Source organism: Sphingobacterium corticibacterium (assembly GCF_004208525.1).
GTDB lineage: Bacteria > Bacteroidota > Bacteroidia > Sphingobacteriales > Sphingobacteriaceae > Sphingobacterium > Sphingobacterium corticibacterium.
Map to the genome: position 1 here is coordinate 749,729 of NZ_SGIT01000002.1, position 57,671 is coordinate 807,399.

Genomic DNA, 57,671 nt, shown 5'->3' on the forward strand with positions numbered 1-57,671 from the left:
TCGGCAGAATACCACCTATCCCGGTAGAAACCAAGCGCGTTGTCGGTGGCACCTTGGCCTGTACGCCCTAAAGCCCGCCCCAATAGCGAGTAGAGATGTCCGCCGTTCTGCCCTTGGAACATGAAGCTCAAGTCAAAATTCTTGTACCGGAAGTCGTTCGTGATTCCCCAAACATAATCCGGGTTAGGATGTCCTACGAGTACACGGTCGTCTGCATCGATCACCTTATCACCATTAGCGTCCACATAACGCGGGTCACCGGCAACCTGCGTGCCATACAAGGCCGCCCCATTATCGATGTCTTGCTGCGTAAGAATACCGTCTTGTTGCACCACATAAATACTATACATCGGTTGCCCGACGCGCAAAATACTGTGTTCAATGTCAAAAGAAGAAGGGATCAGGATTTCCTGTTGATCGCCTATTAACTGCGTCACTTTATTGGTATTATGGCTCAGATTAAATGAGGTCGACCAGGTAAAATTATCCCGTTGTATATTACGCGAAGTGATCTCCAAATCCCATCCACGACTCCTTACTTCGCCCGCATTATCCAATAATGACCCAAAACCCGTCGACCACATCGTCGGTACATTCAGCAACAAGTTACTACTCGTCCGTTGGTATACGTCGAATGCCCCGGACAGGCGGGATTGGAATAAGGAAAAGTCTATCCCCACATCAAAGGTTCTGGATTTCTCCCACGTGAGATCGGGATTGATGATATTGCCCGGAGCCCAGCCCGGTGCCGACGTACCATTCCAAGAATAATTGGCTTCACCTAGAACGGCTATACTGCTATAATCGCCGATGTTATTGTTTCCAGATTCACCGTAACTACCTCTGATTTTCAAATCTTGGATAAACGTTGCCGATTGCATAAAACTTTCATCCGACAGACGCCAGCCCGCGGATACCGATGGGAACCAACCCCATTTGGTATTCATGCCAAAGCGCGATGATCCATCGCGACGCATGCTTGCCGAAAACAAATACTTACCGTCGAACGCATATTGCACCCGCCCAAAATAAGATAATAACAAGTTTTTCGTCGCATCCGTCGACGCCGTGGTTCCCACTGCTGCGTTTAAGGTCATGATATTACTGTTCCTATAACCTCCCTGCGACGTAATGGTTGACCCATCGAACCTGTCGTAGTTATACGCATGTCCTAACAAGGCCGTTAAGTTATGCTTATCCCGTTCCAAATTATAGGTTAAGGTATTCTCGTTGACAAAAGTCTGTTTCCGGTATTTATTACTTGATCCGTAGGTAGCCTGATTTGGATTGTTTATCCGTTGCTGCAAGGTTCCCCCGATCGTATACGGTCTGAAACTAAACGCCGTACGGTCGGTATGGTCCACGTTTACCGTTGTCTTAAAAATCAAATTATCTAAAATATTATATTGACCATACAGCGTTGCCAGTATCCGAGCGGTCTTATTTTCACCCACATAGTTGGTCAGCTTCGCTATAGGATCATTAGTAGATGTGCTCCAAGGATATGTTTCATTTTCAAAAACATTGACGGTACCCACAGCGTTGTCCTGAACGGGCGACATCGAATAAATCTGATGTATGATATTATCTTTGCCTTCTACGCCAGGATCGTTTGCCTCCGAATACGTCGGCGCCAGATTCATCCCAAAGGTCAGCTTTTTCGTTGGTTTCACATCGATATTGGCACGAAGCGCATAATTTTTATAATCTAATCCCTGCACAATCCCTTTCTGATCCATATAGTTACCCGACACATAATAATTCACGAACTCTGTACCACCCGATGCGCCCAATTGATAGTTTTGTACCATCCCTGTACGATAGGCCTCATCTTGCCAATCTATTAAATGTAGACCGGGGTAGCCATCTTGCTGCCAACGTTCATCATACATAAAAGTGGTATTATAAGTCCCGGGAGTCAATCCTAAAATCGCCCGTCGTTCGTCCATACTCTGGTTTGCTAACCGCCCAGCTCCCGAAGCTTCCCACTGGCTATTGATCATTTCTATAGAACGATCTATCCATTCCTCTCCATTTAACATATCCAGCTTCCTATAGGGTGATGACGCCCCTAAATAAGTGTTAAATGAAATAGTCGGCTTTCCAGATTTCCCCCGTTTTGTCGTAATGAGTACGACCCCGTTGGCTGCCCGTGAACCATAGATGGCAGCAGCCGAAGCATCTTTCAAGACCTCGATCGATTCGATATCGTTCGGATTAATATTATCTAAAGGATTACCGGATGCGTAGTTTCCCGATCCGTTAGGTGCCGCTGTCGCTAAAGGAAAACCATCGATAACATACAGTGGTTCACTCCCTGCCGTAATTGACCCGGATCCACGAACCTGCACACTAAGACCTTTACCTGGCACTCCGGTTGTCTGTTTCACGCGGACACCGGACATTTGCCCTACTAATGCCTGATCTACGCGCACTAATGGACGTTCCTCCAAACCTTCTGCATTAAATTTAGAAACAGGTGCGATAACGTCCGAGCGACGTTGTGTACCATAACCGATAACCACCACTTCATCCAAAACCTCGTCCTTCGCTTTCATAACAACCGTCAATGGCTGCAATGTCTTCACGACAAGATCTTGGTTCTCATACTCCACGGAGGTAAAACGTAAAGTCTCACCGATCTTGACAGGCACACTGAATGCGCCATCTGCACCAGAAGACGACGAACGGTTCTCATCTCCCAAAACCTGCACAGAAACCCCTTGTATGGGCTGCTGTGATGCGTTTACTATCTTTCCCGTTAGGGCTTCCTGTGCTACCAAAACATGACTGGTACCAAGAAAAAGCGCAAACAAACAATAAAAAAACACGGACTCTCTCATAGATTTATCAACTTGTTATACCATAGATTTATACTAGCTCAAAAGCAAGGTAGAAAGTTTATGTAACAAAACTGTTATGCACTTTCATGGTCGGCATAAAAAAGGCCATTTCCTTTTCGAAAACGGCCCCTTCTGTTTAAAACAGATCGGAAAGTATCAATAACGGAATAAACGCACAGGTCCTTTTAGACCGCTATCCATTAGTTTCCATTGACTTGCATCAAAATCTTTATAATCAATATTCACAAAATTGATCTCATGGTAATTACGCCACGACACCTTTCTTTTATCGAGGTCACGAATACGGTTTGCCATCAAATTCGCTACTTCAATGCGAATATCGTTCTTACCATTTTGTAACAGTTCTCCAATCTCCAGCGTAAACGGATGCGCCCATACGATACCGGCATCTTTCCCATTCACCCACACTTGTGCACTTTCACCCACTGCTCCTAAATGCAATTGATAGCCTTTGTCCGACTTCTTGTCGATGGCAAAAGAGGTTTCATAAGCCGCTGTGCCGGAAAACTTGTCGGCGACTGCATCTCCCCAAGTTGTCCAATAGCTTAGGGTGTTCAACGTTCGTGTTTTTGGTAATTGTGGCCCGCCGTGCAAGAAGCTTACCTTCCACGGATGAATGAACACCTTTTCCTCCTGCGGCTGATCGATATAGCGGTAGTCCGTATCTACTTTATCCGTGTCGGACACATATACCACCCAAGCATAACCGGCGGGAATCTGCAAGCGAATAGCCCTGTTTTCTATCGGAAGATTAAAGATATCGTCCGTCTGCGGATCCAATAACGTATAATGCGTTCCTTCGCTGTTCAATCGAACAAACTGGTCTATTGTTTTATCGGTATGATTCACCAAGTAATAATACGTCCCGTTCTCCGTCACCCGTCTGTTAAATTTAAGTCCCGTACGGGCTAACCGTTCAGCATATAGTTGCTCTGTTTCCAGGGCCGAGTATACATCATTCGTCAGGTAGACTTTTCCCTCACCATAGGCTGTATATTGGTTTTCTTCCGTTCCATTAAAGTGGAGTGTCGCCAGTAAGTCGTTCAGTTTTTTGCGACGCGCTTCCTGATTCGCTAAACCGCCAACATCTTTCGGTAGCGTTTCAAAAATGAGTGTGGCCCCATTCTTCGCTAATGACAATAGATTGTCGAGGGTTTCCTCCGAAAAATATTGTGTAGCGGGAATATAAATAACTTTGTATGGTCGCGCATTCTCCGCCGTTACGACCTGCTTGTTTTGAACGGTCGATTTAGCGAGAATAGCATCGGTTACAAAATCAAAACTATATCCCAAGCGCTGCAAAGACATGCTTTGTTTGTAGAATTCAGTGGGGTGTAACCAGTCATCAACATGATGTACACTCAACGTCTTAAACGGAGCCTTTGTATCATGCCAGACATCATATATTGGCCAATAAATCAAGAGTTCATTATCGGCCTGTGTCGTCTGTAAGATAGACTGTACGCGGGTAATGTAGTTATTTAATCCCGGAAGGTGCGACCAGAACGAATTGTTGGTCGTAAAATTAACCGATGCGTAAAATAACCAGCCCGGATAAGGTACATCTTCGGGAGAATAGGTTGTTCCGTGATAAAATACATGGTTTACACCGGCTAAGAACAATTGCTCTACTTCTGGCTTTGCCTGCGAGAGGGAGGTTTTAAAATGCTCGGTAAGCCACGTAAACGTTTCGGATGACGTATATTTCTTGCCCGTGGTGTGTGTTGCCGAAGAAGCAAACTTAAACATCATCGGATCAGGATCAACATTCCGAACATCGGTGCTGTCCCGTCTCAAATCCGGAATAGCAAAAAAACTCGATCCAAAGGTTTCACATTCGGCAATATCGGTACTGGCATACAGATCGATCAAATTTCCCGGCGATCCATGTGCCTGGTTTTTCGATAGCGCGCGGTGTTGATTGGAAAACGAGGTAAAAGGAATCAAAAAGTTATCCTGAAGAATAGCACTCACGACTTCCCGATAATCTGATTTCACACGCTTTTCCCGCTCTTCATCATTCCCTTTTCCAGCAAAGTCTACTAAATACGCCTGTAATTTATATCCTTTTCTCTTTTCAAATTCTTCCAAAAAGCTATCTGTCCAGTTGGCGCCGTATACTTCATAACTGTCGTTAAAAAAAGCACGAAGCTGTATGTCCTTTCCATGAAAGGCTTTCTGGAAGTGATTAAAGTAGCGTTGTACAGGCTCTTTACCCAAGTGGTCTAGCGTGAATCCTTCGCCTCCGGGTGCCGCACGCTTTACTTTTTGGCGGGTACGCCCGGAGAAAAGGGCGATCACGCGGACGTTTTCCGGTGCTGTCCAGCTTCCCGACTGATCATGCATATGGTTGTCCAGATTAATCTCCTCTCCATTGGATTTATATGCGCGAAGAGCTTGTAGCTTACTGAAGCTTTGCTTGGTATCACTTACCCCTAGTGGAAACGATATCGCCTGGCCTTTCTTCAGATCGATCTCATCTAAAAACAATTTAGTGGCCGCATGTTGTTCGTCTATTTGGGGGCCACCGAATGGCCAGCCTGTTCCTAAATTAATATCCACCCCCATCTGATGGCTTTTTGCCTGCTCCACCGTAAATGTCAGCATATCCATCCATTTATCCGATAGGAAGGGGATATACCGATCTTCATATCCTTTTGCTCCATATATTGGTGTCACCTCTACCCCTCCGAAACCGGCTTCATCAAGTAGTTTTATCTCTCTGGACAGATTGGGTTTATCCACAGCGGAACCGAGCCACCACCAGCGTGTCCACGGCTTCATTTCCTTCGTTACGCCGGGCCACAAATCTTGTGCCCATCCGGCAGAAGTCGCCATTCCACAACATAGCAATATCGCTAAAAATCTTTTCTTCATCGTCGTTTTAATCTAAATGGAAAACTTTCGTTAATGGTATAGAGACAGGTGAAAAGTCGGCGTTAGTTTCCATAATATCTGCCATATATTTCCACCAGCGCTGTACAAGTTCCGTGTTTCCCAGTTCTTGGGACGAGTTACCGGTCAAACGTTGCACTGCAAAAAGGGTATCGGTTTCCTCATCCAAAAAAATAGTATAATCTGCTATGCCATTTTCTTTCAATAGTTCGACCAATTCCGGCCAAATAGCGGCATGTCTCTTTTCATATTCTTCCTTCATCCCCGGTTTCAATTGCATTTTAAACGCTACCTTCTGCATAGTCTATTGTTTTTTATGGATATCTATTTCAATAATACTCAATCGTCCTTTTGCGCCGATATCATCCCGCGCCACGCCATCATCCAACTTCTTACCTCCGATTTCGGCATGTTGATTTTCCGCAGCAACAACCGAACTCCCTTTCAGCTGAATTTTCACCCGACGTCCTTCTGTACGTGGGATTTCTAATGTGTAATACCCTAATGTTGTTTCTGTATTTCCATCAAATACCAGCTTGTCATCGACGAAAACCTGTAACGGATAACTTCTGGATCTAAAGTTATTCAATTTTAGATCAATCTCGTCAATAACCGATTTCTTGGCCAGGGTATATTCTATCCAGGCGTTTTGCAATGATCCATCGTTTACCCAGTCCGTCAGCTCATTATCATCATAGGAGGCTACTGCCATTTCTTGATTTGCGCCTGCCTGAACTTTCTGTATCGGCAAGGTTATACGCCGCTGCTTTAATGTTCGTTCTTGTAAACCCTCCCCTCTATCCAGATTTAAGGGCAATCCTATTCCGGCATTTTTGACAAAAAGCCCATTTTTATCCGAAATAGGAGATACTTCCCATACAAGGCTATCCGCCGTAAGGCCATTCGCCTGTGCGTGGATTTTCACTTCTCCTGCTTCACCAAACCGGGTACGCAGCATGATCCTGTTTACGCCCGCTTCTACTGGTAACGATTCAGAAAGGATGTAATTGTTAGGCCCTTGCGCAATACCTCCCCGCCAGTCCATAGGGCCTTCCCAACGGAAATCAATCATATTGGTTGCTGTGGGGCAACGTCTTCCCTCTTTATCCAGTACTTCGACATCGACCAAAACCATGTCATTGCCATCGGCATATAAGCCGTTATCACCGTGCTTATAATTTAGTTTTACACGATAAGGCTCGCCTGCCGTTTGTATGATCTGCTCATTCAAGACATTATTATTTTCGTCATAAGAACGAGCTTTTAGTTCGCCCGCCGCAAAAGCAATTTGTGGAAAAGTAAACAGAAATTGGTAAGAGCGTTCGCCAAACCCCTGGCTCTGACCGTTCACCAAGAGCTCTACTTTCTCGCCCGCGCTCACCACATGTATATCCTTTTTTGTATCTGTTGGATAATTCCAGTGACCGATGATATGGAGACCTTTCGGATCGGGATCTACCCAGCCGTTCCACATCACCTGATGTGCATAATACCCATCTTTAGGAATCCGCATAGCGTCTACTTCACCACTTCGACGATAGTTCTCTTTACCTCTATAATGTGTATTGGAGTCGGAGAAAATAATATTCACACCGCCCGAACTGACACGTTTTCCCGTTCCCGGACGAACTTTCCAATATTCCCACCAGCGGCGAACCGTCTCCATGGCATGTTGATCCTGATTTCTGTTGTAGTCGCTGGCGTCGTTGCCTTTATACAAGGGCCCTTCTCCCTCCTTATGGAACGGATAGGTAAATTCATCCCAGTATTTACGCAAACCTTCATCGCGCATGTACTCGGTAGCAATCATCGGATGCTTAGCACTTTTATTGATATAGAGCATCTCTCCACCGTACTCGGCCAGCTTGCTATCCAGCATTTCACGTGAGCCTATAGCCCGCCCACCATGCGGATCATATTGGTCACGAATGGCCATCATCGCGGTCATGTGGTCTTCAGAGATGGATTCATTTCCACTTTCCCAAAACAAGACACTCGGACTGTTACGGTAGTAAATGATCGCATCTCGCATCAATTCTGTCCGTTGCTCCCATCGACGACCTTCCACGTCCCTTTCCGCATCTCCAGCAGGCAGCATTTGCATCAGTCCGACCCGGTCGCAAGATTCCACGTCTTGACGCCAAGGTGCTACGTGCATCCAACGAACCAGATTCGCATTACTTTCCACCATCAACTTATTGCTGTAGTCACTCACCCATGGGGCAACAGACAGCCCTACCGCGGGCCATTCATTGCTCGTTCGTTGGGCATATCCTTTCATCATCAATACCTGGTCGTTGAGATAGACCATACCATCCCGAAATGCGGTTTTCCGGAAGCCTGTACGTGTATCAACCGCATCGATCGTTTCTCCACCAACTACCAATTTAGACGTTACCGTATATAGATAACCATACCCCCAGTTCCAGAAATGCACATTGTCCATTTTTGACTGTACCTGGATGAGCCCTGTCGCTCCGGATTCCAATGAGAACGGATTTTCAAAGGTTTTTACCAACACACCTTCAGCGTCTCGTACTTCCACCACAAACTGACCATTATACGTATCAGCTGTTTCGTTTTTTACTTCAGACGCTACATGGAGATCCAGCCTTTTTTTTGAAATATCTATGTTTTTTGCATAAACATATACGCCCTTAGTTTCCAAATTAGAATATAAAGGCAATGTTTGGTATACCCCACCCGTAAAATGAATCCATACATTTTTGGGAATACCGCCGTAATTCGCATTAAAATTCTTATCGTTCCATTGGAAAATGCTGTTGGTTGCATTTTCCCTATACCGCCAATCGTTATCGGTTCGAATAGCCAGGACATTTTCACCTTTTTTTAACACCTCTTTCGAGATGTCTAATCCCGCTGCCATGACACCGTTTTCGTGGCGGCCTATCCAGATACCGTTAAGATAAAATTCAGCTCCGAAACGTACGCCTTCAAATTCTAAAAATACCTTTTCTTGCGGAACATCATCCGGCAACGTAAATGTTTTACGGTACCAAACCACCGCTGTGCTGTGTTCGTGTATAGGCTTTGCAAACGCGTCGTCCTCATTCCAGGCGTGGGGCAGCGTAACTTCTTTCCATTCCTTATCGTCAAATGCAGTTTGCTTAGCGTCCGGTATATCGCCAATATGTAGTTTCCATGCGGCGTTAAAACTATAGGTTTGTCGGGGTTGTGCGGATATCACTAAACCACACAACAAGATACCTACCGTTATACAAAGTTTTATCATATCATCAGGTCTTAATTATTTTCTTATATCGCTGCTATTTTTGGTTGTCCAACAGTCGGTACACTTCTGTCCCGGCCAACAAAAAACAGCCGAGTCCGTAATCTTCAAAATCGGGTACGCTCGCATAGCTCACCGGCTGACCGTCTTTAGGTTCTTTGCCTGTTCCTTGCAGGTAGCCTAGGAAACCAGACGGGTGTACAGCTTCGTTTACCATGGCTTTCCATGCTTTCTCCATAGCAGGTCGGTAGGTTTCCTCGTCCAATAAACCCTGATTTATCCCCCAAGCCATACCATATACAAAAAGAGCCGTACCGCTGGTCTCGCGGCCACCAAAATTAGTGGGATCATGCATACTGACATTCCAGAAGCCATCTTCCCGTTGCGTAGCCAACACACCTTCCATAAGATCCTTGAAATCCTGTAAATATTCTGCGCGATGCTGTTGATTTTCCGGAAGGAGATCAAGCACCCGAACGAATGCAGCTACCACCCAACCGTTTCCACGCGACCAATAACAATCTTCGCCATTAGGTTCCTTATAAGGGGGAACAAAATCCTTGTCCCGCCACCATAGTTTATCTTCTCTATTATATAAACCGCCCCCTTCAACATCACGGGAATGTACGTACATTTTGTACATATAATCAAAGTACTGCTCATCATCATACATAACACCCAATTTCGCATATATCGGCATTGCCATCTGAATAGCATCTATCCAGGTCCAGTCATCCACTTGTCCCGATGCGATGATAAAATCGATATTCTTCTTAATGTCTGCTATGCGTTCTGGCTGTGGATCTATTTCGTAAAGATCCAGATAGGTCTGACCGCAGTTTTGATCATCGCCATTACGGGTTTCGGTACCGTTACGCAATCCCCACGCATGATTATTGCCCCAGTCGACCGCATAATCATAATAGCGTTTATCAGGATCAACTTTATACAATGCCATCAACCCCTCGTAATATACACCTCTCGTCCAAATATTACTCGGACGCCAACGGGTGGTATAAATCGGTTTCTTCGTATCCGGCCATTTATTCATAAAATAGTTATTGGTTCGCCGCAAGACTTCCAATACCTCGTGCTTGTCTTCCTTTTTGGAAACCAGTTGCTTCTTGGATGCACAGGCACTCCAGAGAATAGTCATGACGACCAGCATACTATACATTATTCTTTTTCCGTTAGTCATATTATTTGCGTGTTATGCTACGTTATTTTTTCAAATATTTATTCAATCCTATTTCGGGATTTTTTTCCAAATAATCTGCTATCAACGACGCGTTCACTTCTGCCCCTGCTTTCAAGGTATGCGTATGATCTTTTGGTCCAAAAAATAAACGGCCTACCTCTTCCTTTCCGCGTTTCTCATATTCAGCGACAATCAAATCTTCCAAGGGGATGAAAAAAGCACCTATCTGTTGTGCGGCTTCTTTCGCCCATATGGCATAATCTGATCGGATTACTTTATCTCCATCCCAACGATTGCGGGGAATAGGTGAGCATATAATCGCCGTAGCGCCTTTATCCCGAATATTTTTCACAAATACGCGTAGATAGTATCCATAACTATAAACCATTTCTTTCTGTTGCAATAACGGATTTTTCACTTCTTGATAATCGTCACCGTTTCCTTTGATCGTACCGCGCGCGCGCAACGTATCTACAATAGGACTCGCATCGTTATGCCCAAACTGCATAACAACATAATCGCCTGGCTGAATACTATCCAAAACCTGTTGCCACAGTTTTGGGTTGTTGTAAAATGTCCGGCTACTCGTGCCTCCTAATGCTTTATTCTGTAAGTCAATTTGTTGTAGGTTAAAATAATCTGCGATAAAACTACCCCATCCCCATTGTCCATTGCCACCATCTCCTCGTCCGGTTTTTACGGTAGAATCTCCTATCAGAAAAAGAGTGGGTTTGTCTTTCTTTTCGACAAAAGAGCATAAGCTCCATACGAATAAGACAAAGGATACCCCTATCATTATTTTGCTTTTCGTCATTTTATATATTTTACTAATGGATGTTGTATATTTCTTAAACCTTCTATGACCGAAGCTGCATTCTCCATAGCTCCGTCATAATTCGTATGGGTATGGTCTCCCGGAAAATACTTCGTTTTTACCTGTTCTGGCCCAATATTATCGTATTTTTTGGCCGTAATTTCATTCAGATCGATAAAGGGCACCTGTTCCTCTTCTGCAATCTGCCTTGCCCAGAGCCCGAAATCCTGATTCGCGCGTTTCACGTTTCCTTGTTCATCCCATTGATTTCGCGGAATCATCGAAAGTAATATCGGATGGACACCTATCTGTTTAGCCTCGCGTACAAAACGACGTAAATTTTCGCCGTAAGTACGTACTATTTCCATTTCTCCACTCCCCCAATCCAATACAACAGAGTCTTGTCCGATTCCTCTTAACACGCCTCGATAGCCTTGCCGCGTCGTGTCCGGTTTACTGCCTTCGTTATGTCCAAACTGAATCAACAAGTAATCACCAGGTTTCATATTTTCTTTCACCCTATCCCAACGACCTTCTTTCCGAAAAGTACGTGTACTCCGGCCAGCCATGGCATGATTGGCCACAGTCACCTGTGTCGTATCCAAAAACGTCCCTAATAGCGAACCCCATCCCCAATACGCCTGATTGCTATTCCTCACCGTGGAATCTCCAATCAAATAAATCGTCGGTCGATCCTGTATCCCGAAGGAAAAGAGACAGATACCCAATAATATGATCGTCAATTGCTTCACCATCTGCTTGTAGCGCTATTTCTTTATTTTTAAATCTCGTTCCGGTTTTACGATACGTATGTCTGGCGCCTTAACCGGCAGGGCCATCCCCGTCCCAAGGTAAAAACCGGTATGGGGTGGTTGGTTATACGCTACATTTTGCCAAGCAATACTTAAACGGTATACGGGATCATGCATCAACGTATACAGCCTATATTCCGTTGGAATAGTTGTCGTGTATATCCGTAGCGATTGGTTATCATCGGAGCGAAGGATGAGTTCTTCCCGCCAATCGCCTAAGATATCGGCACTCAAGTTAGGTGTACTTTTTGTCCCGTTAATCGATGAAGCACCCTCTGCCCTAAAAATAATCCCCTCTTTATATTTTTCGATATAATTACTGTTCAACAGCTCCCTGCTTAAATCGCCATCCCACCAGATCAGAAAGTTTGCCGAGCGAGGCGGCTGTCCTACCGGATTTCCTTTCATATTATACATCACCTTTGAACCTAGCCACCACATATAGGCTCCTCGGTGGTTGGGGTCGATATTCGCAGCGACTCCTCGTCCCACATCCTGATCGATAGCACCTTTAAAAAGCACTTCCCCTGTTCTGGCATCGCGAAGTGCCGCACCTACTCCTTTACGCCCGCCTTTCAGTTCATGTATACCAAATGCCTCCAGACCCGGGCGATCTGGATCCAAATCGGTTACATGCAACGCATCGCCATGTCCCAAACCTGTTGTATATAATCCGGTACCATCGTCATCAATGCACATGGCACCAAATATGATTTCGTCTTTTCCATCTTCGTCCACATCGGCAACGGCGAGACTATGATAGCCTTGTCCGGCATAGGGATGTTTACCCGTTTTGGTATCAAAAACCCAACGGCTTACGAGTTCTCCGTCTTTAAAATCCCAAGCGGCTAGTGTCGTTCGTTCATAGTAACCTCGGGTCATGACAAGGCTAGGGTTTGTTCCGTCCAAATAGGCAATAGCGGCCAGATATCGTTCTGATCGATTCGCTCGGGTATCTCCCCAACTGCGAAGATCACCTCTTTCAGGCAGATAATCTACCGTACTGACCGCTGCACCTGTACGTCCGTCGAAAACCGTCAGATATTCCGGTCCTTCTAAAATACGACCGTAGGTGGACGAACTGCTATCGGTGTCCCGCCAATCCGCATGGGCATCGCCTATCACCCTTCCCACGCCATCTTTTGTACCGTCTGCCGTTTTGCATATCAATTCTGCACATCCGTCACCATCTAAATCATACACCATAAATTGGGTATAGTGCGCTCCCTCTCGAATATTTTTCCCTAGGTTGATTTCCCACAGAAAGGTGCCATCCAATTTATATGCCTGAAAAATAGGATCCGTCGTTATACCGTTATGGGCATTGTCATGTCCTTTTCCCGTTTGGTGTATGATAATTTCATAGGTACCATCGCCATCTAGATCGCCTACCGACGCATCGCCAGGGGTATAACCTGCCGGGGTCCGTAGTGGAATCTCCAGATACTGTCTTACGGGTGTATTCTTTGCCAGTTTCAGCGCAGCCTCGAAGTTTTCCTGTTGGTTTTGCAGGCTAACTAATGTGTAGGTTACATCGGCCGTTAAATCGACTTGCTTATCTTCAAAGTTGGTTCCTTTCGTCAACGGCTGATCGGTAAGGCGCACCTTTTTTCCTTCTCCATATTGTCGATAAAGGTGAAAAGGAAGGTTGTACATATCCGTTGCGAGTAAACGCCAACTGATGAAAGCACTGTTATCCGACGTCTTAACAGCGACCAACCCCCGATCTAAATGTTCCATCAAACGTTGGGCGGGCAAGGGTATCGTGATGCTCATGATAACGAGTATCACCAAGAGTTTCCTCCATGCATATCTCCCTTTTGTTTTATTTCTTGTCTTCTTCATAACAGGTTGTTTTATGCCTATTGCTGCGCAACTTCTTTACCATTCACCACCACGTTCTTTAGTGTAAAGTTCTCAATGTAGCGCTGATTGATATGTGGTCTTTTCGCTTTAATATTCATGTTCTCAAATGTAAAATTGGACAACTGATACTGGTCGGAGTTACTGACGTCAAATAATACATTACATTCCAAATCGATATTACGCAGGACAATATTCCGCGCATAGGAAAGTTTAATACCTTCTTCTCCTTTCAGGTCAAAAAACTGCGTCCAAGGACGGATAAACAGCATGATATCGGCGGTTCCCTTGACATTTTCAACAAGGATATGTTCGTATTCCTGTGGTGTATCCGGACGCATCTTCAATTGGAGCATTCTTTTCGCACCATCTAGGGTATTATTCCGATAAATAATATTGTAGCTATGGATTGATTCACTACCACAGGTCAGGGTACTATGACAAAACCCAAACGTACAGTCTTCAATAATAATATTATAATTCGGTCCATTGTTGGGATCTTTGTCCGCTTGCGGTCCTTTGCCTCCTTTTAGGGCAATAGCATCATCATTCACCGACATGTAACAATTTTTTATCAATACATTATGGCAGTCATCTAAATCGATCGCATCGGAACTCGGTGCTTTAACGGGTTTCTCCGGCGCTGTGATACGCAAATCAACAAGTTTTACGTTTTCACAACGGTAATAATGTGATGTCCAGAACGGAGAGTTCTTTAAATGTATCCCCGAGACCTGTACATCTTTGCTATTAGACACATACAATACCCGTGGACGCATTTCGTCTTTATTCGTACAATTTGGATTGAATCCGCGTCGAAGCCAAAAAGCTTTCCAGTAGCGAAGTCCATTTCCATCTAATGTTCCTTTACCAGACACGGTAAAACCATCCACTCTGTCTGCATTAACCAACGCTGCAAAATACTTAACCGTTTCGCCTTCTATACGTGTCATCAATAATTCAAAGTGGCTGATATCATCGCTTCCTTTCAGCACCGCCCCTTCTTCTAAGTGCAAATGGGTTTTCGGCTTAAAAAATAAAGACCCACTGAGAAATGTACCTTTAGGTATAATGACTACCCCTCCTCCAGCTTCGTGCGCTTTGTCAATTACCGCTTGAATTTTTTCCGTTTGAAGCAGGGTGCTATCTTGCTCAACACCAAAATCCGTAATACGGTATGATTTCCCGAGTGTCTCTATACGGGTCGGCTCCACCTTTTTGAACCAATTAGAGACGGGTGTTCCATCCGGAAAACGATCCTGCCCCTTTACCACGTTGAGCGAAGTAAATGCTACAAATAACACGGCGATTATGAAGATTCTACTGTTCATCTGTTTGTTTTTTGTTGTTATCATAAAGCGAACATAGGTTGGTATCCCAGCCAGCTCCATAGTTTTATATTGTTAAGTTTCTTATTTATATAATCCCTAAACTATTAACAATTGGCAGCACAGGCAACCTGTAGTGTCCTGTGTGCACAGCTGGAAGGGGCAATTAAAGTCATTTCTCGAAGGGAAAAGCCGATATATAGGTTTGAAGGGGGACGTGTAAAAACTTTGTTATGGCGCTGCAATACCGTTGTTCATTATCGGTGTCTTTCGCTTAAATCGGAAAAAGTCGATATTGTCCACGATAATGCCGATAAATTAAATTTTAATTATCCTCCTGTTTCTTTTCTTTGCTTTTACTAAACGAAGGTTATAAACAGAAAGTTTCAGCATAATCGCTCGTCAAAAAATAAACAACATTGTACCTGATTCAATCGTAGATGAAAAATCAACAAACCAGTCGTCAAATGACGATCGCATTTATTTTGGTCACCTCTTTATTTTTTTTATGGGGGTTTGCCCATAATCTGGATCCCATATTGATTCCTCATCTTAAACGTTCATTTTTACTTACTACCGCACAATCTACATTAGTAGATTCTTCGGTATATATTGCTTATTTCCTTATGGCATTGCCTGCAGGATTGCTAATGAAAAAATTTGGGCACAAAAAAGGAATAGTTGTTGGACTACTCACTTTTGCTGTAGGTGCCTTCCTTTTCATTCCCGCTGCGGACTTCCAGTCATATACTTTTTTTCTAGTTGCGTTATTTATTATTGCTTGCGGGCTTACTATACTTGAAACCATAGCTAATCCTTATATAAGTGAATTGGGTCCAGAAAAAAGTAGCATCCAGCGTCTGAATCTTGCACAATCATTTAATGGACTGGCAGCAGCTTTAGCACCTGTTATTGGATCACGTATTATATTGATTAAGGGGATTTCTGATGAAGAGTTGACTGCCCTGTCGGATCCCGAAAGAAAAATTGCTTTGGCAGCAGAAGCTAGTACAGTAAAAGAACCTTACTTTATTTTAGGCCTACTATTGGTTATTATGGCCATTATTTTTTATACGATCAAATTGCCAGCGTCTCAACGTGCGGGAAAACCAATACGCCATAAAAGAGAATCAATATTCTCAGCATTGAAAAACCATAATTTACGATGGGCGGTAGTTTCCCAATTTTTTTATGTCGGGGCACAGGTTTCTGTCTTTAGCCTTTTTATCTTATATGCTACCCACGTTGTAGCTATTACAGAAATCACCGCTGCAGATTTACTTGCTGCATGTGGTATCGCATTCTTGCTTGGAAGATTTCTTGGGACCTTCTTTATGAAATACATAGCTCCTCACCGACTATTGGGATTGTACGCGATCACCAATATTTTTCTTTCAGCATTTGCGATGTATGCGACCGGAATGATTGCCATATATACAATTATACTAATCTGTTTTTTTATGTCGATAATGTTTCCAACGATATTTGCGATGGGAATAAACGAATTAAAAGCGGATCGAGAATACGGAAGTAGCTTACTGGTTATGTCCATAGTCGGAGGGGCGATTTTACCCGGTTTTTTTGGTTTGATCAGTGATTTTTCAGGAAATATCCAAATTGGTTATATTGTCCCACTTATTAGTTTTCTTGTAATAGCGTATTTTGCTCTATACAAGTATAAAACAGTCTAATATTATTTTATCATGAAAATTACGGAACCCCGGATTGAGCAGATTCAATCACAAGTCCCTCCGGTCATATTTGGCACCAGTGGACTTGGTAACCTATATGAAGAGGTGTCTTATGACACGAAATTAGCAATTGTCCGAGAATGTGTTAAGCATACTGAGCCCTTAACATTTTTTGATTCTGCAGGAAAATATGGAGCAGGTCTTTCATTGGAATCACTCGGAAAATGCTTAGCACAGCTGGGTACGGACCCCTCAAAGGTCATCATTAGCAATAAACTGGGGTGGTATCGGGTACCATTGGAAACAGCCGAGCCAACTTTTGAACCCGGCGTGTGGAAGGGACTTAACTACGATGCTGTGCAGCGGATAAGCTATGACGGAATAAAAGCTTGTTTCGAACAGGGAAATCAGTTACTAGGCCCTTATAAAGCTCAGTGGGTTTCGGTGCATGATCCAGACGAATATCTTGCCAAAGCAAAAACACCAAAAGAAGAGCAAATGCTATATCAAGATATTATCGGTGCATATCAGGCTCTACAGGAGCTGAAAGAAGCCGGTGAAGTTACGGCAATAGGAGTTGGTAGCAAAAACTGGAATATTATTAAAAAAATAGCCAGTGATGTCCAATTGGATTGGGTCATGATAGCCAATAGTCTGACTATCCATGATCATCCTACACCGTTATTGAACTTCATTGCAACGTTAAAAGAAAAAGGAGTGACAGTCATAAACTCTGCGGTTTTCAACGGAGGTTTTCTAGTAGGAAGTGATTACTACAATTATCAACTTGTCGATCGTAATACAGAATATGGACGTACGCTTTATCAATGGCGGGAAAGGTTTTGGATGATCTGTAAAAAATTTGGAGTAACACCTGCCGAAGCCTGTTTTAATTTTGGACTTAATATTGAAGGGGTGGTCAGCATTGCTTTAAACACTACTAAGCCGAATAAAGTTCAAGTCAATATGGAGATGGTTAAAAAAGAAATCCAAGACAATTTTTGGAATGAAATTATTGCCGAAGGGCTTATCAAAACAAGAATCAACTACGAAAATAGAAAATAGCATAGAACCTATATCTACGCAAAATCAGGGGATCTAAATAATAATAAGTTGGCGGGTACTACATCTCCAATCGCTTTCTATAATTTGTTGGGTTCTCACCGGTGAGCTTTTTGAAAAGCCTATTGAAATAGGAAACGTTTTCAAATCCTAATTGAAAAGCCAATTCTTGTACGCTATAATTCTGAAGTAGCATCATTAATTGTGCTTTTTCGATCTTTTTTTGATTTATATATTTTCCCGGAGTACAGTTTAGTTGTTTTTTGAATAAGCGTATGAAATGATCCTTTGTAAGGAAAGACATCTCTGCCAACTGATCAATGCCGATCGGGGTATGGATATTACTATGTATGTATTCGAGAACCCTTGCCATCCGCTCGTCAACATTTGGCATTTTTTGAGTTGCGAAAGCAAAGAAGCGAGAGATTAACTGTTGGATAATACCGTGACTTTCCAATTCAAGTGCAAGTGGTGTATGTCCCTGCATGGCAATGTTTTTTATAAGCTCCGTTGAGTTATCATAGGCATCCGGATCATAAAATGACAACTCCCTACCTGGGTTAATAGCATAAAGACGTTCTATCAAATCCAGGAGTAGCGAGTCTCCTTCGATTTCAATTGGAAAATTCAACTGGTCAAACACGCTCGATTTCTTTTCCAACGTCTCATAAATATGGATATAGTATAGACAAAACTCATCGCCACATTCATAACTATGAGGTGTGTATGAAGGTGTCAGATAAAGATGTCCTTCTTTTAATTGGTATTTGTTCCCATCCCGTTTTAGCCAAGCAGTTCCTTTCTTTACTACGTGAATACGGGTAAATGGACTGTTTATGTTTTTCCAATTCCAATCGGCATGATGTTCTGCATATCCAATATTCAGTAAAATGAAATCCAACTGATACTTCTCTTTTCGCAAGACTCCTCCTTTTTTATCCTTGGTATATTCTGCTATAATCCGACACCTACCTCCCCCTTATTTGTAACGGATTACAATATAAATATAGCTCTTTTTTTTTCTTCTTGTCCACACGTCACCTATAAAAAAGTCGATATCGTTGAACTTTAAATCGATTCTTGCAAAGAAAATTCCTCCATGAGGGTTTAGTTTTGGTTTGTTGTAAACCTGATATCAATTTAATCAGTGAGGTATATAATATAGTGGATTATATCATAGATAAACTAAACAAATCCTAATAAATATCTACTTAAGCTCTAAATAAAAAAGAATTTAACACAATATGGAAGTCATAAAAACTAAAGTAGGCTACACTCAAAAAAAACACAATCAATCCGTAAAGAGATATTGTCAAACCCTAGATTTAATAGACGATTCACAAATGGTACAAGCGTATGTTGACGCCCATACGGAAACGAATCACTGGAAAGAAATTCGAACCGGGCTCAGAGATGTCGGAATATTAGAAATGGAGATATATATGCTGGGAAACAAGCTGTTTATGGTTATCGAAACGGGTTTAGACTTCGATTGGGACGCAGCCTTTTCAAAACTAGACACACTACCCAGACAAGCCGAATGGGAGAATAAGATGTCTTTTTTTCAACGTTCAAATGGAAAAACATCAAGTGAAAAGTGGCAGTTAATGGAAAGAATATTCTGTCTTTATGATTCCGACGGTGAGTAATGCCCAATGATTCCCATCGAAATAGCGATAAATCGATAAAGTGTAATGTTTTGTCGATAACGTGATTGGAACAGTGATGGCAATTAATTTAACTTTGTTTATTAAATGATAAGCAACCTTTTGTAAGCCGGGTGATCACATTTATTTTTAGCTGATGGTCGTTCGACAACGCAATGTTTAAACGTATAGTTATTATGAATAGAAGAACCGTAATTAAGATGTTAGGCGCCACCATACCTGCGCTGTATTTAAGTAAGAATAGTCTTGGAATGAGTACTTGGGGAAAGGTGCCGTTTAAACCCGATTGGTCATCTTTGGAAAACTATCGTGTACCAGACTGGTTTCGAGATGCAAAGTTCGGCATCTGGGCGCACTGGGGGCCTCAGTGTCAACCCGAAAGAGGAGATTGGTATGCTCGCGGCATGTATGAGGAGGGCTCTGATCAATACAAATACCATGTTGAAAAATATGGACATCCATCGACTTTTGGATTTAAAGATGTCATCAATGAGTGGAAAGCCGAAAAATGGGACCCAGAAGCGCTCATGGATTTATACAAAAGAACAGGGGCTCAGTACTTTATGACTTTAGCCAATCACCATGATAACCTTGACCTGTACGAAAGTAGTCATCATAAGTGGAATAGTATCAACGTTGGACCAAAAAAAGATATCGTGCTCGGATGGGAGAAGGCCGCGAAAAAACGAAGACTCCGATTTGGTGTCAGTGTCCATGCCGCACACGCCTGGACGTGGTATGAAACGGCTCAACGCTCTGATAAACAAGGATCACTAAGAGGTGTCCCCTACGACGGAAAGCTGACCAAAGCTGACGGCAAAGGAAAGTGGTGGGAAGGATACGATCCACAAGAGTTATATGTTCAAAATCACCCATTGAGCAAAGGAAGTGAAGAGGGGCATACTATACACAGGCAATGGCATTGGGATATCGACACAGGTGTCAGTATTCCATCAGCGTCGTACTGTGAAAATTTCAAAGATCGAACGTTAGAACTTATCGATAAATACAATCCTGATGTTGTTTATTTTGACGATACAGCTCTGCCGCTATGGCCTATTAGCAATGTCGGATTGGAAATTGCCGCACACTACTACAATAAAAGTATGAAGCATAATAAAGGGAAAGTAGATGTAGTAATCAATGGCAAGATATTAAATGAACAGCAACGTAAATGTATGGTGTGGGATATCGAAAGAGGACAAAGCAATAAAATTGAACCTGAACCTTGGCAAACATGTACCTGTATTGGGGCATGGCATTATGATCGACGTATTTATGACAATAACCACTATAAGTCTGCAAAGACTGTAGTGCATATGCTGGTAGATGTAGTGAGCAAAAATGGAAATCTGCTATTAAGCGTTCCGTTAAGAGGAGATGGATCCTTAGACGATAAGGCTAGAAACGTGGTTGAGGGAATAGCTTCTTGGATGAGTATAAATTCGGAATCTATCATAGGGACCAGACCATGGCATACTTTTGGAGAAGGACCTGCGCAACAGGATGCGCCGGAGCTACACGCGCAAGGATTCAACGAGGGGCGAGGCAAGCCGTTCACCAGTGAAGACATAAGGTTTACAAAAAAAGGAGATGTTTTGTATGCCGTCATTATGGGAAAACTTGATAAAGAAAGTGTGAAGATAGTTTCTTTGGCTAAAGGAACAACTAACAAGAAAACCGTAAAAAAAGTAAATATATTAGGTTACAAAGGAGATCTTTCTTTTGTGCAAGATCATAATGGTTTGATCGTTAGAATACCAGAAGCAGTTCCTCGAGACGATATCGGTGTTGTTTTGAAAATTTCTTAATATAAACCTAGAGACTGACATGATGAGCAGTATGCTAATTGTCAGCTCTACATTCTTTCCATCATTGATACTTTTTCTAGTGCTGGATTTATCACTAGGAATAGGTAATACCACGTACTTCTTTTAATACCAAAAAAGACTAAAAAATGATTACCAATTTTAAACGATATAGCCATATCAAATGGCACCGTATTGTCGCTATTCTACTCCTAACATTCGTGCAAAATCTGTATGGACAGCAATACAAATCAATCTCTGGTTTCGTAAAAAACGAAAAGGGAGAACCCATGGTTGCTGCAACAGTATTGATAAAGGATACAAATAAGTCGACATCAACTGACCAAAGAGGAGTTTTCACACTTCAATATGAACTTTCAGGTTCGCCGGGTATCCTTTCTGTTACTTTCGCTGGCTACAAACCAGTTGAGTTGAGGATTGGAGATCAAAGCTTTTTTAATATAGAAATGTTACCCGTAACGGAAGGTTTGGAAGAAGTGGTTGTTATCGGCTATGGGACGGAAAAGAAGGTGAATCTTACGGGAGCGGTTTCATCCGTTTCTGAAAGAGACATCGAAAATAGACCCATTACACAGGCATCTCAAGCATTAGCAGGTCTCGCAACGGGTGTTACGGTCTCACAGGGAGCCGGAAGACCGGGGAATGACGGCGCATCTATAAGAGTCCGGGGAATCGGAACATTTTCCGGAGCCGGAAATGATCCGTTAGTACTCATAGATGGTTTGGCTGCCTCAATAAATGATATTGATCCCAATAATATAAAGAGCATATCTGTGTTAAAAGACGCCGCCTCGGCATCAATTTATGGAACTCGAGCTGCGAATGGTGTTATTTTAGTTGAAACAAAAAAGGGTAGTAGCGGGAGATTGAAGGTGAACTATAATAATACATTAGGGGTACAGAAAGTGACAGAGCTACCTGATTTCATGCGCTCTGTGAATTATGCGGAGCTGTTTAATGAGGCAAATGTCAACATGGGACGTGCATTGAGCTATACGGATGAGGAAATTGAGAAATTTCGTTCGGGCATCGATAGCGATAATTATCCAGATGTGCCGCACCTTAAAAACCTGTTAACCTCGGGTTCTGGCTTTCAAACAAATCATAATCTGGGATTTTCCGGAGGCTCCGATAAATCTACCTATCTTTTCTCTCTTGGATACTTAAATCAAGATGGGATTGTTGCCAAAAACAATTATCAGCGCTATAACTTTATGTTAAATTTTACCGGCGATATACTTGACAACCTAAAGCTGAATGTCAACATAAACGGAAATACGGCGACAACTAAAGAACCGAAACATTTTGATGGCGATATGATGCACATGATTGGCTTTGCAGTTCGGCAAGGACCAATTTATGCGGGCAGGAAAAGTGATGGAACATACGGGTATCAGGATAATTATAGTCCCGAAGCATGGATGGCTAGCGAATCTTTTATTAATCGAGCAAACAAATTTTTCCTAGGGGGAGCGGAATTAGCTTGGGAAATAGTCCCTGGGCTAACCTGGAGCGGCAAAGCAGGATATAACTATTCAAATTACACAGATAACAGCTTCACCTCAGATTTCGTTTTCGATGAAAACAAAAAGGTTGGACCAAATAATCTAAATGTTTCATCAGGAGATAACTCACTAATTACCCTACAGTCTTTATTGACGTTGGACAAACGGTTTGGAACCCATACGTTAAATCTTTTAGGTGGGTATTCGGAAGAAAGGAATCGTTCAGATTGGATGTCCGCTTTTAGGGATAATTTCCCTAGTAATCTTTTGCATGAACTGAATGCGGGCGCTGCATCGAATATGCAATCCTCAGGATCGGGTGCAGAATGGGCTTTACGATCTTTCTTTGGACGGGCAAAATATAACATTGATGATCGTTATCTCTTTGAAGCCAATGCCAGGTATGATGGTACTTCCAGATTTCCGGCAGCTGGTAGATGGGGCTTTTTCCCATCTATTTCCGGAGCTTGGCGTATTTCCGAAGAACAATTCTTCAAAGAAAATATTCGCGGCATTGACAATCTGAAGATACGGGCATCATGGGGAAAGTTAGGAAACCAGAATATAGGTAACTATCCTTATCAGAATGTTCTAAGCTTAGGATACGGTTATCCTATTGGGGATGTTCTCGCGCCGGGTGCACGCCTCGTCAATCTGGCCAACGACGGAATCACTTGGGAAACGACCACCGTCACGGATGTGGGACTGGATATGTCGATATTAAATGGCAAGCTTGATTTCGTAATAGATTATTTTGATAAATATACGGATGATATCCTTTATAATTTGACGGTTTCCAGTGTGCTGGGCTTAACTCCATCAGAGGTCAATGCGGCAGCCGTCCGGAATCGAGGCTTTGAGTTTATGGCTCAGTACAATACACAGATAGGCAAGGTTGGCATGTCGATTAGTCCCAATTTTTCTTACACGCATAACCGTATAGAAAAACTGACCGGTGGTTTACAACAGGACATCGGGAAAGGATTGTTTGTTGGGAGTTCTATAGGTGCTATATACGGATATCGGGCAGACGGACTATTTATAAATGACGACGATATAGCGAAATATCCAGGGCAGCCGTATTCAACCGAACCCGGATTCGTACGCTATGCCGACATCAGTGGTCCTGACGGTGTTCCTGACGGAATTGTAGACCCTACCTATGACCGAGAAATAATAGGGAATACTGCTCCTAGGTATAGTTACGGAGCAACGGTTAATCTCGATTACAAAGGTTTCGATTTTTCTATTTTGCTACACGGCCTAGCTGGATTTTATCGTCAAATGGGAGCATATCAAGCGTTTGCATTCTACAACGGTGGACAAATTCAAAAATGGCAAGCTGACAATAGGTGGTCGCCGGAAAATCCTGATCCCAACGCGGAATACATAAAACTGACCAGTCTGAATATGGGTTCGGGAACAATCATGACTTCAACGTTCTGGAATAGAAATGCATCGTTCATTAGACTGAAGAATCTTCAATTTGGTTACTCGTTTCCAGAGGAGTTGACCAGAAAAATGAATGTATCAAAACTTAGAGTATTCTTCAGCGGACAAAATCTGTTTTCAGTCAACAGCTTTTATAAAGGATGGGACCCGGAAATGAATCAAGGGACGGGTGACAATACGCCTTTCTATCCGATCACTGCAGTGTATACTTTGGGACTGAACATCAATTTTTAAGGACATTTATCTAACAATCATGAAATTGAAAAACATTTACATCATTACCCGTTCATCGATATTGTTGCTGGCAGCGATTGTTACCAGCTGCAGCAAGGATTTCTTTGAAAAATATCCGCTGGATGCTGTTTCTGATAATACATTTTGGAATACAGAAAATGACGCGCTACTCGCATTAATGGGATGTTATAATACAGGAGCCTTCTGGAAAGGCGAAGATTTCTGGACGCCACGAAGTTTACTATATCTCGATTTAATGGCTGGAAACGGCTCGGAAAAAGAATTAATTCCCGACCGAGTGACTGACGGCACCGTGAATTCTGCATACGGGTTGATTGCATCATACTGGGCCAATTCATATCAAAAAATTACAGCATGTAACAATTTTCTGGATCATATCGATCAGGTTTCTATGGATGAAACTGAAAAAGAAATTATGGTTTCTGAAGTCCGTACGCTGAGAGCCTACGAATATTTTAACCTTGCTTTGTACTACGGAGGAGTACCTTTGATAACAAAAGTACTAACAATAGAAGAAGCAAACAACGTCGAGAGAGCCACAAAGGAAGAAGTTTGGTACTTTGCAGAAAAAGAACTTTCCGAAAGTTATCCTAGCTTGCCTATTACAAGACCTGCTGGTCAAGAGGGACGGATTACTGCAGGAGCTTCTTTGGCGATATTGGGACGACTTCTTATGGCTGAGGAAAAATGGGATGCTGCGGCTGACGCCTATAAAACAATTATCGACGCAAACGTCTATACGATAAACCCTGAATTTCTATCTCTTTTCCAATTAGGTAACGGTGGTGGAAAAGAAGTCATTTTGAGCTCTCAATACAAAGAAGATGTCTATGGACATGTTATGCCGCAATATCTTTATCCGGAGACATGGGGAGGTTGGCATCAGTTTTCTCCATATAATGAACTAGTCAAAACTTTTGAATGTATAGATGGCCAAACGATTGAACAATCGCCGTTATACGAGATACATAACCCATATGAAAACAGGGATCCTAGATTGGATTATACTGTATTGATTTCTGATAGATCAGTGTTTAAAGGACAGACATATATTTCCCGTCCAGGAACATCCTCTCCTGATCGTTTTAACCGGTATAACTGGAGCGGGTATGCTATCCGAAAATTTATGGATGATTCGTTTGACGGAAACCTTATGAACTATGGTGCAAACTGGCCGCTTATTAGATATGCAGAAGTTCTACTTGGCTATCTTGAATCCAAGATTGAAGCAGGCGACGTAATTGACAGATCCCTGTTGGACCAAACCATAAATAAGGTGCGGAGTAGATCAGATGTTAATATGCCTCCTGTCACTACAACCGAACAAGCCGAGCTTCGGGCTGCTATCAGAAGAGAGCGGAGAGTAGAGTTTGCATTCGAAGGTCTCCGGTATTTTGATATCCTACGCTGGGGTATAGCCGGCAAGGAACTGAACCGGCAATTTACGGGGATGAAATTGACCAACGAGCCTGCCAGTTATACAGATTTCGACGTTGACGAAGACGGATATCTTATTTATCAAAAACGGGCTTTTAAAAGCGGCGTAAATGAACTGTGGCCTATTCCTTTATCGGAATTACAGATCAATAGCCGTCTGAGGCAGAACCCCGGATATTAATCCGGGTGCTTCTCTAATATATTAGTTTAGTCGTCAGAGCTTTTAACCCCCAATTAACAGCTCCAATGGCCGATAAAGCTATCAAATTAACTAATTAATATAAACCATATGATACGTAAAAAGCACCTTAACAACATAAAGTTCGTAAGGATGATCTCATTCATGTTGTTGATATTTGGCTTAAGCAATGCTGCCAAGTCGCAACGTATTACTATCTCCGGAACCGTAAAAGATAGTACTCAGGTTTTAGGAGGTGTAACCGTTAGCGTACAGGGAACGGGGACATCAACCCATACGGATACCTCAGGTGAGTACGCGATCGTTGCATCAGAAGGAAACATACTGACCTTTACCTCTGTTGGATATCAAACCAAAGCAATACCCATTTCTGATTACAGCCGATCTCCGACAGGAGAATACAAAATTGATGTTATATTGGCTCGGGTATCCTCAGATTTAGAAGAGGTGACTGTCGTGGCATTCGGAACTCAAAAGAAATCAAGCATGGTCAGCGCTATTGAGACCGTAAATCCAGCGGAACTAAAGGTTCCTTCCAGTAATCTTACCACAGCTTTAGCCGGACGTATAGCGGGAGTAATTGCTTACCAACGAAGTGGCGAACCGGGACAGGACAATGCATCGTTTTTTATCAGGGGAGTAACCACGTTCGGTTATAAAGTCGACCCTTTAATTTTGATCGACAATATTGAGGTGAGCTCCACGGAATTGGCTCGGATGCAACCGGATGATATCGAAAGTTTCTCTATCATGAAGGATGCTACTGCGACAGCATTGTACGGTGCAAGGGGCGCGAATGGTGTTATTTTAATTACAACGAAAGCTGGTAAAGAGGGTCCTGCAAGGATATCATTGCGATTAGAAAATTCCATTTCAGCCCCTACTACACAGATTAAGCTGGCAGATCCGATAACTTATATGCAACTAGCCAATGAATCCGTGCTTACCCGTAACCCACTTGGATCTCTGCCCTACTCCCAAAATAAAATCGATCACACGATGAATAATACAAACCCTTATGTTTATCCGGCTGTAGACTGGGAGGATGTTCTGCTAAGGGATTATACGATGAACCAGCGTTACAATTTTAGTGCAAGCGGAGGGGGACAAATTGCTCGTTACTATATAGCAGGAACAATGAACCAAGATAACGGGATTTTGAAAGTTGATAAACGTAACAACTTTAATAGCAACATTAACCTCAAGTCCTATCAGTTGCGTTCGAATGTGAACTTAAATATGACACCGTCTACAGAAGTTATCGTTCGATTATCGGGTAGTTTTGATGATTACCGAGGTCCCATTGATGGCGGGGCGGGTATGTATACCAAGATTATGAGGTCTAGTCCCGTAGATTTTCCTGCATATTTTCCTGCAGAACTGATGCCAAAAACGAATCATATTCTGTTCGGGAACGTTGAAGGAGCATCCCTGATCAACCCCTATGCTGATATGGTGAAGGGGTATAAAGATTACTCTAAGTCTCTAATGAATGCGCAGTTTGAATTAAAGCAGGATTTACGAAGTTGGACAAAAGGACTGAGTTTACGAGGGTTATTCAATACCTCGCGTTACTCATTTTTCGATCTTAACCGTAGCTACAACCCTTTTTTCTATCGGGCGTCAGGATACAATAATCTCACTGAAACTTACTCTTTGGCTCTCTTAAATGAAACGGCAGCTACAGAATACTTAGATTATAATGAAGGTGCAAAAGATATAAATACCACCGTATATATGGAAGGTGCAATCAATTATATTAATAATTTTGCAGACAAACATGATATTAGCGGACTATTGGTGTATATCCGCAGACAGCAACTATTTGCCAACCAAGGATCCTTACAACAATCACTTCCGTATAGAAACCAAGGGATATCGGGAAGATTCACATACGGATATGACAACCGCTATATGCTCGAAGCTAATTTCGGTTTCAACGGTTCAGAACGCTTTTATAAAACGGAGAGATACGGATTCTTTCCTGCGGCTGGTGCAGGGTGGTATATCTCCAATGAAGCTTTTTGGAAACCACTTGAAAATACGGTCAATAAATTAAAGCTTCGCGCAACTTATGGTATAGTTGGAAATGACGCTATTGGGGGACCAGATGACCGCTTTTTTTATCTTTCCGAAGTAAATATGAATGACGATGCGAGAGGAGCAACATTTGGTGAGCGATTTAACTATTATCGTCCCGGGATCACGGTAAACCGATATGACAATCGTTTGATTACATGGGAGCGCTCAAAAAAGCTGAATACGGGTGTCGAATTAGGGCTTTTCAATGCTGTGGAAATACAGGCAGATTATTTTCATGAAATCAGGGATAATATTTTGATGGACAGGGCAGCGATCCCGACGACAATGGGACTTTCAGCAGGCGTTCGAGCAAATGTTGGAAAAGCTAAGGCCTATGGGATGGACATTTCCGCAGATTTTAATAAGTCATTTGGTGATTTATGGATACAGATGCGGGGAAATTTCACCTATGCCCGAAGCGAGTTTCTGGAATATGAAGAGCCTGAATACATTGAGCAATATAAACTTAGGCCAGGGAATTCCATCAATCAAGTGTTTGGATTAGTGGCAGAGCGCCTTTTTGTTGACGAATTTGAAGTTGAGAATGCTCCCAGACAGAATTATGGCGAGTATATGGCCGGAGATATCAAATATAGAGATATTAATAGAGACGGTCGAATCACTGACCTGGACCAGGTCCCCATAGGTTACCCAACGGTGCCCGAAATTATTTATGGCTTTGGCTTTTCAACAGGAATGAAAGGTTTTGACTTTTCTGTCTTCCTACAAGGATCCGCTAGGTCATCTTTTTGGATTGATCCGTATGCTACGGCTCCATTTGTACCCTATAATTATCCCGGCGAAACGCTGGGCGGAACACAGAATGCGCTGTTAGATGTTTATGCCCAAAATTATTGGTCGGAGAGCAATAGAAACTTATACGCCATTTGGCCAAGATTAAGTAATACGGTTAATAATAACAATACACAAACAAGTACTTGGTTTATGCGTAATGGAGCATTTCTGCGCTTAAAAACAGTGGAATTCGGCTATAGCCTGCCAGAGAACTTAACATCACGCTTCCAGTTGGGGATGGTTAGAGCGTATTTTAGCGGAATAAATTTAGCCAATATTAGCGGTTTCAAGCTGTGGGATATTGAAATGGGAGGAAACGGGTTAGGATATCCCGTGCAGCGTGTATTGAATTTAGGTTTACAAATTGGATTTTAGACATGAAAAAGTCAAGATTGATATGGACAATTTTAGTGTTTACACTAGTTGCTTGTAAGGATTACCTCGATATTGTTCCGGATAATGTAGCGACAATCGATAATGCATTCACAAATAGAAACGAAGCGGAAAAGTTTCTTTTCACTTGTTATTCCTATCTTCCGCAAGAAAGCCACGTATATGAAAATCCGGCCTTGCTTGGAGGAGATGAGTTATGGACGTATTGGCCTATTACTGGGTTAAGTCGTCTGCCGTCCATACCGCAAGAAATTGCCCGTGGAAACCAAGGGATTGTAGACCCTTTACTGAACTATTGGGACGGAAACCAGGCGGGAAAACCGTTATTTAGAGCTTTACGCGACTGCAATATTTTTTTGGAGAAAATTGATCAGGCCGTCGATCTAGATCCCTTTATGAAAACAAGATGGATTGGGGAAGTCGAATTTCTTAAGGCCTATTATCATTTTTATCTAATGCGAATGTACGGCGCCATTCCCATTATCGATAAAAATATTCCCATCTCAGCAAGCAAAGAGGAGGTTCGCATCTACCGTAGACCTATAGATGAGGTCACGGACTACATCGTGTCCCTTATTGACAGTGCGGCCTTAAAGTTACCGGATCAAATCCAAAATAGAGCAACAGAATTAGGACATATCACTCGACCTATCGCGCTTGCTATCAAAGCTCGTGTCCTTGTTATGGTGGCAAGTCCACTGTTTAACGGCAATCCCGATTATAACAATATAGTAAACAATGATGGCATCGAATTATTTTCTCATGTTTCTGATCCTTCAAAATGGGAGAAAGCGCTTGCTGCTTGTGAAGAAGCAATTGTCGCTTGTGAGGACGTGGGTATAAAGTTATATAAGTTTTCAAATCTCCTAGTGGATATAAGCGACCGCCAACGTTTGGAGATGGATCTACGAAACGCATTGTGTGACCCTTGGAACGAGGAACTGATCTGGGGGTTTACGAATGGGACAGGATCAGGTATACAACTTCAGGCTATGCCTCGATTAAACCCCGCCTATCCAAGTAATGAGACGCCATTAGGGCAAATTTCTCCAACATTGTCCATCGCTGAGAGTTTTTATACCAGAAATGGTTTGCCTATTAACGAAGACCGAACATGGGATTACTCAGGACGATTTGCCCTCAAGACAGCAGGAAACAGTGAATTGGATTATATACAACAGGGATATACTACCGCTAGTCTACATTTTCAGCGCGAACCAAGATTCTATTCCAGTGTGGCGTTCGATGGCGCATTGTGGTATATGGAAAATGGTATCTGGCCCGTTCAAGCAAAATCAGGCCAACCTCAATCACGTAAATCTGCATTTGGGTATTCTATCACTGGTTACTTCCCGAAAAAATTAGTGAATTGGAAATTCGTTGTACAATCTGGACAGGCTGTTTCACAGGAACAGTATCCGTGGCCAATTATGCGGCTAGCAGACTTATATCTCTTGCACGCAGAGGCGGCTAATGAAGTATATGGACCAAGCGAAACCACTTTTAAGTATCTTAATATGGTCAGGGTACGCGCGGGAATACCGACGGTACAGGAATCTTGGACAAACTTTGCTAGATCTCCCTCAAAAATACAAGATCAAGATGGGTTGAGAGAAGTTATCTATCAGGAACGTGGAGCGGAACTGGCTTTTGAAGGGCATCGTTTCTGGGATCTTCGCCGGTGGAAAAAAGCAGCAGAAGAGCTCAATAAACCAATATATGGCTGGGATATTGAACAGGAGTATGCTGAAAACTATTATCGCAGAAAACTAATTTATAGTCAACGTTTTACTGCGCCTCGTGATTATCTATGGCCCATTAAAGAATATAGTCTAGTGGTTAATCCCAATCTGGTACAAAACCTAGGATGGTAAGAATTGAATAATGTATAAAATGAAAAATATATCTATCGCTGCAGCTATGTTCATTTGGTTAATAATGGGCTGCAAAGAAAATAAAATAGAACCGATTTATCCTGCTGGTGATGCCCCCGGTTTAGTTAAAGTAAGTAAAGTAGAAGCATTACCCGGAGCGGTAAAGGTAACGTACGAATTACCCAAAGAGCGTGATCTTCTTTATGTACTGGCAGAGTATACGGACAAATACGGCCGAAAGATTCAGAATAAGTCGTCAACCTATACCAATTCGATTACTATTGACGGGTTTGCTGATACAAGTACGTATAATTTATTGCTGTATGCTGTTACCCGTACGGAGATTCGTTCGGAACCAACAGATCTATCTGTAAAATGCCTCCTTCCGCCAGTTTATGTCGCAAGAAAAACGATGTCACTACAAGCTGATTTTGGTGGGATAAACGTGACTTTTGAAAATGTAGCTGAGACGCCATTGTCGCTTATCGTAGCCTACAAAGATGACCATGGTAATTATGTCGATAAAGAGACGTTCTATACGTCTGGGAAAATGGTATCATTAACAGCTCGAGGATTTGATTCAGAAGAAACCAATTTCGCAGTCTACCTACGGGATAGATGGAATAATAGAACGGACACGGTATTTGAGACATTAACACCAATTTTTGAAAAAGAATTGGATAAGAGTCGCTTCAGATCTGTAACGTTACCAACGGATGTTGCTGTAGGCTGGGGATTGCCAATATCAAACCTTTGGGACAATGTAATCGCTGCAGAAGGCTATATGTGGCACTCTACCGATGCTACGATGCCTATGCATTTCACATTTGATCTGGGTGTAGAAGCACAATTAAGCCGCTTTGTACTTTGGCAAAGACAGGGACAATGGATTTTTAATCACGGCAACCCGAAACGCTACGAATTGTGGGGTACGACTAATCCTCCTGTCAATGGAAGTTGGGATAACTGGCAGTTTTTAGCCTCGTGTATCTCGGAAAAACCATCTAAGCAGCCTTTGGGCTTAAATACCGCCGAGGATGTAGCAGCTGCTGCCCGTGGTGAAGAAACTAATATTGCGCTCGATGCTCCAAAAGTGCGCTATATCCGGGTAAAAATTTTAGAGCCATGGGTCGGACCGGGAGGACTAGCTTCTCACATTTCTGAAATGACATTTTATGGTAATGAAAATAATTGATATGAAAGCGATATTGTATGTATTAAATAAAGTGCTCCTACTCTGGGGTGTGTTTATGTTGTATTCGTGCACAAAGATGGATGATTACAAAAAATATTTTGATAAGGAAGAGATTATATATATCGGTAAACCTGATTCCCTGCAGATTTTTGCAGGACGGGAACGGGTTAAGCTACAGTGGTTAATAGTTTCTGATCCGAAAGTAAGCTCAGCAATGATATATTGGGCTAATAAAACGAAAGAGCGAAAAATAAACATCAAAAGAGGAACTAGTGTCGATACCGTTCAAACGATTATAGAAGACCTAAGCCAAGGGTTTCATAGCTTTGAAGTATGCACGATGGATGATGAGGGGAATCGTTCAATACCGGTTTATGCCTCAGGAATGGTATATGGAGAAAATTATGAGCAAAGTTTGCCCAACCGATCCGTTGAGGGAGCCAAATTTCAAATAGGAGGAAATACGTTTGTAAATTGGCTATTAGCCGACAGCACTTCTGTCGGCGTACGTTTGTCCTACAAAAATTTAGCAGGTGAAAATAAGACGTTAATTGTGAAAAACGATGAAACAATTACGGAACTCTATGGACAGGATCTGGGAACCGAGATCAAATATCAGACTATGTACAAACCGGACAGCTTATCAATAGATACATTTTATGCCTCGATAGTAACCATACGAGCAAATGAGATTATACTTCAAAATGGTGGAGGTCCGTTTCTTGGTACGGACATCTCCGGTCGATGGGGAAATTTAAAGGACTGGGATACAAACCAAGCAGCAAAAAATCATAACGGTGTCGGAGGATTCGATAATTTGGACAACAATGGCTATCTATCATTTGAATATTGGGGAACCCCTTCTATTATAAACGGGAAAATTTCACAAACACTTCAACTTCCTAAAGGTAAATATCGTTATGTTGCAACAGTTTCAAATATAGATTTCGAGTGCGAAGCAACATTTCTCGTCATTTCACTAGGTCAACAGCTTCCCGATGTTTCCGATATCGAACAAGCCTTAGGATATTTTCAACTGACAAACAATAGTTTAAATGGAAAGGATATAACGGTAAACTTTCAACTAGATACGGACCAAACCATAACACTCGGGTTCTTATCGACCATGTTAGACAATAACCCAACAGCTGTTAGAATTACTAAAGTAAGGATGTACATGGATGAATAGAATTGGTTGGCAGGAGGTTTATAGCTTTATCAAACGCAAAATAAGGACATTAAAACAAAAAGATATTTGTTTTTAATGTCCTTAGCATACTGTTGTTCTCAAAAGTAAGAGCGCAGCTTCTGCATCCATTCAGCAATCTACTGATGCCGGATATGATTACTGATGCAAGTATTCAAGAAATAGATGGTGTGCTCTACTACTATACACCGGCTATTAGCACACTTGACTAAAGCCCATACCGAATAAGGATGCAAGTTTTTTGATCTTCGAAGCAATATGCCCTGTTCCTACCGCACAATGATGTGCCGGACCATGACTATTCCAACTGTTTACAAATTGTCTCGCGCCGACAGAAAATTTGTATCTGCTGTTGCTATTGCCTATTTCTAAAATGGGGCCTGCTACCGAATATCCTTCCGCTATAAGAAATTCGAGAGATTTATTTTTTCCTTCAATTACAGAGAGAAGAGTGACTGGTCCGTTTTTAACAGACATCTCCACGGATAATCCCTTCCCTACTTTTCCATGGTATACCGTTAGTGGTTTGACCTTGGTCTTCCCTTCCGCTATCGCAATATGGCCTGGTCCATCATGCCCCATCAGCACAGCATCATCTTGATAGTCAATCGCATAGTATTCCGTAAACGAGCCACCAGCATGGAAGCTATCCATGATTTTCATCGCCTGCACGTTTTTGATTTCATATTCTCCAGCTACAGGAATACCATTGGCAGTCAACAAGCTATTGCCTAATATAATAGAACTTATGGTATCTTCATTAGCAGGGTTTCCTGAGCCTTTATAATAATAGGCTATTGATCCGAGTTTGTATTTAGACACGAGTTTATCTAGGGCAACAGAAGTGCGCGCTGCATCCATCAATGCTTCTGCAGAGCAGTCAGGTTGTATATCAAAATTTTTGACAAACTCCTCCATACGGTTGGTGATTGCCTTCTGCTCGATATCCGCTCGAAAAGCGGAGAGTTCATCAACCTCGATGAGTTCTATATGTCCACCGAATGTAGCATAGAGCTGTGTAAGGTCTGTATATATATCAAGCATTCCACTGTAGTAATGCCCCATACAGCCTAATCTATTGTTGGCCATAGTATGGCGTACTACAGCGGCTTGCACCCATTCATTGATCTCATTCCAACAATAATCATCATTGTATAGCATCCCCGTTACCTCATGGAATTGAATGCCAGTACGTTTAAATACATTGGCAATCTCTGGAACAGGACATGCTGAGCAATATTCCAACCATTTGCCTGTCATTTTGCGTCTGTCTCCTAATTGGTTGAACGCTACATAATCGATAGCAGGTGCAGGAGACAGGTTCAGAATGATGACGGGCACTTTGGCCTGTTGTACAACTGGCAGTACTGTAGATGATAGGGCATAAGTTGTTACGTGCAGAAAAATAAGATCGACACACTCTTCCCGAAAGTATCGTCCGGCAGCAAATGCTTTGTCGACGTTGTCGACTAAACCGATATTGAGAATATTGGGATGTACTTTGGTTAGACGTTCCTCCACAGATGAGAGATAGCCTTCAAGCTGTTCCTTTAGTCCATCAAACTGTGACCAGTACGTGTCTAGTCCGATTCCGAAAAGGCCAATTTTAACTGAGTTTTTAATTTGATTTTCTTTCATCAATCACTATGTTTATACAATAAATTTTTTACTGTTTGGATATCAAAACTATGGAGAAGTGGATAGAGCCGCTTGTAAAAAATGATATTTAATTTGTGTTTTTTGAACTATTATGGAAAGCTATACGAAATATCTACCTCTTAGTGGAGAAGATAGAATGTGGGGAGCTTCTGTCTTACATGTCGGATGCGGAACAATTAAACCTAGCGCTGTCTATCCGGCTCCCGATAGACATCCTGCACCCTACATTTTTAATTGGCACCAGGGACGGCTTCTCGACGAATATCAGCTCATCTATATTACACATGGTAAGGGGAGCTTTCAATCGGATAGCGTTAGTCTGACCACAGTGACCGCCGGTACGGTACTATTACTGTTTCCTGGTGAATGGCACAGCTATATCCCGGATCGTGAGGTAGGCTGGTGTGAATATTGGGTTGGTTTTGATGGTACAATGGTAGATGAACTTATGAAAAAAGGTGTTTTTGATAGGAATCAACCAGTTCTTCAGATTGGCATGCAAAGCCAAATGATTTATGCATTTGAAAATATTATGGAACATACAAAGTACGAATACACCGGATATCAGGCATTGGTAAGTGGAGCCGTAATTTATTTATTGGGGATGCTACAAATGGCCATTCGTCAACAGAGACTTAAATATGAAGGTCTTCATGATGAAATCATAACGAAGACAAAGGTTTTGTTAAGAGAAAGTATCTTTGAGCAGATTTCTATGGAAAGTATAACGGACCATTTGGATATTAGCTATGCTACTCTTCGCAAATTGTTTAAAAAATATACGGGTCTCTCTATGAAACAGTATAGTATACAGCTAAAGATTGATTATGCGAAAAATATGCTGACATATAGTGATAAGAATATCAAGGAGATTGCATACGAACTTCATTTTGATTCCATACAACATTTTTCAAAACAGTTTAAAGAAAAAGTTGGCATTCCTCCTCGTGAATATGAGAAGATACTCCATAATAAAAAAGTATCTTAAAACGCTACATAAATTATCCCTAATCGGTCAGGATATTTTCTTCAAGCATCACAAATTGGGTATTCTCTTTTTTCCCTCACGGTATGCCGAAATAGAAATAGAGCGTGCGGGATACCGGTTGACCCAAGACTGTCATTTCTCCCGCCGGACCATTTACGCCGGGTCAAAAAATAGCCCTTCCTCTTGCTTGGAGATAAAGCTGTTTGGCAAAAACATAAACCTTTCCTTTCAAAAGATGAAGTTGTCACGGCTAATAATGTTCCTGCTTTTCCAAAAGATGTTCCTATGTTGTCCATATATGAAGTTATTCTCCAGTAGGATATTCCCATTTCAGTGGAACGTAAAGCTGTTTTTACGGCAGATGAAGCTGACCTGCTCCGGGATGTACCTATTCCGGTTAAAAGTGTTCCCAATTGTCCGGCGGATGAAGCTGTTTCTGTATAAAGTGAAGTTAATCTATCTGGAGATGAAGTTGTTTCTCCTGACAGTGTAGCTGTTTTGGAAAAAGATAAGATTAATCTGTTCACAGATGAAGCTATTCTCGTAGAAGATAAAGCTGCTTTTGTAAAAGATGAAGTTGTTTTTGTAAAACATGAAGCTGATTTTTAGCTGCTGTTTTTACGTGCCAACACAAAAAAACAGCCCTATCGGCATCAAAAACCGTGATTTCAACCATTAAAATAGCTCAAATAGCATCTATAAAGGTTCAAAAACGCGCCAGAAAGTTTTTGGGAACGCCCCGAAAATTGGCGTGTTTTTGAACCTTTTGTGAAGATCTTTCTTTTGTGCAAGGTCATAGTGGTTTGATCGTTAGAATACCAGTAGCAGTTCCGCGAGATATCGGTGTTGTTTTGGAAATTGTTTGTTGTAATAAACAATTTTACCGAGAATTGTTTATTACAACAAACAGTTATGGAGACATTAATCGAATTATTCCAACGAAATATATTAGACCTTGCGTGTGGACGTCAAAAGCCGACTAAAAAAGTTGGCCAACATACTTGTTGACCAACCGAGCTAAACTTAACTAAACTAAAAACTAAAAGAGTATCTTAAAACGCTGCATAAATTATCCCTAATCGGTCAGGATATTTTCTTCAGGCATCACAAATTGGGTATTTTCTTTTTCCCCACGCGGTATGCCGAAGTAGAAATAAAGCGTGCGGGATACCGGTTGATCCAAGACGGTCATTTCACCCGCCGGACCATTTACGCCGGGTCTGTTGTTAATACCCATCGCCAATTTGGTTCCAACAGCGGGAATCGCATCTAAAAACGAGATATCACCTGCAGGAAGCTCGGGATAATGCTTCGGTCCGGAAATACCATAAAAATCAAATAAACGCAGGTACATATCCTCCTGGTCAGTCGCCACGAGAAACTTACCTTGCGTGGTGTTAAACTGCACCCAACTCACGTCCGAAAAATAGCCTTTAAATTCCGGAAACTCCCAAGGCCCGATCCCTGCCCTGGAGTCGTTATACATATTCTCCCACGTATTTAGGGTAACGCCTTGTAGCCGGTTTTTCCAAACACGATACGGTCCGTTACCCAACCATTTTGCCGTGATGATATAATTTTCCGGAAAATTAAAGCTCACCCCGGCATACGGACGTTTTCCATGCATGTCATAACGATAGTCCAATTTTAACCATCCATTAGGCAGCATCGTCCAACGTATATAATCCAATTGACCGTCAAAATCAAATTCTACCACCTTATTTTCGCCTGCCGAAGTTGTCTTTACCCCTTTCAAGGTATATTCCCCGTCAATCAAGAGCGGACCATCTCGGAAAGCCAGCTTCATGCTATACTCATTGGCTAAATCTGCCAACAAACCTGTTTCCTTGGCGATAAAGGCAGTAATACCATTGGCTTTCAACACATAGTGTACACTATCCTCTGTCAGTTCCACCGTAGTCGCCGTCTTGACAGGTAAGATATCTTTCGTAATAGCCGCATTATCCCGAATCCGCCAAGACCAAGTATATATTTCTTCGCCATGAGGATCAGTAGCTGTTAACCATAATGCGTCGTAAGCTTTCCAGTCTTCCGGCAGGTTAAGCTTTAAAGTTCCTTTTTCGGTTGGCTTTATAGCCGGCGCATTTAGGTCATATTCTTTTTCCGTCCGTATCCCATTAGCATCTGCATAGGGTGGCTGATAGCGAACCAACTTGTAGGCAAACGTACAGGCAGAAAGGTCGGTATGATGGTAACGATTTTCTACCTCGATGTTTCCATCGAAATCAGCCGGCAGTTTTTTCAACTTGATATGAACGGGCGAAAAAATCTCTTTTATCGCAAAGAAGCTCCCTTCCTTTTGGCGGTAAGGCCCTAAAATACCGTCCGGTGCATTTACCCGATTAACATCGATAGTCCCATTGAAATCCGTCCGTACAATCCCCTCATCGGCGAAGTTCCAGATAAAACCTCCTCCGCCAAGCTTCGCTTCCCAATGTAGCTCCCAGATGTCCGCTAATCCAGCTGCTGCCCCACCATCGTCCTGCGCATGCAAGAATTCTGTCGTCATATAGATATTTGGGCCTTCCAGTATTTTCTTTGTGGAATAATAATCTTCATAATGATTACCGTCTATACCGTTAATGGCATTTCCCGGCCGATGGTGGGCATGAATCACCGTTCGTGCAGACAAATCATACTTTGCGTATTCATCAACAAGCTCCTTGTTATGACCTCCCTCGTTGCCATTGCTCCACAATACAATAGACGGATGGTTTGCATCACGCATAACCATTTCTTTTACCAATTTCTTGCCAACAGGTGTTCCGTAAGCTTTTTGCCAACCAGCAAGTTCATCCAACACATATAGTCCTAGGGAGTCGCAGTAATCCAGAAACGATTTGTCGGGTGGATAGTGTGAACAGCGCACCGCATTCATATTCATTTCTTTGATGAGCTTCACATCGTTCAAATCCAATCTTGGATTGACGGAACGACCTGTTTCAGGCCACCATACATGGCGGTTTACACCTTTCATTTTCACCTTCACACCGTTTACATATATCCCGTCTCCCTGACGTACCTCAATCGTACGAAACCCGAAACGCTCTGTTGTTTGATAGTTTTCTCCGCGATCATTCTCTAGTGTAAAGACAGCATGGTATAAATGCGGTGTTTCTGCCGTCCATAAATCTGGTTGGCCCACACTTAGCGTTACTAATTTTACGGAATCGGAAGGTTGTAGCTTTACACTTTGTGTTCCTACAACATGCCCTTCTTTATCTTTTAGCATTACACGTAGGGTTGAATTTTCTTGAATATTCTCTACATAAACATTGCTCTTAAACGTCCCATCAGCTCTTGCGTCAATAGCTGTCCAAGCAATGTGTGCTTTGGGCGTTGCCTCCAAATATACAGGGCGGTATATCCCCCCAAAAATCCAATAGTCCGCTAAGCGTTCCGCATTATTTACAGAATTATCTGCTGACATCTTGGATACGATTGCTTCTAACGTATTCTCTTTGTCGAAGTGAACCTTGTCTGTAATATCATACTTAAACCGATAGAAAGAACCTTGATGGATATCACCGGCTGATTTCCCATTGATCTTTACCTCGGTATCCGTCATCGATCCTTCGAAAACGATGGATATCTTTTTGTTTTTCCAGTTTGCCGGCACCTCGAATGTATGCCGATAAATGCCTTTTTCTTCATGAAAACGAAAATTCTTACCGTAGGTCACGTAGTCGCGACCATAATTATAGGATCCGAAGCCCTGCTGTTCCCAATGGCTAGGTACTGCAATTTTTGACCACTTCCCGGCTTGTCTTCCGCCCGTGATCCAAAAATCCCACTCCACGGTATGTTCGTTATCGCTACCCGATAAATATTGTACTTCTTTTGCAACCTGTGCATAAACAGGAACGACAATGTACAGAAGAAGTGTGCAAATGATATATATATTAATTTTATGTGAAAACATAGGTTTAGTTCATTGTTTTTAAAAGCAGGGCTAAACTACAAAACAAAATAGGATTTTGCATCCTGCGGCGTCCTGTCACGTCGTGATATGGCCGCGTACATTAGCTTATACAGAAGCACGTAAAACAGTATAAAAAGGCACTTCTAAACGACTTTTTAGTCCATCCAGAATACTGGTAGCTGCGTATTCACCCATCAGACGAAAATCCGTAGAAATAGTTGTAATACCGTTTAATATAAACTTTTTAAGTGGCGTTTCGTTGTATGAAATAATACCTATATCTCTTCCGATTTCTAGCCCTTTTACACTTACTTTATCCAACAGACGAAATAAGTCATCCTCCGCCAGATTAATATAACAGGTTTCTTTTTCTATGGGTTCCTCATCCAGATCGCCGACCAACAGATGATCAAAAGCGTATTCCTGACAGAATTTATAGAAACCTTTGATAATGGTTTTCGGATAATCGCTATTATCCGGGAAAACCAATTTGAGCATACTGTATTTGGAAAGCGGTTCCCGGATAGATTCCAATGCTTCGTATATATCTTTCTCATGATTTTCGCATACAATCGGAAAATCTCCATGGACGCCATTAACATCCCTTCCTAACAACAACAACTTATCCGTTGGGATTACAGATAATACTTCTGCCGCTTTTTCTCTCCCCTCCTTAAAGTAGGGAAAGACTACATAATAATCATACGGCTGCGATAGGTTTTGCAATAATGTACGCAGTTGGGCAATATCACTATTATATACAAATAGATCTATGGAAGCCTCGCTTCCCAACTTAGCTGCTAATGCATCGTAAACAATCTTCTTATGCGCGCTTAATTTATTTAAGAATACCGCTGTCCGCAAGCGAAAAGATTGTTCTTTCGCAACGAAATACCCCTTTCCCGGAGAAGATTTGATAATCTCTTCCTGGCGCAATTTACGATACCCTTTCTCTACCGTATCCCGTGCAATTTGCAGTTGATAACTTAAATCATTAATAGATGGAAGTGCATCACCGATTTCGACCACCTTTTGCTTAATGGCCTCCACAATCGCATCGGCTACCTGCACATATTTAGGGGTGGCCGAAAAATCGTTGATTTTAATCATCTTAATGAGTGCTGCATTTATAGTGCCGCGTGCACGTGAAGAAATATATAACGTTTCCATGTTACTATAATTTAAGGTTGGTTAACAAATCTTATTATTTTATCTCCATGATATTGAATTCGTTGTTTATATAGCGTGATCAGCGTTTTACAAAGCTATTCCGATTAACCAACTGCAGCCCGTAAAAAACGCTCAAATTCCCTGTAAAAATGTCTCATCCTCGAAGATTACCATATACTCTTCACAAAGAGATGATGACGATTTTATGCATCAGGATGGAACGGGATAGGATTATGAAGCTTTTTTTGTACTTTAGATGATTATGCTAGGAGCAAGGCTAACCGAAAAAAAAACAATGATCAACATCATGCTTCTTGTGCTCTTGATGAGTATAGGATTACCTGCCTGTGGGCAATTCCTCCAGCTTAAATTTGATCATATTACATCCGAAAATGCTTTGCCCCAAAGTACTATACACGGTATTGCAAAAGACAAATATGGCTTTATGTGGTTTGGAACCTGGTCTGGACTTTGCCGATATGATGGTTATAACATACGTGTTTATCGGTATGATGCCCATAATCCAAGGAGCTTAGTCAACAACCGTATACACAATATTTTGACCGATAAAGAGGGTGACCTGTGGATCTCTACGTTCGATGAACAATACTTATGCCGCTATCATTATGAAACAGATGATTTTGAACGTCTTCCCGTAGGAGATTGTCCACCGGAACTCCAGGATAAAATAAACCGACGTAATCACCGCCTTCAGGTAAATGTCAGTTATCAACAAACGCGGTGGCATCTGGATAACCTGTCCACCACGTTGGTGGAAACGCATCTTCCATCCGGAAAGCAAAAAACGTATACCGTTGATGCGGCAGATCCTTGGTCGATAAACGATGCATACGTCAGCGACCTCTTTATGGACGATCAACATGTTATCTGGCTCGGAACATACAGTAACGGTATTAATCGGGCCTATCTCGATGCCAGCCCCTTTCATTATCTTTATCATTATCCGGATCGTCTTAATTCCCTCGCCGAGAACATTGTGCGTTCTATTTCCGAAGACAAGGAAGGAAATCTATGGGTCGGCACGCGGAGTAAGGGGGTCACATTGGTCAAAAAAAATGGAGGATATCAACATTTCCAACATGATCCGCAAACGGAGCATTCTATCCAAAGTAACTATATTAAAAAGATTTTTTGTGATGCGGAAGGTTATACGTGGATTGGAAGCCAGAACGGTTTAGATCGTTACAATCCACGTCTCGGACGTATCGAACGCATCAGAGACTCTACCATATTAAATACCGGTGTGTATGGGATGGCGGAAGATACCAGTGGCGATATTTGGCTAGCGACCTGGAATGGTATCTGCAAATTTGATCGCAATCGCCAAAGCATAGAAACCTTTGATCTAAGCCATATTCTTACACAACAACATGTATGGAGTATCTTCATCGACCATAAGGGACAAATATGGGCAGGCACCGAAGGTGAAGGGGTGTTTGTCTTTAACGAAACCCATAATGGTCAGCTGGTTCTTCTCCGGAAATTACATCATGGCAATCCGACTGCTACTGCTATCAGTGACAACCGGATATACAGTATCTTTGAAGATCGTGAAAACCGGGTATGGATCGGAACGGGGAATGGTCTGGATTGCTATGACCCGCAGACGAACCGGGTAAAACAACTTTCTCAACTGGGCGACCTCTGGCCTAAAGGTACCATTGCCGGTATTACAGAAGATGAGAATGGCTTTCTTTGGGCCAGTCATAAACAGGGCATTTCACGCATAAACAAACAAACGCTGGACATCCGCACCTTCTCGAAACAAGATGGCCTGCAAAGCAATGAATTTGCAGACGGAGCCGTTTATCGGAGCGTTCGGGGGAATCGTCTTTATTTTGGCGGAAATAAAGGAATAAATCATTTCTGCCCGGATAGCATCCGTACCAATAATACGCCTCCAAAAGTCGTTCTGACCGAGCTTCGCATCCTCAATCAACCCGTAGAGGTAAATCAGGAGATTAATAACCGGATCGTGTTGCAGCGGCCGTTGTATCTAAGTTCTTCGATAGCGCTTACGCATGAAGATAAAAGCATCAGTATAGAGTTTGCCGCCCTGCACTTTGTCAATCCGGCAGGTAATCAATATGCGTATATGTTGGAAGGTTTTGACAAAGACTGGATATACGGCGATGCCAGCAAACGAGTAGCTAGCTACTCTAATCTTGCACCCGGCAACTATACGTTCAAAGTAAAAGCCTCTAACAGCGACGGGATATGGGCGACTGTGCCCACCGAACTGTCTATCTCTGTGGCTCCCGCTTTTTGGGCAAGTAAGGGAGCCTATAGCCTGTATACGCTTATTTTTCTGTTATTATTATACGCATTCTATTATTACATCACACGCTATACGAAACTCAAATCAAAGCTTAATTACGAAGCTATTCTACATGAAAAAGAACGCGAGTTACACGAAAGTAAGGTACAATTTTTTACCAATATTTCGCATGAGATAAAAACACCACTTACCTTGATCCTCTCGCCTATACAACAGTTAAAAACGTGGGGAGGACAAGATTTACGGGTACAGGAACAGCTTAAAACGATGGAAACCAATGGGCAACATCTTTTAAAAACCGTCAATCAATTATTAGATATACGACGTTTTGAAACGGGGAATGAAGAGCTTCATATCGAGCAAACGGAACTCATCTCCCTGATACAACAGGTTGTTGATTCTTTTACGCAACAAGCTCGGCAAAAGAAGGTTCACCTCAAACTCGCATCATCGAAACCTGCCATTTATGTACCTTTAGATGCGGATAAAATGGAGAAAGTACTTTACAACTTGTTATCGAATGCGATTAAATTTACAGATAGCGGTGGTATGATTAAAGTTCGTATCCAGCAAAATGAAGCACATTTACACATCGACGTCATAGACAATGGGAAAGGTATTTCGCCGGAAGATCTCGACCGTATTTTCAAACCATTTCTGCAAGGTAAATCCACTGTACCGGGTGGCACTGGCCTTGGGCTAAGTTATAGCAAGACGCTTATCGAAATGCACGGCGGAAAACTGACGGTGGAAAGTCGTGCAAATACGAAACGGAATAAGCTGACCATATTTCATATTGTATTACCGCAGGCACCAAATCAACAAATCACCGTACCTACCGAAGAACCGGAAACGTTGCAAGACACGCCTGTACCGTCGACAAATGTCTCGTCGGAGGAGATCGGCGAGCAACTCCCTTCACTTCCACGTCAATGTACATTGCTTTTAGTTGAGGATAACGATCAAATGCGGAGCTATCTAGCTCAATTCTTCCGCAGTAGTTACCATATATTGGAAGCACCAAATGGTGAACAGGGGCTAATACTAGCACGAAAACATGTGCCTGATTTGATTATTAGCGATGTCATGATGCCCAAAATCGACGGTATATCTTTTACGCGTCAAGTAAAAGCCGACATCCTGCTTTGCCATATTCCCGTTATTCTACTGACTGCGCGAACTTGGGTCGAGTATGAAGTAGAGGGTTTAGAAACCGGCGCGGACGATTATATGGTGAAACCTTTCTATTTGCCTGTTCTCGCGCTGAAAGTACGAAACCAACTCCTAACCCGTTTTCATATACAAGAAAGGTTTAAACAACAGGTTATTGCTATTGAACCCACGAAAATAACCCCACAATCTCCTGACGAAGCCTTACTACAGAAAGTATTGGCGTATATCGAGGCACATATACAAGACTCGGACTTAAAAATCGAGGATGTGTGTCGTGCAATCGGACTTAGCCGAGCCCAGCTTTACCGAAAAATGAAAGCGCTGACCGGCTATACGATGAATGATTTAGTCAAAGAGATTCGCTTAAAACGTGCGCAACAGCTCCTCCAAGACAATAAATTTCAGATCAATGAGGTCGCGTATATGGTCGGGTTCAATGATCCAGAGTATTTTCGAAAAACCTTTAAAACAAAAATCGGATGTTCGCCTAGTGCGTATGCTAAAAAACACCAAATGTCTTCGTCTGATATGCCGCAGGACAGCACATAACGCCTTTACACAAATAATCCTATAAATTGCAGGTTCAACTTATTGTATATCGTTATGATGAAACCTGTGCACCTTATTTTTCTATCCGTCGTGGTTATCTGCTTTTCTCTTTCACAAGCTTGCAGTCAAGAAAAATTTCCCAAGGACGACTGGCGTACCAAAGTCGGTGCGCAATCGCAACCAACCAAGACCAAAGAATTTATCGTTAACCGCTATGGGGCTAAAAACGACGGCATAACATTAAACACAAAGGCTATTCAATCGGCCATCGATGCCTGTGCCGAAGAAGGGGGCGGAATCGTGCGCTTTCAGCCAGGCGCTTATCTTACCGGTTCTATATTCGTAAAAAGTAATGTTCATCTGTGTATAGACAGCGGTGTTACCTTATTAGGAAGCCAAAATATAGATGATTATAAAGTCATTGATACACGTGTAGCCGGTATCGAGATGGCATGGCCGGCAGCATTAATTAATATACTAGACCAAGAGAATGCCGCTATCAGTGGTAAGGGACTAATCCATGCACAGGGAAAACCCTTTTGGGAGCAATATTGGCGGATGAGAACAGAAGAATACGAACCGAAAGGTTTACGTTGGATTGTAGATTACGACGCTCGTCGTCCTCGTACTATTCTTGTATCCAATGCAAAAAACATCACATTAAAGGATTTAGAAATACAACAAGCGGGGTTTTGGACCGTACAGATCTTATATTCTACCTATGTTACCGTCGATGGGTTAACCATCAACAATAATGTAGATGGTCACGGACCGAGCACGGACGGTATCGATATTGATTCCTCCTCCTGGATTTTGGTTCAGAACACGGATATTGATTGCAACGACGATAATTTTTGTATCAAAGCGGGTCGTGATGCTGACGGCCTACGCGTCAACAGACCGGCAGAATATATTGTTATTCGAGATTGCTTTGCCCGCCGGGGAGGTGGATTACTCACCTTGGGGAGCGAAACTTCGGGCAGTATTCGCCATGTTTATGCATCCAATATCCAAGGTTCGGGCACGAAAAACTGTCTGAATATCAAATCAGCGATAACCCGCGGCGGTACGGTAGAACATATCGTATTAGAAAATGTCAAGATGGACAGTGTGGGCGTTGCCTTACAGGTAAATATGAACTGGAACCCCACCTACAGTTATTCTACGCTACCAGAAGAATATGATTATGAAAAAATCCCGCTGCATTGGAAAAAATTGTTACAACCCGTGGAACCCGCGGAGCGGGGTATCCCGACTTTTCGGGACATCACGATGCGCAATGTACATATTAAGGGAGCCGACAGGGCCATCAACGTAGAGGGGCTCCCCTCTTCTTGGGTAGAAGGCATCAGTCTGCAACAGGTATCTATCGAAGCCAAAGAAGCAGGAAAAATCCGTTACAGTAAAAACTGGGATATACAAGACTTCAAACTGGTAAGCAAAGATGGCTCGACGATAGCAAAAGAGCATACAACAGGGATATCCTTATAGAACGAAAAAAGCGCGTAGACTTTACATCTACACGCTTTTAAAATAAACACTGTATAATAAAAGTCTTGATCTACGCGCGATAATAGCGTAGTTCGATGATGTCACTCGGAACAGATTGTCTATTCCATTGATCATGAATCACTAATGCGGCGCCGATAGCCGTAGCTTGTGCCATCGATGCTGCATATATTTCGATATTGCCAAATGTTTTGGCGAGTAAGTTCATAAAGATATTATTCTTACTAAAACCACCATCCACAAAAATCCGCTGGATTCTCTTTGCGGCTAATATGAGACGGGTAGACGCCACCTGTGCTTCGACCAGGTATAACATAAACGCATGGTAAGCCTCCACATAATCCGCGAAGTTATTCAAATCAACCTGTCCAAAAGCATCCAGATGGGACGGGATTTCCTTCCCTTTACTGAGCTTATCTATTAATGACCAATCGATCTCAATTTGCTTAAAGCGGCCTGTTGTTACTTGAAAGTGCTCCGCAATACGCTTGGTCTGTACGTCATGCTCATAACCCGCAAACAAACGGGAGGCTTTTACCGGCGTACCAGCATAGGTCATGTAAAACAGACAGTCCTTTTCCAACTGCTCTTTCGTCAACCCCTCATCATTAAATGGATTTAGTGATATACACCAAGTACCCGTAGAAATTAAAATAAAAGGCTCATGGAAGTTTAGCAGGTATGGAATTAATGCCGAAGAGCTATCGTGTAATCCTACCCCCACCTTATAGGTGCTTCCAGGAAAAGCGGCAGAAAATACTTCCTCTCCTTTGACAACGGGCGCTAGTTTCCGGTCGATCCCCGTATCTCTTACCCATTGGTGGTAATCATTTTTCTCAAAATCCCATAGCGCGGTATGACAGCCGATACTGGTCATATCCGAATATATCTGTCCGGACACTAAAAAACTAAGGTATTGTGGTAAATGTACCGCATATTTCATTTTTTCGTATACTTCCGGCTTTTCCTGTTGCAAACGATATACCTGAAGCCCGGAGTTCAAACTTCCCAGCGCTGGTGATGCTGTCTTTAAGGAGAAATCTTCTACGCCGCCATAGTTGTTGTACAACTGATCCTCTAAAGCCTTCGGATAGGTTTTGAGGTAATTATACAAAGGAGTCAATGGTCGTCCGCTTTCGTCTAAATAGACAAAACTGGCACCATACGAAGTGAAATTGATCGCTTTGATATCAAACTCGTCCAAGCGAAAAACTTCATGAAGTGAGTCGAATACGGAGAGACGTAAACTTTCGAGATTTTCACATGGGTCTCCATCTTCGTCTACAGTCTCCAAAAACCGAGCTGAGCGCTCAAAAACAATATTATAACGCTCATCAAACAAAAACAATTTTTTGTTTGTCTTCCCTACATCGAAAATAGCGACAACTGGTGTACGCATTTTGAAAATTTAAAATTAGCTAAAGATGATCCGCCAATAGGCGGATCAATTGAAAAAATCGTGCTTATTCTTTATGACTATAATCCCGTCGCTACGGTATTGCTACCGCGTTCTTGGATTAGGCTATTTCTGATACCTAATTCGTTAAACAACGCAACCGGGTTTAGAGCTCCTCCTTGACGCAAGCGCGCTTCGGCAACCAGTGGGCGTACGTCCGTACGGAATACGTCTTGCAAAATCTCTTGTGCACGTACGATGTCATTTTGCTGTTGGGCTTCTCTTAACGCTTTTCGATCCACTAACAAGGCCTGTGCATAAGCAATCTTAATCGCTTCTACCGATTGCAACAGATCAACCAACGGATCTTTTAAGTTATGCGATGCGTCTATCATCCATCCCAAGCCAGTTGCGTGGTCAATTCCACGTGCATCCATACCCTCTACCAGTTCATTGAAAATCAAAAATAACTGATACGGTTTGATACTACCGGCCGTTAGGTCGTCATCGGCATATTTACTATCGTTAAAATGGAAACCACCTAGTTTGCCTTCCATCAACAACAAGGAAACAATTTGCTCAATGTTTGCATTGGGCAAATGATGCCCTAAATCCACTAACGTATAAGCTTTGTCGCCCAATTTACTGGCTAGTAATAGCGATTGTCCCCAGTCGGCAATCGTCGTCGAATAAAAATGCGGTTCGAAAGCCTTGTATTCGACAAACATTTTCCAGTCGTCCGGCAGATGCTTATAGATCTCTTTCAAACTTTCCAACGTGTTTTGGAAAGCCTCCCGAAAATTAAGCTGTCCCGGAAAGGAGGAACCATCTGCTAACCAGACCGTCAATGCTTTTGACCCTAGAGCTATACCGTGTTTGATCACCTCGATATTGTGATCGACAGCTTGCTTACGTACCTTTGGATCCACATGATGCAACGAGCCAAATTTATAACTGTGTTCTTGGCCCGGCTGATCTTGAAACGTGTTGGAGTTTACAGCATCAAAACCCAACCCATAAGAAGCCGCAAGCGTCTTTATCTGCTCAGCATCTTGTGGAATATCCCAAGGAATGTGGAGGGAAATAGCACCGCTGGAGCGGTTCAACGCATGTAACAAACCTACGTCCTCAATCTTCTGTTCTAGTGTACCGGGTTCGCCTTTACCCGAAAAACGGCCAAAGCGCGTCCCACCTGTTCCTAATGCCCAACTGGGTATAGCAATCTGGAATTGTTGCAATTTATCCAATATCTCTTCGACGTTGGCTATGTTTTCAGCGGTATAGGAGAACGCACGTTGGTGCTTTTCCACTAATGACTGATTATGTTGTTCTATCGTTTGATTATCCAGTTTCATTATGATAAAATTAAATAAAAAACTAACGTACGAATGCCATTGCTACGCCACCATCAACGTTAAGCACATTACCCGTCGACTTATTCAAATTACCACCGACAAAGGCAAAGCAAGCATTGGCGATATCATCCGGTAAGATAATTTCGTTTAATAAGGTACGTTTCGCATAGTAGGCAGGTAGCTCCTCTACCGTAATTCCGTATGCTTTCGCACGACCTTCAGCCCATCCGCCAGCCCAGATATTACTATCGGAAATTACCGCATCCGGATTTACCACATTAACACGAATCCGAGCTGCTCCCAATTCGGCTGCATTTAAGCGGCTAAGATGAAGCTGGGCTGCTTTCGCACTACCGTAGCCCGCGTTGTTAGGGCCACTTACCAAGGCATTCTTACTCACTATATTCACGATATCACCACCGATATGTTGTGCTTTCAATACGTGTGTAGCTCCTTGGGTCACCAAGAACTGACCTTTCACCAACACGTCATATAGTAGATTCCAATCTTTTTGTGTATGATCTTCAATAGATTTAGAGATCGACAACCCCGCGTTGTTTACGATAATATCTATTCCCCCAAAAGCTAATGCAGCTTTCTTCAGTGCTTCTTCTATTTGCGTTTGATTGGTTACATCTAATGTAGCCGTTGCGACTGCATCTCGACCAAATAGTTCAATAAATTCTTGTTCCGCACCGGCGAGACGCTCGGCATTCAAGTCGTTCAACAAGACAACAGCACCTTCCTGTGCAAATTTCTTCGCTATCGCTTTACCGATTCCACCGGCACTTCCGGTCACTAACGCAATTTTACCAGATAATGCTTTTGGTTTTGGCATACGCTGAAGTTTCGCTTCTTCTAACAACCAATATTCGATATTAAAAGCTTCTTGTCTCGGTAATGACGTATATTCACTGACAGCCTCCGAGCCCTTCATCACATTGATCGCGTTGATGTAAAACTCCGCCGCCACACGTGCGGTTTGCTTATCTTTCGCAAAGGCAAACATACCTATGCCTGGATACAAGATGATAACGGGATTCCGATCGCGGATAGCAGGGCTATTGGAATGTTTACAGGTCTCGTAATATTCGGTATACATCGCGCGGTAGTCTTCGAAAAGTGGCTCTAATTGTGCTTTCACGGCCTCTACATCGCTCAGGTCTGCACCTCTATCCAAGTTTAAGATAAGCGGTTGGATTTTTGTCCGCAAGAAGTGGTCCGGACAGCTTGTTCCCAACGGAGCTAGACGCTCCAGATCGTTTGAATTGATATACTCAAGCACTTTTTCATCATCGGTAAAATGGCCGATCATGTGGCGTTCGCTCGAACAGAAGCCTCTCAAAATCGGTGCTAGCGCAGCTGCTTGTTCCTTCCGTGCATCAGCCGGTAGGCTCTCTACTTTTTGACCTCCAAACACCGGTCTTGTTTTACCGTAATTTTGCGCTAAATATTCCGCACAGGTTTCGATAACGTCTAATGAATTCACATAGCTTTCATAGGCCGTATCACCCCATGTGAATAACCCATGCGACCCCAACATGATTCCACGAATACCTGGATTTTCTTCCAGACAAGCGCGCAACTGTAAGCCAAGATCAAATCCTGGCTTCTGCCATTCCACCCATCCGATCGTACCGTTAAAAAGCTCCTGCGTAATTTTCTTTCCGTCTTTCGCTGCTGCAATCGCAATAGCTGCGTCTGGATGCAAGTGGTCAATATGTTTGAAAGGAAGGAAACCATGTAATGGTGTATCAATTGACGGTGCTTTTGATGCCAGATCAAAGATACAATGGTTGAACAATTCCACCATTTCATCTTCGTGCTCAATACCACGGTATACATTTTCCAAGTTGCGTAGGCGCTCTACATACAACGCCGCCAATCCGGATTTCTTCAACGTACCGATATCACCACCAGACCCCTTGATCCACATCACTTCCACCTCTTCACCCGTCAATGGATCTTTATCAATTGTTTTACACGATGTATTTCCACCGCCATAATTTGTAATGCGCAAATCTGACCCCAACAGATTGGAGCGATATAACAATAAAGCCACTTCATCACCTTCTAGTGATTTCGCTTTTTGTTCGTCCCATAGATAGTTTACATGTTTGTATTCTTTCACGGCTATTTTAATTTGATATTTTATTATTCTAATGTTTTTGCTAATCCAACTATACAAATAGACAAGATAATCGTCGCTATACCTGCTATAATAGAAGTATAGGTTGATTTATTCACTCCTTTCCATTCTTTTAAGATAACGCCCCAAGCATTGGCGATCAAAATGATAAACGCCATATGGAGAATCCAGGAGCTTGCCCCGTTTCCAAGACGGCTTTCGCCCATACCATAGAAGAAAAATTGCAGATACCAGGTCGTTCCCCCTAATGCACATAGCAAAAGGTTCTTCCGCAGTGGAGCTGTTTTATTCGTATAATCAGAAAATGTTTTGTTTTTTGTTAATAAATAAATGCACCAGATGACGTTGGTGGTGAATCCACCCCACAGGATGACGACATAACTCACGTTATTTTGATACAAAAATTCACCCTGATTAGGATTTGCAGCCTTCCAAAGTTGATTCGCTACATCTGCTAGCGGCTTTCCAGCTTCGATACCAAAGTTGAAACAGGCACTCAAGACACCAGACACGATCGCCACGACAATACCTACTCCGAAATTGTAACCCGATTTTGCTTCTGCTGACAGGGAAGCTAAGCTTCTTTCTTTTAAGATACCTGCTCGTCCACAAAGATATATTCCCACTATACACACCAAAAGCCCTATCATAACACAGATTCCTGCATTAGTGGTAAAGAAATAATCAATCCCCTGTTTACCGGGTGATTGATTGAAAAAATAATAAATAGCGGGCATCAACGATCCGAACACCATACTCAAGCCCAACATGACACTACTGCCTAACGACACCCCAAGATAACGTACGCCCAAACCATAGGTCAGGCCACCGATACCCCATAAGAGCCCAAATAAATACGTGTAACCTAAGGTTGACGTATCCGCTGCCCGGATGATATCTCCAAAATTAGGGATTGTGAGCCATGCCGCGATGGGTGGCACAATAATCCAGGAAAAGAGTCCCCCGAGAATCCACATCGCTTCCCATGACCATCCTCTTACTTTCTTGTAAGGAACATAGAAGCTACCAGACGCAAAACCGCCGATAAAGTGGAATAAAACTCCTGCTAATGCATTCATAAATTATGTATTAAATAATATCGATTCTTCATAAGAACGTTCCAAGGTAAAAGGAATAATAGAGAAAACTGTTATGTTCTGTCATGTACCCCGTCGTTCAATTTGTTTTATACGCGTAGCACCCACTATCAATTATCTTCCTAACATATTGATAACATCCGCTGTGCGCACCTCCGGAGATACCCTTAGATCGATTAACTTTCCGTTACGTAACTTGCCTTCTACCGTTGTTTGTTGGGGGGCATGAAGCTTGAAATCTACGTCCCATTCTATTGGCCAAGCTGGGAAAAGATAAAGTTTATCGTCCACTGCCTGCAATAACATTTCTTGTAGGCCGATCATGCCGGATCCACCCCAGTTGTGATCTGGAACCCAATCAAAACCAGGCCCCCAAAAGGTTGGAAAACGCCGATCCGCATTTTTTAATTTAAGCGTGGTAAATTTTTTGGCTTCTTCCGTCAGTCCTAGGCGTGCCGCAAAAATATTATCCTGTTTCCAGCCGACATGGCTCCTGAATTTTAATACATCGGGATCGTCATGAAAAGTATTCAACGCGATGTCCATATCTGGTCTTCCCACGCCATAAATTCCCCAAGGATATACCCCATATAGCTGTGGTGCTTCTGTATTATTGATCCGCGCCCATATTTCAGCCGGCGCCAACATTTTCTTACCGTTTAACACTCTCGTAGGCAAAGGTGGTATCTTTTGCTGAAACTCCTCGAGATAGGTCCGCAACGAGTCATTTACCACTGCCGAGGAAAGAGACAACATCCTTCGCGTAACTTCTTTCAGCGCCGCTACCGTCGTGGATGCATTGTAGGCCATTTTATACGTTTCTGCGGAAGAACCGGGATAAAAAACCAAATGCCCATGTTGATCTAAAACCTTACTTCCAAGTTTTTTTGCCTGATATTGATAGTGCTCGTCGAAGAACCGCAAACAGCTTTCTATAAAAGGAATATAGGGACGGATATCCGCATCGTTATAATTCGCTGTCTCCAACATCATCATACAGAATTCCAACACCGTATCCCACTGATGCTCCAGCCAAGCATTATATTCAACGCCCTTATCATAATCTTCGGGGCGTTTCCAATTATATTCTGCCGGATTCGGCAACCCAAAATTCTCTATCTGCTCGGTAAAGCTCGCTCCACCGTGCCCCCAATACACCTTCGATCGCCATTCCGCGTTGCGTTGTATCCGTTGGTAAAACTGAAACTGTGCAGGCATCATATCAAAGTCTCCGCTTTTTAGCATCGGCCAATAGACCAAACGTTGGTTCTGCGCCGTGTGCGTTCCTCCTCCCCAATTGCGGAAATCGGGTGTAAAATTCATCGTGCTATCAATAGATGAGGGGTCGTAGGTGAATAATCCGCCATTAAATTTCGTAGGATATTTGCCATGAGCATTTGCGGCCAACATAAAGCGGAAAAGTTGATAATTACGCCCTACCTGCCAGCTTTTATTCCCTTCATGGGGTTGATCAGGTTGGATACGGATATAGCTTCTATCCCAAAAATTACGCCACCACGTGAGATTCCGATTCTTCACACGGGATTTTAATTCCTTCGAATAGGCTAAATCCTCCAGCTGTTGCTGCCAATCAGCTAACGAAACAGGACCCGCCACATGTAATGACACCTGCAAGGCGTGTTTGGCAGCAGGCTTCTTGCTTTTCAGCACCCAAGCTTGGTAGTCGGTATCCATATATTTACCCGAACGCTGTTCGACGAAGGTAAAACCCTGACTTTGCAACATTCCGCCCGAGATCAACCCATCGAGTGGATTGTATAAGGAATCCTTCACCGATTCCATCCCCTGCTGTCGCACGACAATATCAAATACGGTGCTATCCGTATTCTGGTGAAAAAACACGACTTTACCGTCTCCTGTATAAATGCTATCTCGTTTTGTCACGACCTCCTGCGGAGGAGCCCATTTCCAGGAGTTGGCATTATTTTCTCTTTTTTTCGGAAAGCGTTCTTTGTAACGCCAACTTTCGTAAGCGGCTTCCACCTCTATTTTTTTATTCGCCTGAACATCCACATAGACATTCGGACGCTCCACATCGACCCACAAAAACACATCCGCTTTTAACCCCTGATGTTCTCCCGAAATAACCACCTGTCCCTTATCGACTTGTAACTGTTGCTTGAACGCAGTACCTTCAAATGGGTTAGGATAAAGTTTTAGACGTACCCGACCTAGTTTCAATAGGGTATTATTCTCATCAAAAGCACCCGATTTGCCTAAATAAAAAAGAATCTCTCCGTTTTCTACCCATACATTCAGCCCTATATCGCCTCCACCCAATGGCATAGACTCACCGGAATGTTTACTCGGTTTATCCCAGGTTATATAATAATCTTCCCAATTAAACTCCTGTGCGCATACTTTAGCGGAGAGCTGCATACAGCAGACCAAAAGAGCTATATATGTTAATCGATTCATTTTGTACTATTTGATTGTTTGGATCTTCACCTATCACGCGTCTTCCTTTTTTGCGAAAAAAAAGAAAAACTCACCAATCATCCGTTCGGAATGAACTTACCGGTAGACCGTTGACTCCGAACAAGTCTCCGATCACAAAATCTTTAAACGCATAGCGCACAGCAACGGGATTGGCTACACGTGGGGAGGAGACAACGGTCGTTTTCCCCTGTACAATCGCATCCGCGGGGTAAAAAACTTTATTTTCACCTGCGATTTCAAAGCTTTTGATATCCTTTCCGAAGGATGTCAATCCCAATGGCGCATCTTTAAATTGTACAACCACGGTGCTCCCTTTTATAACCATACTGTCGTAAACCGGACTCCTATGATTCAGCCCTTCCATATGATAAGCATCCCCTAGGGCTAATAAAGCTAGACGCTCACCCCCTTCTTTCTTATGTGCCGGGTGGATACAGTTCTTCTCCCCTATATCCATTGTTACCGCCATGCCGGACGCCGGTATCTTCGCCAAGGACTTTCGCTGGGCATCCCGTATAAATGCCGAATTATATTTTCCGCCAACATAATATGGTGGCAACGACGCATAATCAAACGGGGCAATCTGTGTAAAATAAAAGGGCAACGTATCATCTTTCCACAACGCACGATATTTCTCCACCATCCGTGGAAACAAAATTTCATACCGATCAGCTGTTTCGTAGTTCGACTCTCCCTGATACCAAATCATACCTTTAATCCCATATTCTACTAATGGATGGATCATACCGTTGTAGAGCATAGTAGGTACACGGTTTTTATCTTTAAGTCCTTCTTCTTGTTGCGGAATTTCGACGCCTTCGACATCTTTCAACCAGGCCGCGTCCATCCACGCTTCTATATTCGAACCACCATAACTGCTGTGAATAAGTCCAATAGGGACGTCCAAGACTTCGCGCAATCTTCGTCCAAAGAAATAAGCGGTTGCACTGAAGCTGGCCACATTTTGCGGATTAGCTCGCTTCCATACAGAAGGCTTGCTGTCTTCCGCCGGTTTCAGTAAGGGATTGCGTGGCACGGTATATAATCGCAACTGTTCATCTTTAGATCCCAAAATGGCATCCGTACTACCGATAATCGGTTGTGCCGGGTACCCCTTCAAGGGCATCTCCATATTGGATTGTCCAGAACATAACCACACCTCACCGATCAGCACATCGTCCAACACAATCGTATTCTCTTCTGAAACCGTGATACGATATGGTCCTCCTGCCTCCGGCGTTTGGACGAACAAACGCCACATCCCTTTTTCATTTGCTTTTACATGATATTCTTTTTGGTCCCAAGAGGTTACGACCTGTACAGTCGCTGCACCTGTCGCCCAACCCCACACCGGCACACGCTTTTGCTGCTGTAATACCATTCCATCCGTAAAAATAGCGGAAAGCCGGACTTCAGCGTGTCCGGCAAATGAAATGAATAGTAACCATAAGATTGTTAGCTTCTTCATAAGCATCTTGTATTATTCCTCATCTCTACTTTCTTGGTAACCAAACGGCCATATCACCGAAGGTACGATTTCCCCATGCGAAATACGGGACAAGCCGTACCGAAACAGCTTCTTGCTCGTCGGCCGATACTTTCCTGTATAAGGCGTTCCACTTTTCGGTATTATCGGTGTAGGCATTGCCTTGTAAGAATACAATAGGTTGTCCAAGAACCGATTCTACTACAGGTTCAAAGCTACTTGATGCATTAATCTTCAAATCAAACACATCTGCATTTTCCGGAACATCCGCTTTCTCAAGGCAGTAAACTACCGGCCCACGCATGACCGCCACTTGGTTTCGTGCTTCCTCTACCAATGGATTTGCTTCCATAAATGTCACGTTCATCGGCAAATGCAATGTAATACGGTCTCCTTTTTTTAGCCCGCTCGACAATACGGCATAACCGTTTTCAGTCTGAAACGCTATTTTCTCGTTATTTTTAGTAATTTCTGCTCCTTCTGCCCATCCCGGGATACGAACTTTCAACGCGTAGTTTGTTGGTAATTCCTCCATAACAAACGAAGCATCACCATCCCATGGGTAATTAGACTCCTGCGTAATCTTAATCTTTTGCCCTTTATATTCCGTATCGAGCACGTTTCCGCCAAATAGATTGACCCATACCGCATCATCGGAAACACTGTAAGCATAACTGCTAACCTCCGCAATCGTACGTACCACATTCGGCGGACAGCAATTAGACAACGAAATATAAGGTACACGTTTTTTGGACCAACGTTGCTGAAAGG

At 42.7% G+C, this 57,671-nt stretch carries 33 protein-coding genes (2 of these 33 running past the window's edge); 13 read left to right on the forward strand and 20 right to left on the reverse strand.

Translation table 11 applies throughout. The annotated features are described in order from the left end of the window. The 9 genes from EWE74_RS11750 to EWE74_RS11790 form a co-directional block, all read right to left on the reverse strand. Positions 1–2,843, reverse strand: partial view of a SusC/RagA family TonB-linked outer membrane protein gene (locus EWE74_RS11750; protein ID WP_130141729.1) — the 5' portion only. It extends 337 nt beyond the left edge of the window; 2,843 of the gene's 3,180 nt are visible here — the first part of the coding sequence; it begins with the start codon at positions 2,841–2,843; its stop codon lies off the left edge, out of view. Positions 2,844–2,999: 156 nt separating this feature from the next. Beyond that, the gene (locus EWE74_RS11755; protein ID WP_130141730.1) at positions 3,000–5,741 is read right to left on the reverse strand and encodes a glycosyl hydrolase; all 2,742 of its coding nucleotides are present in this window, start codon (positions 5,739–5,741) and stop codon (positions 3,000–3,002) included. Between the two features lie 7 nt (positions 5,742–5,748). Next, complete coding sequence (rhaM, locus tag EWE74_RS11760) at positions 5,749–6,060, reverse strand: L-rhamnose mutarotase (RefSeq protein ID WP_130141731.1); 312 nt, start codon at positions 6,058–6,060, stop codon at positions 5,749–5,751. Between the two features lie 3 nt (positions 6,061–6,063). After that, entirely contained in the window at positions 6,064–9,012 is a 2,949-nt protein-coding gene (locus EWE74_RS11765) for a sugar-binding domain-containing protein (RefSeq protein ID WP_130141732.1), read from the reverse strand. A gap of 34 nt (positions 9,013–9,046) precedes the next feature. After that, positions 9,047–10,207 carry a glycoside hydrolase family 88/105 protein gene (locus EWE74_RS11770; protein WP_239018638.1) on the reverse strand — a complete coding sequence of 387 codons (1,161 nt, stop codon included), beginning with the start codon at positions 10,205–10,207 and terminating at the stop codon, positions 9,047–9,049. A 22-nt stretch (positions 10,208–10,229) separates the two neighbouring features. Continuing rightward, a complete protein-coding gene (locus tag EWE74_RS11775) occupies positions 10,230–11,021 on the reverse strand; it encodes a rhamnogalacturonan acetylesterase (protein WP_130141733.1) in 792 nt (263 codons plus the stop codon). Next, positions 11,018–11,776 (reverse strand): rhamnogalacturonan acetylesterase, encoded by a 759-nt coding sequence (locus tag EWE74_RS11780; RefSeq protein WP_130141734.1) that lies wholly within the window; start codon positions 11,774–11,776, stop codon positions 11,018–11,020. Before EWE74_RS11780 ends, EWE74_RS11775 begins: the two co-directional genes overlap by 4 nt. A gap of 12 nt (positions 11,777–11,788) precedes the next feature. Next, a complete protein-coding gene (locus tag EWE74_RS11785) occupies positions 11,789–13,678 on the reverse strand; it encodes a rhamnogalacturonan lyase (protein WP_130141735.1) in 1,890 nt (629 codons plus the stop codon). A 17-nt stretch (positions 13,679–13,695) separates the two neighbouring features. Further along, on the reverse strand, positions 13,696–15,027 hold the full coding sequence (locus EWE74_RS11790) for a rhamnogalacturonidase (RefSeq protein ID WP_239018639.1): 1,332 nt from the start codon (positions 15,025–15,027) through the stop codon (positions 13,696–13,698). A gap of 437 nt (positions 15,028–15,464) precedes the next feature. On the opposite strand from EWE74_RS11790, the gene fucP reads away from it, so the two are divergent. Both fucP and EWE74_RS11800 read left to right on the forward strand, forming a co-directional pair. After that, complete coding sequence (fucP, locus tag EWE74_RS11795) at positions 15,465–16,715, forward strand: L-fucose:H+ symporter permease (protein ID WP_130141736.1); 1,251 nt, start codon at positions 15,465–15,467, stop codon at positions 16,713–16,715. Positions 16,716–16,727: 12 nt separating this feature from the next. After that, a complete protein-coding gene (locus EWE74_RS11800) occupies positions 16,728–17,780 on the forward strand; it encodes an aldo/keto reductase (RefSeq protein WP_130141737.1) in 1,053 nt (350 codons plus the stop codon). A gap of 58 nt (positions 17,781–17,838) precedes the next feature. Here EWE74_RS11800 and EWE74_RS11805 read toward each other — a convergent pair whose 3' ends face one another. Then, on the reverse strand, positions 17,839–18,699 hold the full coding sequence (locus tag EWE74_RS11805) for a helix-turn-helix domain-containing protein (RefSeq protein WP_130141738.1): 861 nt from the start codon (positions 18,697–18,699) through the stop codon (positions 17,839–17,841). A gap of 322 nt (positions 18,700–19,021) precedes the next feature. Here EWE74_RS11805 and EWE74_RS11810 point away from each other — a divergent pair, with 322 nt between their 5' ends. From EWE74_RS11810 to EWE74_RS11845, 8 genes are all read left to right on the forward strand, one after another. Further along, entirely contained in the window at positions 19,022–19,426 is a 405-nt protein-coding gene (locus tag EWE74_RS11810) for an L-rhamnose mutarotase (RefSeq protein ID WP_130141739.1), read from the forward strand. A 194-nt stretch (positions 19,427–19,620) separates the two neighbouring features. Then, positions 19,621–21,255, forward strand: a complete 1,635-nt coding sequence (locus EWE74_RS11815) for an alpha-L-fucosidase (RefSeq protein ID WP_130141740.1) — start codon at positions 19,621–19,623, stop codon at positions 21,253–21,255. Positions 21,256–21,401: 146 nt separating this feature from the next. Then, positions 21,402–24,464, forward strand: coding sequence for a SusC/RagA family TonB-linked outer membrane protein (locus tag EWE74_RS11820; RefSeq protein WP_130141741.1), 3,063 nt, complete (start codon positions 21,402–21,404; stop codon positions 24,462–24,464). A gap of 19 nt (positions 24,465–24,483) precedes the next feature. Beyond that, positions 24,484–26,103 (forward strand): RagB/SusD family nutrient uptake outer membrane protein, encoded by a 1,620-nt coding sequence (locus EWE74_RS11825; protein WP_130141742.1) that lies wholly within the window; start codon positions 24,484–24,486, stop codon positions 26,101–26,103. 150 nt (positions 26,104–26,253) lie between these two features. Further along, positions 26,254–29,373, forward strand: a complete 3,120-nt coding sequence (locus tag EWE74_RS11830) for a SusC/RagA family TonB-linked outer membrane protein (protein ID WP_239018640.1) — start codon at positions 26,254–26,256, stop codon at positions 29,371–29,373. A gap of 2 nt (positions 29,374–29,375) precedes the next feature. Beyond that, positions 29,376–31,265 (forward strand): RagB/SusD family nutrient uptake outer membrane protein, encoded by a 1,890-nt coding sequence (locus EWE74_RS11835; protein ID WP_130141743.1) that lies wholly within the window; start codon positions 29,376–29,378, stop codon positions 31,263–31,265. 19 nt (positions 31,266–31,284) lie between these two features. Then, entirely contained in the window at positions 31,285–32,460 is a 1,176-nt protein-coding gene (locus tag EWE74_RS11840) for a DUF5000 domain-containing lipoprotein (protein ID WP_165384700.1), read from the forward strand. A 1-nt stretch (position 32,461) separates the two neighbouring features. Continuing rightward, a complete protein-coding gene (locus tag EWE74_RS11845; RefSeq protein ID WP_165384701.1) occupies positions 32,462–33,649 on the forward strand; it encodes a DUF4998 domain-containing protein in 1,188 nt (395 codons plus the stop codon). Between the two features lie 213 nt (positions 33,650–33,862). Here EWE74_RS11845 and EWE74_RS11850 read toward each other — a convergent pair whose 3' ends face one another. Then, positions 33,863–35,305 (reverse strand): arabinose isomerase, encoded by a 1,443-nt coding sequence (locus tag EWE74_RS11850; RefSeq protein WP_130141746.1) that lies wholly within the window; start codon positions 35,303–35,305, stop codon positions 33,863–33,865. A 112-nt stretch (positions 35,306–35,417) separates the two neighbouring features. On the opposite strand from EWE74_RS11850, the gene EWE74_RS11855 reads away from it, so the two are divergent. Further along, positions 35,418–36,314: a helix-turn-helix domain-containing protein gene (locus EWE74_RS11855; RefSeq protein ID WP_130141747.1), complete on the forward strand. Its 897-nt coding sequence runs from the start codon at positions 35,418–35,420 to the stop codon at positions 36,312–36,314. Between the two features lie 1,075 nt (positions 36,315–37,389). Here EWE74_RS11855 and EWE74_RS11865 read toward each other — a convergent pair. Further along, a complete protein-coding gene (locus EWE74_RS11865; RefSeq protein WP_130141749.1) occupies positions 37,390–40,257 on the reverse strand; it encodes a glycoside hydrolase family 2 protein in 2,868 nt (955 codons plus the stop codon). A 105-nt stretch (positions 40,258–40,362) separates the two neighbouring features. Beyond that, positions 40,363–41,427 carry a GntR family transcriptional regulator gene (locus EWE74_RS11870; RefSeq protein WP_239018641.1) on the reverse strand — a complete coding sequence of 355 codons (1,065 nt, stop codon included), beginning with the start codon at positions 41,425–41,427 and terminating at the stop codon, positions 40,363–40,365. A gap of 295 nt (positions 41,428–41,722) precedes the next feature. Here EWE74_RS11870 and EWE74_RS11875 point away from each other — a divergent pair, with 295 nt between their 5' ends. Both EWE74_RS11875 and EWE74_RS11880 read left to right on the forward strand, forming a co-directional pair. Next, on the forward strand, positions 41,723–45,448 hold the full coding sequence (locus EWE74_RS11875; protein ID WP_165384702.1) for a hybrid sensor histidine kinase/response regulator transcription factor: 3,726 nt from the start codon (positions 41,723–41,725) through the stop codon (positions 45,446–45,448). Positions 45,449–45,502: 54 nt separating this feature from the next. Beyond that, a complete protein-coding gene (locus tag EWE74_RS11880; RefSeq protein ID WP_130141751.1) occupies positions 45,503–46,939 on the forward strand; it encodes a glycoside hydrolase family 28 protein in 1,437 nt (478 codons plus the stop codon). 70 nt (positions 46,940–47,009) lie between these two features. Here EWE74_RS11880 and EWE74_RS11885 read toward each other — a convergent pair whose 3' ends face one another. The 7 genes from EWE74_RS11885 to EWE74_RS11915 form a co-directional block, all read right to left on the reverse strand. Beyond that, positions 47,010–48,356, reverse strand: a complete 1,347-nt coding sequence (locus EWE74_RS11885) for an FGGY-family carbohydrate kinase (RefSeq protein WP_130141752.1) — start codon at positions 48,354–48,356, stop codon at positions 47,010–47,012. Between the two features lie 77 nt (positions 48,357–48,433). After that, positions 48,434–49,708 (reverse strand): TIM barrel protein, encoded by a 1,275-nt coding sequence (locus tag EWE74_RS11890; RefSeq protein WP_130141753.1) that lies wholly within the window; start codon positions 49,706–49,708, stop codon positions 48,434–48,436. A gap of 22 nt (positions 49,709–49,730) precedes the next feature. Next, positions 49,731–51,839, reverse strand: coding sequence for a bifunctional aldolase/short-chain dehydrogenase (locus tag EWE74_RS11895; RefSeq protein WP_130141754.1), 2,109 nt, complete (start codon positions 51,837–51,839; stop codon positions 49,731–49,733). 23 nt (positions 51,840–51,862) lie between these two features. After that, positions 51,863–52,936: an L-rhamnose/proton symporter RhaT gene (rhaT, locus tag EWE74_RS11900; RefSeq protein WP_130141755.1), complete on the reverse strand. Its 1,074-nt coding sequence runs from the start codon at positions 52,934–52,936 to the stop codon at positions 51,863–51,865. 132 nt (positions 52,937–53,068) lie between these two features. Beyond that, a complete protein-coding gene (locus EWE74_RS11905) occupies positions 53,069–55,393 on the reverse strand; it encodes a DUF5703 domain-containing protein (RefSeq protein ID WP_206365213.1) in 2,325 nt (774 codons plus the stop codon). A 70-nt stretch (positions 55,394–55,463) separates the two neighbouring features. Continuing rightward, on the reverse strand, positions 55,464–56,882 hold the full coding sequence (locus EWE74_RS11910) for a sialate O-acetylesterase (protein ID WP_130141756.1): 1,419 nt from the start codon (positions 56,880–56,882) through the stop codon (positions 55,464–55,466). A 25-nt stretch (positions 56,883–56,907) separates the two neighbouring features. After that, a protein-coding gene (locus EWE74_RS11915; RefSeq protein WP_130141757.1) for an aceric acid hydrolase crosses the window boundary here: on the reverse strand, positions 56,908–57,671 show its final stretch. 1,255 nt of this gene lie beyond the right edge of the window; 764 of the gene's 2,019 nt are visible here — the last part of the coding sequence; the start codon falls outside the window, past its right edge; it ends in the stop codon at positions 56,908–56,910.

What these genes read in the sequence shown, in the direction of transcription:
- EWE74_RS11840 (WP_165384700.1), top strand. Translation starts at nt 31,285, where the DNA reads ATGAAAAATATATCTATCGCTGCAGCTATGTTCATTTGGTTAATAATG.
- EWE74_RS11790 (WP_239018639.1), bottom strand. Translation starts at nt 15,027, where the DNA reads ATGAACAGTAGAATCTTCATAATCGCCGTGTTATTTGTAGCATTTACT.
- EWE74_RS11890 (WP_130141753.1), bottom strand. Translation starts at nt 49,708, where the DNA reads ATGAAACTGGATAATCAAACGATAGAACAACATAATCAGTCATTAGTG.
- EWE74_RS11910 (WP_130141756.1), bottom strand. Translation starts at nt 56,882, where the DNA reads ATGAAGAAGCTAACAATCTTATGGTTACTATTCATTTCATTTGCCGGA.
- fucP (WP_130141736.1), top strand. Translation starts at nt 15,465, where the DNA reads ATGAAAAATCAACAAACCAGTCGTCAAATGACGATCGCATTTATTTTG.
- EWE74_RS11815 (WP_130141740.1), top strand. Translation starts at nt 19,621, where the DNA reads ATGAATAGAAGAACCGTAATTAAGATGTTAGGCGCCACCATACCTGCG.
- EWE74_RS11835 (WP_130141743.1), top strand. Translation starts at nt 29,376, where the DNA reads ATGAAAAAGTCAAGATTGATATGGACAATTTTAGTGTTTACACTAGTT.
- EWE74_RS11850 (WP_130141746.1), bottom strand. Translation starts at nt 35,305, where the DNA reads ATGAAAGAAAATCAAATTAAAAACTCAGTTAAAATTGGCCTTTTCGGA.
- EWE74_RS11855 (WP_130141747.1), top strand. Translation starts at nt 35,418, where the DNA reads ATGGAAAGCTATACGAAATATCTACCTCTTAGTGGAGAAGATAGAATG.
- EWE74_RS11870 (WP_239018641.1), bottom strand. Translation starts at nt 41,427, where the DNA reads ATGGAAACGTTATATATTTCTTCACGTGCACGCGGCACTATAAATGCA.
- rhaM (WP_130141731.1), bottom strand. Translation starts at nt 6,060, where the DNA reads ATGCAGAAGGTAGCGTTTAAAATGCAATTGAAACCGGGGATGAAGGAA.
- EWE74_RS11810 (WP_130141739.1), top strand. Translation starts at nt 19,022, where the DNA reads ATGGAAGTCATAAAAACTAAAGTAGGCTACACTCAAAAAAAACACAAT.
- EWE74_RS11905 (WP_206365213.1), bottom strand. Translation starts at nt 55,393, where the DNA reads ATGAATCGATTAACATATATAGCTCTTTTGGTCTGCTGTATGCAGCTC.
- EWE74_RS11825 (WP_130141742.1), top strand. Translation starts at nt 24,484, where the DNA reads ATGAAATTGAAAAACATTTACATCATTACCCGTTCATCGATATTGTTG.
- EWE74_RS11785 (WP_130141735.1), bottom strand. Translation starts at nt 13,678, where the DNA reads ATGAAGAAGACAAGAAATAAAACAAAAGGGAGATATGCATGGAGGAAA.
- EWE74_RS11800 (WP_130141737.1), top strand. Translation starts at nt 16,728, where the DNA reads ATGAAAATTACGGAACCCCGGATTGAGCAGATTCAATCACAAGTCCCT.
- EWE74_RS11880 (WP_130141751.1), top strand. Translation starts at nt 45,503, where the DNA reads ATGATGAAACCTGTGCACCTTATTTTTCTATCCGTCGTGGTTATCTGC.
- EWE74_RS11885 (WP_130141752.1), bottom strand. Translation starts at nt 48,356, where the DNA reads ATGCGTACACCAGTTGTCGCTATTTTCGATGTAGGGAAGACAAACAAA.
- EWE74_RS11830 (WP_239018640.1), top strand. Translation starts at nt 26,254, where the DNA reads ATGATCTCATTCATGTTGTTGATATTTGGCTTAAGCAATGCTGCCAAG.
- EWE74_RS11865 (WP_130141749.1), bottom strand. Translation starts at nt 40,257, where the DNA reads ATGTTTTCACATAAAATTAATATATATATCATTTGCACACTTCTTCTG.
- EWE74_RS11765 (WP_130141732.1), bottom strand. Translation starts at nt 9,012, where the DNA reads ATGATAAAACTTTGTATAACGGTAGGTATCTTGTTGTGTGGTTTAGTG.
- rhaT (WP_130141755.1), bottom strand. Translation starts at nt 52,936, where the DNA reads ATGAATGCATTAGCAGGAGTTTTATTCCACTTTATCGGCGGTTTTGCG.
- EWE74_RS11755 (WP_130141730.1), bottom strand. Translation starts at nt 5,741, where the DNA reads ATGAAGAAAAGATTTTTAGCGATATTGCTATGTTGTGGAATGGCGACT.
- EWE74_RS11875 (WP_165384702.1), top strand. Translation starts at nt 41,723, where the DNA reads ATGATCAACATCATGCTTCTTGTGCTCTTGATGAGTATAGGATTACCT.
- EWE74_RS11770 (WP_239018638.1), bottom strand. Translation starts at nt 10,207, where the DNA reads ATGACTAACGGAAAAAGAATAATGTATAGTATGCTGGTCGTCATGACT.
- EWE74_RS11780 (WP_130141734.1), bottom strand. Translation starts at nt 11,776, where the DNA reads ATGGTGAAGCAATTGACGATCATATTATTGGGTATCTGTCTCTTTTCC.
- EWE74_RS11845 (WP_165384701.1), top strand. Translation starts at nt 32,462, where the DNA reads ATGAAAGCGATATTGTATGTATTAAATAAAGTGCTCCTACTCTGGGGT.
- EWE74_RS11775 (WP_130141733.1), bottom strand. Translation starts at nt 11,021, where the DNA reads ATGACGAAAAGCAAAATAATGATAGGGGTATCCTTTGTCTTATTCGTA.
- EWE74_RS11820 (WP_130141741.1), top strand. Translation starts at nt 21,402, where the DNA reads ATGATTACCAATTTTAAACGATATAGCCATATCAAATGGCACCGTATT.